This window comes from Polaromonas sp. (assembly GCF_012927485.1).
Taxonomy (GTDB): domain Bacteria; phylum Pseudomonadota; class Gammaproteobacteria; order Burkholderiales; family Burkholderiaceae_C; genus Polaromonas.
The window spans coordinates 1-57671 of the sequence record NZ_JABBPC010000036.1; the positions used below are offsets into that span (position 1 = coordinate 1).

The 57671-nt window shown below is 58.8% G+C and carries 50 protein-coding genes and 1 pseudogene (1 of these 51 running past the window's edge); 44 read left to right on the forward strand and 7 right to left on the reverse strand.

The window, feature by feature from the left end; all coding sequences use genetic code 11:
- Positions 1-266 precede the first annotated feature (266 nt).
- A complete protein-coding gene (locus HHJ16_RS15015) occupies positions 267-1187 on the reverse strand; it encodes an MBL fold metallo-hydrolase (protein WP_296901879.1) in 921 nt (306 codons plus the stop codon).
- Positions 1188-1569: 382 nt separating this feature from the next.
- On the opposite strand from HHJ16_RS15015, the gene HHJ16_RS15020 reads away from it, so the two are divergent.
- The 3 genes from HHJ16_RS15020 (at position 1570) to HHJ16_RS15030 (ending at position 7335) form a co-directional block, all read left to right on the forward strand.
- The gene (locus HHJ16_RS15020) at positions 1570-2478 is read left to right on the forward strand and encodes an alpha/beta fold hydrolase (RefSeq protein ID WP_296901880.1); all 909 of its coding nucleotides are present in this window, start codon (positions 1570-1572) and stop codon (positions 2476-2478) included.
- 328 nt (positions 2479-2806) lie between these two features.
- Positions 2807-3919 (forward strand): response regulator, encoded by a 1113-nt coding sequence (locus HHJ16_RS15025; RefSeq protein ID WP_296901881.1) that lies wholly within the window; start codon positions 2807-2809, stop codon positions 3917-3919.
- A 2-nt stretch (positions 3920-3921) separates the two neighbouring features.
- On the forward strand, positions 3922-7335 hold the full coding sequence (locus HHJ16_RS15030; protein ID WP_296901883.1) for a hybrid sensor histidine kinase/response regulator: 3414 nt from the start codon (positions 3922-3924) through the stop codon (positions 7333-7335).
- Here the strand turns inward: HHJ16_RS15030 and phhA are convergent.
- Together phhA and hppD are read right to left on the reverse strand one after the other, a co-directional pair.
- Positions 7323-8216, reverse strand: coding sequence for a phenylalanine 4-monooxygenase (gene phhA, locus HHJ16_RS15035; protein WP_296901884.1), 894 nt, complete (start codon positions 8214-8216; stop codon positions 7323-7325). The genes HHJ16_RS15030 and phhA overlap by 13 nt on opposite strands.
- Positions 8217-9341: a 4-hydroxyphenylpyruvate dioxygenase gene (gene hppD / locus HHJ16_RS15040; RefSeq protein ID WP_296901886.1), complete on the reverse strand. Its 1125-nt coding sequence runs from the start codon at positions 9339-9341 to the stop codon at positions 8217-8219.
- 110 nt (positions 9342-9451) lie between these two features.
- Here hppD and HHJ16_RS15045 point away from each other — a divergent pair, with 110 nt between their 5' ends.
- The 14 genes from HHJ16_RS15045 (at position 9452) to HHJ16_RS15110 (ending at position 27350) form a co-directional block, all read left to right on the forward strand.
- Entirely contained in the window at positions 9452-9925 is a 474-nt protein-coding gene (locus HHJ16_RS15045) for an Lrp/AsnC family transcriptional regulator (protein ID WP_296901887.1), read from the forward strand.
- Positions 9926-10169: 244 nt separating this feature from the next.
- Positions 10170-10907 carry a GNAT family N-acetyltransferase gene (locus HHJ16_RS15050; RefSeq protein WP_296901889.1) on the forward strand — a complete coding sequence of 246 codons (738 nt, stop codon included), beginning with the start codon at positions 10170-10172 and terminating at the stop codon, positions 10905-10907.
- A gap of 181 nt (positions 10908-11088) precedes the next feature.
- A complete protein-coding gene (locus tag HHJ16_RS15055) occupies positions 11089-11943 on the forward strand; it encodes a transporter associated domain-containing protein (RefSeq protein WP_296901891.1) in 855 nt (284 codons plus the stop codon).
- A gap of 165 nt (positions 11944-12108) precedes the next feature.
- Positions 12109-13599, forward strand: coding sequence for an apolipoprotein N-acyltransferase (gene lnt, locus HHJ16_RS15060; RefSeq protein ID WP_296902368.1), 1491 nt, complete (start codon positions 12109-12111; stop codon positions 13597-13599).
- A 114-nt stretch (positions 13600-13713) separates the two neighbouring features.
- A complete protein-coding gene (glyQ, locus tag HHJ16_RS15065) occupies positions 13714-14628 on the forward strand; it encodes a glycine--tRNA ligase subunit alpha (protein ID WP_296901893.1) in 915 nt (304 codons plus the stop codon).
- Positions 14629-14630: 2 nt separating this feature from the next.
- Positions 14631-16775 (forward strand): glycine--tRNA ligase subunit beta, encoded by a 2145-nt coding sequence (glyS, locus tag HHJ16_RS15070; protein WP_296901894.1) that lies wholly within the window; start codon positions 14631-14633, stop codon positions 16773-16775.
- 52 nt (positions 16776-16827) lie between these two features.
- Positions 16828-17502 (forward strand): hypothetical protein, encoded by a 675-nt coding sequence (locus HHJ16_RS15075; protein ID WP_296901895.1) that lies wholly within the window; start codon positions 16828-16830, stop codon positions 17500-17502.
- Between the two features lie 10 nt (positions 17503-17512).
- The gene (gene gmhB / locus HHJ16_RS15080) at positions 17513-18085 is read left to right on the forward strand and encodes a D-glycero-beta-D-manno-heptose 1,7-bisphosphate 7-phosphatase (RefSeq protein ID WP_296901897.1); all 573 of its coding nucleotides are present in this window, start codon (positions 17513-17515) and stop codon (positions 18083-18085) included.
- A 96-nt stretch (positions 18086-18181) separates the two neighbouring features.
- Positions 18182-18958 carry a lysophospholipid acyltransferase family protein gene (locus HHJ16_RS15085; protein ID WP_296901899.1) on the forward strand — a complete coding sequence of 259 codons (777 nt, stop codon included), beginning with the start codon at positions 18182-18184 and terminating at the stop codon, positions 18956-18958.
- 39 nt (positions 18959-18997) lie between these two features.
- Positions 18998-20020 carry a SprT family zinc-dependent metalloprotease gene (locus tag HHJ16_RS15090; RefSeq protein WP_296901901.1) on the forward strand — a complete coding sequence of 341 codons (1023 nt, stop codon included), beginning with the start codon at positions 18998-19000 and terminating at the stop codon, positions 20018-20020.
- A gap of 111 nt (positions 20021-20131) precedes the next feature.
- The gene (locus HHJ16_RS15095; RefSeq protein ID WP_296901903.1) at positions 20132-20572 is read left to right on the forward strand and encodes a response regulator; all 441 of its coding nucleotides are present in this window, start codon (positions 20132-20134) and stop codon (positions 20570-20572) included.
- 66 nt (positions 20573-20638) lie between these two features.
- Positions 20639-24916, forward strand: a complete 4278-nt coding sequence (locus tag HHJ16_RS15100; RefSeq protein WP_296901905.1) for a PAS domain S-box protein — start codon at positions 20639-20641, stop codon at positions 24914-24916.
- Between the two features lie 131 nt (positions 24917-25047).
- Complete coding sequence (locus tag HHJ16_RS15105) at positions 25048-25689, forward strand: response regulator (protein ID WP_296901907.1); 642 nt, start codon at positions 25048-25050, stop codon at positions 25687-25689.
- 47 nt (positions 25690-25736) lie between these two features.
- The gene (locus tag HHJ16_RS15110) at positions 25737-27350 is read left to right on the forward strand and encodes an ATP-binding protein (protein ID WP_296901909.1); all 1614 of its coding nucleotides are present in this window, start codon (positions 25737-25739) and stop codon (positions 27348-27350) included.
- Between the two features lie 9 nt (positions 27351-27359).
- Here HHJ16_RS15110 and HHJ16_RS15115 read toward each other — a convergent pair whose 3' ends face one another.
- Complete coding sequence (locus tag HHJ16_RS15115; protein ID WP_296901911.1) at positions 27360-28514, reverse strand: MBL fold metallo-hydrolase; 1155 nt, start codon at positions 28512-28514, stop codon at positions 27360-27362.
- Positions 28515-28627: 113 nt separating this feature from the next.
- Between HHJ16_RS15115 and HHJ16_RS15120 the strand changes: the two genes are divergently transcribed.
- The 12 genes from HHJ16_RS15120 to HHJ16_RS15175 all read left to right on the forward strand — a co-directional run bounded on the left by HHJ16_RS15120 (position 28628) and on the right by HHJ16_RS15175 (position 39298).
- Positions 28628-29023 (forward strand): MerR family DNA-binding transcriptional regulator, encoded by a 396-nt coding sequence (locus HHJ16_RS15120; RefSeq protein ID WP_296901912.1) that lies wholly within the window; start codon positions 28628-28630, stop codon positions 29021-29023.
- Between the two features lie 80 nt (positions 29024-29103).
- Complete coding sequence (locus HHJ16_RS15125) at positions 29104-29547, forward strand: PaaI family thioesterase (protein WP_296901914.1); 444 nt, start codon at positions 29104-29106, stop codon at positions 29545-29547.
- A gap of 80 nt (positions 29548-29627) precedes the next feature.
- Positions 29628-30809, forward strand: coding sequence for an isovaleryl-CoA dehydrogenase (locus HHJ16_RS15130; protein WP_296901916.1), 1182 nt, complete (start codon positions 29628-29630; stop codon positions 30807-30809).
- Positions 30810-30836: 27 nt separating this feature from the next.
- Positions 30837-31511: a carbonate dehydratase gene (gene can / locus HHJ16_RS15135; RefSeq protein ID WP_296901917.1), complete on the forward strand. Its 675-nt coding sequence runs from the start codon at positions 30837-30839 to the stop codon at positions 31509-31511.
- Between the two features lie 2 nt (positions 31512-31513).
- On the forward strand, positions 31514-33328 hold the full coding sequence (aceK, locus tag HHJ16_RS15140; RefSeq protein WP_296901919.1) for a bifunctional isocitrate dehydrogenase kinase/phosphatase: 1815 nt from the start codon (positions 31514-31516) through the stop codon (positions 33326-33328).
- Entirely contained in the window at positions 33325-33564 is a 240-nt protein-coding gene (locus HHJ16_RS15145; RefSeq protein ID WP_296901921.1) for a hypothetical protein, read from the forward strand. The genes aceK and HHJ16_RS15145 overlap by 4 nt, the downstream gene beginning before the upstream one ends.
- 56 nt (positions 33565-33620) lie before the next feature.
- Positions 33621-34802: an acetyl-CoA C-acyltransferase gene (locus HHJ16_RS15150; RefSeq protein WP_296901923.1), complete on the forward strand. Its 1182-nt coding sequence runs from the start codon at positions 33621-33623 to the stop codon at positions 34800-34802.
- A gap of 45 nt (positions 34803-34847) precedes the next feature.
- Positions 34848-35978, forward strand: coding sequence for an acyl-CoA dehydrogenase family protein (locus HHJ16_RS15155; protein ID WP_296901925.1), 1131 nt, complete (start codon positions 34848-34850; stop codon positions 35976-35978).
- Positions 35979-36015: 37 nt separating this feature from the next.
- Positions 36016-36432, forward strand: a complete 417-nt coding sequence (locus tag HHJ16_RS15160) for a rhodanese-like domain-containing protein (RefSeq protein WP_296901926.1) — start codon at positions 36016-36018, stop codon at positions 36430-36432.
- 308 nt (positions 36433-36740) lie between these two features.
- Positions 36741-37187, forward strand: a complete 447-nt coding sequence (locus tag HHJ16_RS15165; RefSeq protein WP_296901928.1) for a cupin domain-containing protein — start codon at positions 36741-36743, stop codon at positions 37185-37187.
- 50 nt (positions 37188-37237) lie between these two features.
- Positions 37238-38044: an alpha/beta hydrolase gene (locus tag HHJ16_RS15170; RefSeq protein WP_296901930.1), complete on the forward strand. Its 807-nt coding sequence runs from the start codon at positions 37238-37240 to the stop codon at positions 38042-38044.
- Between the two features lie 93 nt (positions 38045-38137).
- Complete coding sequence (locus tag HHJ16_RS15175) at positions 38138-39298, forward strand: aminotransferase class V-fold PLP-dependent enzyme (protein WP_296901931.1); 1161 nt, start codon at positions 38138-38140, stop codon at positions 39296-39298.
- A 258-nt stretch (positions 39299-39556) separates the two neighbouring features.
- Here HHJ16_RS15175 and HHJ16_RS15180 read toward each other — a convergent pair whose 3' ends face one another.
- Positions 39557-40171, reverse strand: a complete 615-nt coding sequence (locus HHJ16_RS15180; protein WP_296901933.1) for a DUF1326 domain-containing protein — start codon at positions 40169-40171, stop codon at positions 39557-39559.
- A 250-nt stretch (positions 40172-40421) separates the two neighbouring features.
- Here HHJ16_RS15180 and HHJ16_RS15185 point away from each other — a divergent pair, with 250 nt between their 5' ends.
- The 3 genes from HHJ16_RS15185 to HHJ16_RS15195 all read left to right on the forward strand — a co-directional run bounded on the left by HHJ16_RS15185 (position 40422) and on the right by HHJ16_RS15195 (position 42569).
- A complete protein-coding gene (locus HHJ16_RS15185) occupies positions 40422-41207 on the forward strand; it encodes a DUF2182 domain-containing protein (RefSeq protein ID WP_296901935.1) in 786 nt (261 codons plus the stop codon).
- 194 nt (positions 41208-41401) lie between these two features.
- Positions 41402-41848 carry a YchJ family metal-binding protein gene (locus HHJ16_RS15190; protein WP_296901937.1) on the forward strand — a complete coding sequence of 149 codons (447 nt, stop codon included), beginning with the start codon at positions 41402-41404 and terminating at the stop codon, positions 41846-41848.
- A gap of 61 nt (positions 41849-41909) precedes the next feature.
- The gene (locus tag HHJ16_RS15195; protein ID WP_296901938.1) at positions 41910-42569 is read left to right on the forward strand and encodes an HAD family phosphatase; all 660 of its coding nucleotides are present in this window, start codon (positions 41910-41912) and stop codon (positions 42567-42569) included.
- 129 nt (positions 42570-42698) lie between these two features.
- On the opposite strand, the gene HHJ16_RS15200 is transcribed toward HHJ16_RS15195, so the two are convergent.
- Positions 42699-43757: an AraC family transcriptional regulator gene (locus HHJ16_RS15200; RefSeq protein ID WP_296901940.1), complete on the reverse strand. Its 1059-nt coding sequence runs from the start codon at positions 43755-43757 to the stop codon at positions 42699-42701.
- Positions 43758-43883: 126 nt separating this feature from the next.
- Between HHJ16_RS15200 and HHJ16_RS15205 the strand changes: the two genes are divergently transcribed.
- From HHJ16_RS15205 to HHJ16_RS15255, 12 genes and pseudogenes are all read left to right on the forward strand, one after another.
- The gene (locus tag HHJ16_RS15205; protein WP_296901942.1) at positions 43884-45611 is read left to right on the forward strand and encodes an AMP-binding protein; all 1728 of its coding nucleotides are present in this window, start codon (positions 43884-43886) and stop codon (positions 45609-45611) included.
- Positions 45612-45625: 14 nt separating this feature from the next.
- Positions 45626-47248 carry a carboxyl transferase domain-containing protein gene (locus HHJ16_RS15210; protein ID WP_296901944.1) on the forward strand — a complete coding sequence of 541 codons (1623 nt, stop codon included), beginning with the start codon at positions 45626-45628 and terminating at the stop codon, positions 47246-47248.
- Between the two features lie 3 nt (positions 47249-47251).
- Positions 47252-48034, forward strand: a complete 783-nt coding sequence (locus tag HHJ16_RS15215; RefSeq protein ID WP_296901946.1) for an enoyl-CoA hydratase/isomerase family protein — start codon at positions 47252-47254, stop codon at positions 48032-48034.
- Between the two features lie 138 nt (positions 48035-48172).
- On the forward strand, positions 48173-48844 hold the full coding sequence (locus HHJ16_RS15220; RefSeq protein WP_296901948.1) for a DUF4126 domain-containing protein: 672 nt from the start codon (positions 48173-48175) through the stop codon (positions 48842-48844).
- On the forward strand, positions 48837-50837 hold the full coding sequence (locus HHJ16_RS15225; RefSeq protein ID WP_296901949.1) for an acetyl/propionyl/methylcrotonyl-CoA carboxylase subunit alpha: 2001 nt from the start codon (positions 48837-48839) through the stop codon (positions 50835-50837). Before HHJ16_RS15220 ends, HHJ16_RS15225 begins: the two co-directional genes overlap by 8 nt.
- Before the next feature lie 19 nt (positions 50838-50856).
- Positions 50857-51786, forward strand: a complete 930-nt coding sequence (locus HHJ16_RS15230; RefSeq protein ID WP_296901951.1) for a glyoxylate/hydroxypyruvate reductase A — start codon at positions 50857-50859, stop codon at positions 51784-51786.
- Between the two features lie 4 nt (positions 51787-51790).
- The gene (locus tag HHJ16_RS15235; protein ID WP_296901953.1) at positions 51791-52711 is read left to right on the forward strand and encodes a hydroxymethylglutaryl-CoA lyase; all 921 of its coding nucleotides are present in this window, start codon (positions 51791-51793) and stop codon (positions 52709-52711) included.
- Positions 52711-53205 (forward strand): annotated as a pseudogene (locus tag HHJ16_RS16915) (YbaK/EbsC family protein); the annotation flags it as partial. The gene HHJ16_RS15235 and the pseudogene HHJ16_RS16915, both read left to right, overlap by 1 nt.
- A 42-nt stretch (positions 53206-53247) precedes the next feature.
- Positions 53248-53475, forward strand: a complete 228-nt coding sequence (locus HHJ16_RS16920; RefSeq protein ID WP_366557505.1) for a DUF1289 domain-containing protein — start codon at positions 53248-53250, stop codon at positions 53473-53475.
- 68 nt (positions 53476-53543) lie between these two features.
- A complete protein-coding gene (locus HHJ16_RS15245; protein WP_296901957.1) occupies positions 53544-54215 on the forward strand; it encodes a 2-hydroxychromene-2-carboxylate isomerase in 672 nt (223 codons plus the stop codon).
- A 146-nt stretch (positions 54216-54361) separates the two neighbouring features.
- The gene (locus tag HHJ16_RS15250; RefSeq protein WP_296901959.1) at positions 54362-56188 is read left to right on the forward strand and encodes a DUF294 nucleotidyltransferase-like domain-containing protein; all 1827 of its coding nucleotides are present in this window, start codon (positions 54362-54364) and stop codon (positions 56186-56188) included.
- A complete protein-coding gene (locus HHJ16_RS15255; RefSeq protein ID WP_296901960.1) occupies positions 56185-56844 on the forward strand; it encodes a 3'-5' exonuclease in 660 nt (219 codons plus the stop codon). The genes HHJ16_RS15250 and HHJ16_RS15255 overlap by 4 nt, the downstream gene beginning before the upstream one ends.
- 73 nt (positions 56845-56917) lie before the next feature.
- On the opposite strand, the gene HHJ16_RS15260 is transcribed toward HHJ16_RS15255, so the two are convergent.
- On the reverse strand, positions 56918-57671 hold the 3' portion of the coding sequence (locus HHJ16_RS15260; RefSeq protein ID WP_296901962.1) for a cation acetate symporter. The gene runs 974 nt beyond the window's last position; 754 of the gene's 1728 nt are visible here — the last part of the coding sequence; the start codon falls outside the window, past its right edge; the stop codon is at positions 56918-56920.

Genomic DNA, 57671 nt, shown 5'->3' on the forward strand with positions numbered 1-57671 from the left:
CTTAGCGCCGATGATAGTGCGGATTCCCGTGTGAAAGTAGGACATCGTCAGGCTCTTATAGCGAAAAACGCCCATTTGGTCTCCGATCAAATGGGCTTTTTTTCGTCTGAAATAACTTTCGCGCGCCCTTGTCGGATAACTGGTAACGTGTAACGCATAAAATCTACCGGCTCTCACTGCTCGGTGGAACGACCGAAGATATCGGTGGCATGTTTTAGCCAATAATCTGCGCAATATGCACGTCCGCGTCGATGCTGCTTTTCAAATCAGGCATTTAATATGTATTCGCCCTCCATATTGGCCACGCCGACTGCGATCAACTCCGAACACAACTGTTCTATCCACTGACGAATCGGGGTGTCCTCAAAAAAGTTTTCCCAAATCGTTACGAAATACGATGTTGCAATCGCCCATTGTGCAAACTGATTAAATGATTGCCGCTGTATTTCTAGTAATTTGAACTTGAGTAGCACTTTCCCAGCATGACGGGCGTGCGCGAGAGGATTTTTGACAAAGAAATCGAGCCGCTGGCGCGCATGCGCCAATACTCCGGGAGCGTAAGCGAAAACCCGGCCATGGCCGGGAATTATGGTTTTCGGCCCCAGTTGTTCAATCAGGTCTAGCGTTGCGTCAACTTCGGCAAACGCGTCGGCACCCTCAATTTCCGGGAACACCACACCAAAGCCGTTTTCCCACAGTGCATCGGCAGATATAAGAACTTTTTTAACGGGTTCAAAAAAAATGAATGAGTGAGGATCGTGCCCGGCAGCCGCGTGAACTTGCCAATGGCTGGCGCCAAATCGCATTTCAGTTCCCGCCTGGAGGGTCTGGTCGAATTTGAACTGCGGGCAAAGTTGCCCTGTAGGCGCGTAAGTCAGTACAACGGGATCCCACTGTGCAACCTGCTGCGCATGACCTGGTGGGATCAATGTTTTAAGCTTCGGGTAACGAAACTGCAAGGCGGCGTTACCGCCACAATGATCACTGTGTAAATGGGTGTTGACGAGAAAATCGAGAGGGCGCTCTCCCAGAACCGTCTCGACCAGCGACAGCGTTTGGGTCGCGTGGGTGCAGTATCCACTGTCAACCACCAAGGTTTTGTCACCATCAGTAAACAAAATGTTGTTGGCGGATAGCCAGCCTCGTTCAAAAACTTGGAGACCTGGCGGAAGATCGGGGGCAGACATCAGAAAACCATTACTGAACAGCTTTCCGACCAACGCGCAGACTTCACTGATAAGAAATTTTCCGATAGTGGTTTTGGGTACGTCATCGCGAAATTTGGTTTGTTCGGGCCGGTTGTAATTTATGGGTTTGTCTAGTAATGGCGATCACCCCACCTTCGATCAGTTTAGGGGCATTCTTTAGCCAAATCTGCAATGAAGTCACCTCGTTTCTAATGGGTCACTCTGGTTGCAGCGCATTCGACAAGCTGGTCCACAGACACCACATTTTTAAGCAAGTATCCGTTCATGCTGAAGTCAGCCGGTTGGCCCAAATTTAGCTTAGACGGATGGCGGGCCGTAATGGCATACTGCCCAGCAAAACTTTAGGCTTATTTGTCTTTTTATGCTGGCGCACCTACAAAAACTCCTCACGGTCCTCTTGGTCTCTTCGGCATGTTTGTGGTTTTTTTATTTCCAAAGTACCAGCCTGGTGCTGGCGATTGCAGGGTTTTTAGCGATTGCGTGCGCTTATGCGGCCTTCCTGGCGATCGAATTCATGCTGATGATAGTTGTTGGCAGCGGGGATTCGACACAGCAACCCCTTTGCAAAGAATTGCTGAGCGCCTGGGTGGGTGAATCGTTGATAGCACCGCAGGTGTTTTGCTGGTGGCAGCCTTTTCGTTCCAATGTCTTCCCGGATTATTTTTCGTCGCCTGCATCTATTCAGGGACATCGCGGTGTCGTGTTTGTGCATGGACTTTTTTGCAACCGGGGCTTTTGGACGCCGTGGCTTAGGCGCTTACAAGGTGGAAAGAACGCTTTCATTGCTCTGAATCTTGAACCTGTGTTCGGCTCTATCGACGACTACGTCTCGCAAATTGATAACGCCGTTCAGCAGATCACCGATGCCACCGGAGTAAAGCCGCTGCTGGTGTGTCACAGCATGGGCGGATTGGCCGCAAGGGCCTGGCTGACGCACATGAAGGCGGAGGTGCGCGTACACCATGTGGTGACCATCGCAACACCGCATCGCGGTACCTGGTTGGCGCGTTTTTCCCACGGCCACAACGGTCGCCAGATGCGCTTGCTGTCGGACTGGCAAGGGCAACTGGACTATGAAATGCCGGCAAATCGCCACAAGCAGTTCACCTGCTGGTATTCCAATTGCGACAATATAGTTTTTCCGACTTCCAATGCAACCCTACCTGGGGCTGAGAACCGGCTGGTTCGAGGCGCTGCCCACGTGCAACTGGCATTTTTGCCGCAGGTCATGGATGCGACGCTCGCTTTGTTGGATGACACCTTGCCTTGAGCGCCCAGGGGGCGATTCGACGGTCAAGCCGTCACACCCTTCTGGGAAAATTAACGTAGCCGACTGCATCAGAGTGAGAGAACCCGCCGAAGGCGCCACTGGATCGGCGAAAATATACGCCAATGCGTCAAAAAGGAATGGTTTTGCATCAATTCTGACACTATGCGGCCCGCCGTTTTTTTACATTGCCAAATGGCTCGGATACCTTTGATAGCCAGTCTGGGCGGGCGCGAAAGAAGTGGTCTGCCACCTCGGTAGTCCAACCGCGCTCTGCCCTAATTCTGTTGCATTGCCAGAAATGAAACTTGAAAAATAGTGAAAGTTTGTTATGCCCCTGATCGTAGTGATTGATGATGACGCGGGCACCCGTATGCTGGTCAGCCAAGTGCTCAAAAAAGAAGGCTATGCGGTCATGGCTGCAGAAGATGGGGCCAAAGGACTTGCGCTTATCCGTGAATTTAAGCCGAATCTGGTGGTTAGTGATGTTCAGATGCCTCTGCTTGATGGCTTTGAAGTGCTAGACCGGTTGCGCAACGATGAGGCATTGGCAACCACGCCGGTGATCCTGCTGACCTCATTGCAAGACCGCAGCCATATGCGCCAGGGAATGACGACGGGAGCTGACGATTATTTGACCAAGCCCTTTGCTCCGCAGGAGCTGAGAGAGGCGGTTAGCGCCCAACTGAACAAGCGTATTCGCGCCGATGCCATGCACGCGCAGGTAGCGGACAAGGTGTTGCAAGTAGCGTTGGAAGACCAGCGAGAAAAAATCAGCGAACTTTACGAAAGGCGCATGGTCAAGTCCCTGAGCGAACAGTGGCCTGACAGTGGAGTGGTGCAAGACACCGAAAAGTTCAGCAGCGCGACAGTGCTGTTTGCCGACATGCGCGACTATGGTCTGTGGACGCAGCACCTGTCCAACGCCGAACTTAGCGATATCGTGCATCAACTTTATAGCAGCGTAGGCGATACCGTGTATTTGTTTGGGGCCCACTATATGCAGTTCGTGGGCGACGGAATGCTGTGTGTGTTTGTTGACGCAAGCGATACCCTTTCAGTCAACCATGGGCTGCGCGCCGTGCGCGCAGCACTGGGACTGGCCGACGCTACCAACCGCATCGATGGGTATGTGCGGCAGCACTTTGGCGACCGCGGACTGCCTAAATTTTCTCTGGGCGTGGCTCTGCACAGCGGCCCAGTGGCATTTGCGAACTTGGACGGCCTGATAGGCCGCACCAATCAAACCACGCCGGTGGGGGAAACTGTTGCCGCTGCCTTAAAGCTGTTCCAATGCCAGCCTCCGTTGGATTGGACGATTGCGGCCAGCGTGCAGGCGGCGCGCTTGGTCACGGGGGCTGTGCGCACGGGCCGTCGGGCCCTGGTACAAGTGCCGGGCCGTAGCAAGCCTCTTGATACCGTAGAAATTGTGGGGCTGGCGTGATGGTGCGCTCCATATCTCAGACGATAGGAAAACTTTACGGGCGTGCATGGTCGCTGCGCGCAGTGCTGGTGACCAGCCTGTTGCTGTTCTCTATCGTTCCTGCCGCCACCGTCGGTTGGTTTTTGTATCGCAGCAACCTGCAAAGCGTGCAAACGCTGGCGGAGAAAATTGTCGAAGACGTGGCTCAGCGGGTTCAGACCGGGACCGAAGAGCACCTATCGCAGGCGCATATCGCGCTCAACGGATTGATTCACGAGCGATCCAGCGAGTCGGGCATTGCGCGTGAACGCCAGCTCATCCATACGCCCGAATTGTTTGAGCAAACGGCCTTTGCCATGACCGGCATGACGCCCTATGTGCCGCGGATGTACCTTGCGACCCAACTGGGCGAGTATTTGGGGGTGGAGGCACTCTCGCAAAACGGCAATAACCTCATGCGGGTGGGACTCGGCAGGCCGGGCGATCAAGCACTGCACTTCTTTTCGGCTGACTTCCCGGGCGATCGCAGTCAGCAGTTGGCCACTGAGGTCGGCGATTATGACCCCCGCCACAGTCCCTGGTATGAGGCGGCCATGGCGCATAAAGGTCGCATCTTCACGCCTGTCATTGCGTCCGATTCCCGGAAGCAGCTGGTCGTCACGCTGGCGCAGCCGGTGTACGGAACCGACGGTGCTGCCGTGGGTGTGTTTGCGGTGGATCTGTACTTGAAGCGGCTTAGCGAGCTTCTGCAAACCATGATCATCAGCGCGCACGGCACCGCTTTTTTGGTGGATGAACAGGGCTTTGTGGTGGCCAGCTCAACCATCGACCCGCTTTTTTCGAACGTCAACGGCAAGCTGGAGCGCCGCAGCGCCTCGGAGAGCAAGAACGACATTATCCGCACGGCCTACGCGGAAGCCGCCCCCAGCATCGGGAAAACACTGGAGTCGAGCGTACAGCGCGTGGCGTTTCTGCGCCGGGTCGCAATGGGCGGCGATACGCTGATTGTGGTGCTCAAGCCTTTTGGGGAAAGTGTGGGCCTGCGCTGGAGTCTGGTGGTCGCCGCCCCCGAAAGCGACTTTGCCGCCACCACCCAGGCCGCCCTCAAAAAGATATTGATCTTTATGGGTATCGCGCTGGTGCTCGGCGCCTTACTTGCGACGGGGCTGGCTTACCGATTAAGCCGTCGGTTCAAGCACTTAAGCGCTGCGGCCGCCCAATTGGCGCGTGGCGAAGTGCCGCGAGTCCAGAAAAACGCTCATATCTCGGAGGTGCGCCAGCTCGCGCAAGCCATGCACGACAGCGCTGAGGAGATTGTGAGCAACCGCGCAGCCATTGATGCGCAGACCATCGCCCTGCGGGAGGCCAATGAAACTCTGGAGGATCGAGTAGCAAGCCGCACAGCCGAGTTAGCCGCCTCCCGCGAAGAGGCTCTGGCAGCAGGGCGTGCCAAAGCGGCATTTTTGGCCACCATGAGCCACGAAATCCGTACGCCTCTCAATGGCGTGATGGGAATGACCACGCTGCTGGCCGACACCCCGCTTGACCTGGAGCAGCGCGATTATGTCCACACCATGCGCATCTCAAGTGACCAATTGCTGGGCGTGATCAACGATATCCTGGATTTTTCCAAGATCGAATCCGGTAAGCTCGACCTCGAAAACGAGCCCCTAAACTTGCTGGCCACGATTGAAGAGGCTTGTGATATCGGTGCCCCGCGTGCGCGCGAGAAGGGACTGGAGCTGGTGGTGGACATAGGTGACGAGCTGCCTGAGTGGGTGCGAGGCGACGTGACCCGTCTGCGTCAAGTACTTCTCAACTTTGTGAATAACGCGGTTAAATTTACCGAACGAGGCCAGATCATCGTGTCGGCCCACGTGCTGGAAGACTTTACCCAGCAGCAAGCGGGCCTGGTGGAGTTTCGCGTCAAAGACTCCGGTATTGGCATACCGCAAGACCGGCATGCTGCATTGTTTCAGTCCTTCACTCAGGTGGACGCCGGCACCACCCGCAAATATGGGGGCACCGGCCTGGGCTTGGCCATCTGCAAGCGTCTCGCCAAACTCATGGGCGGTAGTGTGGGGCTGGAATCCGCGCCCGGCGAGGGCTCGACGTTCTGGTTCACCGCGCGCATGGGCTATGCGGACGCGCCAGAGAGCGCGCAGCTGGCCTCCTTGCACATGGTCAGTTTGGCAGGAAAACACGCTGCCGTTGTAGACGATACCCCCGTCAATTTGCGTATTCTGGACAAGCAGCTCAAGCGCTGGGGTATGCACACCACGCTGTTTGAGCGCGCTGGAGATGCCTTGGTGTGGCTGCAGAACCATCCGGTGGATGTGGTCGTAACCGACATGCACATGCCTGAGATGGACGGCCAGACCTTTGCGCAGACGCTGCGCAACCAAAACCCGCAAACCCTTATCGTGCTGCTGACATCGGGCACCATGCCGACCGGTGAGCAGGCCCGAGTGTTTGACGCCCGCCTGCTCAAGCCGTACCGCCAGTCGCAGCTTTTTGAGGCCATAGCGCGTGTCACGTCGGTACAAATAGCGATCAAAAACGTAGCTAAGGCCGAGCGGCCTGAGTCCAGAGGTCAGTTCATTCTGGTGGCCGACGACAACGCGGTCAACCTCAAGGTTGCGCTCGCCATGCTGACTAAACTGGGCTACGAGGCCGCCACCGCCATTAACGGCCTTGAAGCCGTGGACCTGGTGGCCGCATCGCTGCGTACCGGCACTGGGGTCACCACACGCGAAGAGCCCCGCCAGTACGCTGCCATCCTGATGGATGCGAACATGCCCGTGATGGACGGTTTTGTCGCCTCGCGCCAAATCATCGGCACCTATGGCGCTGCGGCGCCTCCCATCATTGCACTGACGGCCTCGGTATTGGAAGAAGACCGTCAACGCTGTGCTGATGCTGGCATGGTCGGTTTTTTGGCTAAACCTCTTCGCATTGATGAATTGTCAGAGGCCCTGGCCCGTTACGCCAGACAATCCCGCAGTGACTATGCGACTAAAGTAATCGCAGAAGCGATAGTCGCGCCAGAAGTTGTGGCAAAAAGCGGGCTTGAAACATTGGTGGTGTTGATGGATTGGAGCCGCCTGGATCAGTTCAAGGAGTTTGATGACGACGAACGCACTATGACGCGCGAAGTGATTGAACTCTTCGCCAGGGATGCGCCCGATCGAATGGACGATATCCGCGCGGCGCTCGCAGCTTTTGACAGCGGAGCGCTCTCGCGGGCGGCGCATGCGCTCAAGGGCGCGGCGTCCAACGTCGGCGCACAGGCATTGAGCGACGCTTGCTTTACCCTGGAGCAGTCCTGCCCGCAAGGTCAGTGGCCTGCCGATGCCGCGCAGCAGGTAGGCCGGATTGCGGACTTGGCCGGCAAGACGCGACAGGCGCTGCAAAACTGGGCCGCTCAATCGCCGTGATCGAATTCTGGGGTGCGGCAGGCGCTGCGGATAGTGCCTGCCAACGCTTGGTAAAACGGCGTGAAGTCGGGCTCTGTCAAGGTCATAAGAGCCTCAAAACTGTCAATCACAAAATACTGCTGTTGGTAGCTGTCGATCTTGTAGTGCGAGGACATACAGCGCAGCAGATCGGGCACGCTGCGCAGCGGTGAACGGTGAGGGGCGTTTTGCACGCTGTAAACCAGCTCACCCGGACTGCTCAAAATGCCCGCGCCGAAGGCTCTGATTTGGCTGCTGTCTTTGCTTTGCTGCATCAGCCCGAATTCAATCGTGTACCAGTAGAGGCGCGAGATCATTTCCACGGCGCCTCGAAGCGGCGTGGATCCTCGTTCCAATGCGTGCGCTTTCACGGCACCTTGGCCGTAGGCCTGGATGTGGTCCGCATACCCAGGGTCAAACAGCAACGGCACGTGGCCAAACAGATCGTGAAAAATATCCGGCTCAACGATATAGTCCAACTCTGCAGGGCTGCGAATCCAGTCCGTTACCGGGAACTTCCGATTGGACAGTAGCGTAAAGAAAGGCAGCTCCGGGATCAGTCCCGGAACGCCTGTGAGCTGCCAGCCGGCCGCTTTAAATAGTCGCTCGTTGATCGCTTCAAAGCGCGGAATTTCATCGCTGGCGCCCAGCTTGGGCAGCGCGTTGATGAATTCCCCGCAGGCCCGGTCCGGCAGCAGCGCCGATTGACGCTCATATAGCCGGCGGTAGGTATCGTGGTCTGCTGCGGTATAAGCCGCATAGTTCTGCGCGCACGTGTAGTCGGCATTTACCTCGCCCCCGCGCGAATAGTCGCCACGCGGAGGGCGGTCCGACTGGCCGTACACCGCAGGTTTGACGGCCATTCAGACTTTCTCCAACACGCCGCGGCGCATCTGGTCCAACTCGATGCTTTCAAACAACGCCTTGAAATTACCTTCGCCAAAGCCCTCATCGCCCTTGCGCTGAATAAATTCAAAAAAGATCGGCCCGAGCTGGTTTTCGCTGAAGATCTGCAGCAGCAATGCGCCCTTTTTCCCGTCTACCAGAACCTTGCGTTTTCTCAATTCAGCAACGCTTTCGCCGTGTCCGGGGATGCGCTGGTCGATTAGCTCGTAGTAGGTATCGATGGTGTCGAGCAGCTTCACGCCGCTGGCACGCAGTACGTCTACGGTGGCCAATAAGTTATTGCAGCCCAGTGCAATGTGCTGGATCCCCTCGCCCTGGTATCTGTCCAGATATTCCTGGATCTGACCGGCTTTCTCGTTGCCCTCTTCATTGATAGGGATGCGGATCTTGGCGCAAGGGCTGGTCATGGCCTTGCTTTTCACACCGGTGACTTGGCCCTCTATGTCGAAGTAGCGGATTTCCCGGAAGTTGAACAGCCTCGCATAAAAACTGGCCCACTCGTCCATGCGACCCCGGTGCACGTTGTGTGTCAGGTGGTCGATGTACGTCAAGCCGTGGCCCACTGGGTTGAGCGCGTCCCCTGTGAGGCTCGGCAGAGGCTCGAAGTCAACGTCGTAAAAACCAATATTTCCAATGGCTCCCGGAGCTGCGCCGTTCTTGCCGCGCCATTTGTCGATGAAATAGATGATGGAGTCGCCGATACCCTTGATGGCCGGGATGTTCAGCTCGCCCGGCGCGGCCGTCTGCGCATAGCCCCACGCACCCAGCGAAATAGCCCGCTCATAGGCGGCTTTGGCATCTTGCACCCGGAACGCGATGGCGCAGACGGAGGGCCCATGCTGACGCGCGAAGCGCTGGGCAAATGAGTCTGGTTCAGCGTTCAGAATGAAATTGATCCCTCCTTGTCGATACAGCGTCACGTTCTTGTGGCGGTGTTTGGCAATGGGCTTGAAGCCCATGCGCTCGAATAGCGCCCCCATGGCCGTGGGATCGGGCGCCGCATACTCGATGAATTCAAAGCCGTCGGTGCCCATGGGGTTGTCCCAGGCTGCGCCTGTTTCGAAAGATAAGGGTGTGTTCATGCGTGTCTCCAGACGATATCTCCAGACTGTAGCGGTGCCCCTGCTCATGTTTAATGCAAATTAGGGCGTTGAATTGAATTTAAACGCAAGAATCCTGCAAAAATAAGATCATGGAAACACTCGATAAGCTTGATCGGCAAATTTTGCGCAGTCTGCAGTCAGACGGCCGCGTCACCTACGATCAGCTGGCCGGCCAGGTTGGTTTGTCGCCCAGCGCGGTACTTCGGCGCGTGAAGAGGCTTGAGGAAAGCGGCGTGATCGATCGTTACGTCGCGCTGGTCAAGCCCGAAGCGGTGGGGCTGGGCCTCACGGCCTACATCACCGTGCGGCTTGAAAAGCACACCGAAAGTCATAAACGAAACCCGATGGACCTGTTTCGCGCCAGCGTGCAAACGTGGCCTGAAGTGGTGGAGTGCGCGGCCTTAACGGGCGAGATGGACTACCTGCTGCGGGTGCTGGTGCAGGACATGGTCCACTACAGCCGCTTCATCATGGACACCCTGCTCAAGCACCCGAGCGTGCAAGACTGCAAAACCAGTTTTGTATTGGACCGGGTCAAGACGACGACAGCCGTGCCTTTGTAATTAGCGCCTCTACACGCCAACTTCAGACTGGTTGAGTGTTGAATTGCTAAAAATTACCTGCTTGGACGTTGCTGCACTGCAACAATTTAGTTGTAAATATTGCCAGTGCTATCAAAAAGCTAGCGTTGTACGTCCGTATTAGTTGAACTTCAAGTCGATTTAATAAATTTACTGGACTTTTGATTAAATATCTTCAACCCGTCATTAGAGTGTGCATTTGAGGGAAAACCCGTATATTGGAGCCATGTTCACACCCGGCGCACTTATCAAGGCATCTCTTCACGCGAGTAAGGAATTTTTCCATCCGGCCGGCGACGAGAACGCGCACCGTGCACCCAGAGTGCCTCGCGTTGGACGGGTGCTGGTGCCTATCCGTTCCATCGGGCCCAGTCACGGCGAGCGCATTTCCAGGCACTTGCTGGCGTTGGACGGGCATGATCGTTATCTGCGATTCGGCTATGCGGCCAACGATGAGCAGATTCAGCGTTATGTGAGCGGACTTAATTTTGAGCGGGACGAGATTTTCGGTATCTTCAACCGCAAACTACAGCTCATCGCGATGGCCCACCTGGCGTTTTCGACGGATCCTGAACACAAGAGTTGCGCCGAGTTTGGTGTATCGGTGTTGGCGCATGCGCGAGGGCGGGGCTACGGCGCACGGCTGTTCGATCGCGCGGTGATGCACGCCCGTAACGAACGTGTCGACATGATGTTCATTCACGCGCTGAGCGAAAACACCGCCATGTTGAACATTGCCCGCAAGGCCGGTGCCAGGCTTGAGCGCGACGGTTCCGAAACCGAGGCCTACCTCAAGCTGCCGCCAGCGGACCTTGATTCGCGCATGACCGAGTTGGTTGAGGAGCGGATCGCCCAGACCGACTACCACCTAAAAGTTCAGGCCAAGCAGTTCTGGGATTTTTTAGCGATGGTCCAGGAAGTCCGGCGCGGCGTGCGCGACAGCCGTGACCGTATGCCGATGTAGGGCCAGGTTGGTTCGGCGCTGGTCGTTGCGCGTCGTGCTGCGCTGCCCCTTATGAGCTTCCTGCGGGTATCGCTCGGCCCTCTCTTTTCACGAAGAGGGGTTGGGCTTGCCCAGGGCGGGTAATGAGACGGTCAAAAATTTCAGCTATCCTAGACAGCTTATCAACTACCGACAGCCCTCCGTGTCCGACGTTCCTCCCAGTCGGTCTTCTAAGTCAGAAGACAAACGCGGCTTTTTGCAAAAGCTCGCTGAAATGCTCCATCCCGGCCCGGACTCCAAAGACGAGTTAATCGAAGCCCTGGTGGACGCCCAAGACAACGAAGTCATCGGCGCCCAGAGCCGGGAAATGCTCGAAGGCGTCATTCGCATGGCCGACATGACGGCCGGAGATGTGATGGTGGCCACCCCGCGCATGGATGTGATCAACATCGACGCGCCGTTCGACGAGTTGCTGCACCTGGTGATTGACACCGCCCATTCGCGGTTTCCGGTCTATGAGGGCGAAAAGGAAAACATCTTGGGCATCCTGATGGCCAAGGATTTGCTCAAATTGCAGCGCGCGCCCGAACTGAATATCCGGGCCTTGTTGCGGCCCGCCATTTTTGTGCCCGAAAGCAAGGGGCTGAACGATCTGCTGCGCGACTTCCGCAGCAACCACAGCCATCTGGCGATTGTCATCGACGAGTTTGGCCGCGTGGCAGGCCTGATCACCATTGAAGACGTGCTTGAGGAAATTGTTGGCGAGATCGAAGACGAGTTCGACATCGCCGAGGACGAAGGAGACATCTTTGGTCTCACCGATCACACCTACCGGGTCAGCGGCGATACCGCGATCGAGCGGGTCAACGAAGCGTTCGCCGTGCTGCTTCCCGAAACCGACTTTGAGACTATCGGCGGCTTGGTGGCTCACCAGATGGGCCACGTGCCCAAGCGCGGCGAACACTACGCCCTGGCCGGTCTGCAGTTCACGGTGTTGCACACCAAAGGCGGTGCCGTGCGTTGGTTCAAAGTCTCGCCGGTAGCGGCCACCCTCTAAGCCGCCGTGAAGAAACCGGACAGTCCGCACACGATTCACAGCATGAGGGCGTCGCTGCCGACCCTACCCGCCTTGCTGGAGCATATCGGATATCGAGCCCGCAATCGCTTCTCGCTATTTCAGATTGCTATTATTTTAATAGCTGGTGGTGCGCATGCAGTGAGCATGGCTTGGCCTTTTCCATTTCTCTTTACACAAGGGCAGCCGGTGTGGTGGTTGCAACTGTTGGCGCTCACGCTGCTAGTGGGCCAACTAGACGGCTCCCGGTCGTGGAAGCGCTCCGCCTGGCTCGGTGGGCTGTTTGCCACGGCCATGCTGTGCGCCACCTTTTGGTGGCTATTTATTTCCATGCACGAGTACGGCGGCCTGGCGACGCCACTGACGGTACTGGCCATTGTGTTGCTCGCGGTCTTTCTGGCCCTCTACTACGCTGCCGCCAGCGGTTTATTTGTGGTGTTGGCCCCGGTTCGGGGGGCGTCGCGTGCGCTTGTTTTTGCAGCGCTCTGGTTGCTGGCCGAACTGGCCCGGGTCAAGCTGTTCACCGGCTTTCCCTGGGGCGAGGGCGGCTATGCCCATGTAGACGGCTGGGCCCGGCCGCTGGCGGCCTGGGTGGGGGTGCATGGACTGAGTTTTATCGCGGCGTTTGTGGCCGCTTGGTTGGCTATATCGCTGCGCGCGCCCAGAACGCGCTGGCTGACCGTTCTGGGCATTGTTGTGCTGAGCGTTGCCGTGGCCCGATTGCCGGTGTCCAACGGCGGCCAACTTGAGGATTCCCCCGCCCCTTCCGCGGCACTGTCGGTGACCTTACTGCAAGGCAATATTCCCCAGGCTGAAAAATTTCAGAGCGGCACTGGTGTGGCTACCGCGCTGCGCTGGTACGGCGAGCAACTGCGTAACGCCAAGACGGCGCTGGTGGTCGCGCCCGAAACCGCTTTACCCCTGTTGCCGCAGCAATTACCCGACGGCTATTGGCAGGCGCTTCAGCTCCGGTTTGCCACCGGGCAGCAGGCCGCGCTCATCGGCGTGCCACTGGGAAGTTTCGAGGCGGGTTACGCCAATTCAGTAGTCGGCTTAAAGCCAGAGCAACCGGTGCAGAATGAGCCATATCGCTACGACAAACACCATTTGGTGCCGTTTGGCGAGTTCGTTCCTTCCGGGTTCAGGTGGTTTATCAACATGATGAGCATCCCGCTGGGCGACTTCAACCGTGGCGCCGTCGGTCAGGCCTCATTCAATTGGAAGGGCCAGCGGCTGGCCCCCAACATTTGCTACGAAGACCTGTTTGGCGAAGAGCTCGGCACACGTTTTTCCGATGCGGCTCTGGCGCCTACGATCTTCGTCAACGTCAGCAATATTGGCTGGTTTGGCAATACCGTGGCGATTGACCAGCATCTGCAGATTTCGCGCATGCGGGCGCTTGAATTCGACCGCCCCATGATTCGCGCCACCAACACGGGAGCCACCGTCATCATTGATCACCGTGGGCAGGTGACGCATTCCTTGCCGCGCTACACGCGCGGTGTATTGGTTGGCGACGTGGAAGGCCGCAGCGGCATCACGCCGTATGCGTGGTGGGTTGCTCGCTATGGTCTGGGGCCACTGTGGGGCCTGGGCTTGGCGTTGTTGGGGCTAGCGCTTGTTGCGAGGCGCCGGTAAAGTTCCGGTCCAGCATTGTCGCCGCGTAAAATATGCGGTTATCGCTGACCCGCGGTGGTGACGTGGTCTCTCGGCGCCGAAACCCGCTTCCCGCTTTTGTTACAACCCATTCCTATGCTTACTTTCCAGCAAATTATTCTGAAGCTGCAGTCCTATTGGGCCGACCAGGGTTGCGCCTTGCTGCAACCCTATGACATGGAAGTGGGCGCCGGAACCTCCCACACGGCTACCTTTTTAAGGGCGCTTGGCCCGGAGCCCTGGAAAGCCGCCTATGTGCAACCCAGCCGCCGCCCAAAAGACGGTCGTTATGGTGACAACCCGAACCGCCTGCAGCACTACTACCAGTACCAGGTAGTGCTCAAACCCGCCCCCAGCAATATTCTGGAGTTGTACCTGGGTTCACTCGAAGCATTGGGCTTTGATTTGAAGAAGAATGACATCCGGTTTGTCGAAGACGATTGGGAAAACCCGACGCTGGGCGCCTGGGGCCTGGGCTGGGAAGTCTGGCTCAACGGCATGGAAGTGACGCAGTTCACTTACTTCCAGCAGGTTGGCGGCATTGACTGCAAGCCGATCACCGGCGAAATCACTTACGGCCTGGAGCGCCTCGCGATGTATCTGCAGGGCGTGGACAGCGTCTACAACCTGACCTGGACCGAAGGTTTGAGCTATGGCGATGTCTACCTGCAAAACGAAAAAGAGCAGTCGGCCTACAACTTTGAGCACAGTGACGTGGACTTTTTGTTCGCCGCCTTTATCGCGCATGAAAAGCAGGCTAAAAACCTGATCGAGCAGCAACTCGCGCTGCCCGCTTACGAACAAGTGCTGAAGGCCGCGCACAGCTTTAATTTGCTCGACGCACGCGGCGCCATCAGCGTGACCGAGCGCGCTGCCTACATGGGGCGCATCCGCAATCTGGCGCGGGCCGTGGCTCAAAGTTATTACGAAAGCCGCGAGCGCCTGGGCTTTCCCATGGCACCGCGCGAATGGGTAGAGCAGATGACACCCTTGAAGAAGAAGGCTGCCTAAAAATGACGACTAAGAATCTTCTGGTTGAATTGTTTGTGGAAGAACTGCCTCCCAAGGTACTCAAGAAACTCGGCGATGCCTTCGCTGGCGTGCTGGCCGATCAACTCAAGGCCCAGGGCCTGGCCACCGCCGAATCGGTGGTGACGGCCTATGCTTCGCCGCGTCGCCTGGCCGCACACATCACGCACATTTGGCTCAAGGCGGCAGACAAGGCCGTTCAGCAAAAGCTCATGCCGGTCTCTGTGGGGCTTGATGCTCTGGGCAAGGGCACGCCCGCACTTTTCAAAAAACTGAAGGCGCTGGGCGCCGATGTATCTGACCCCGCTGCCGCCGTGGCCGCGCTCAAGCGCGTGCCGGATGGCAAGGCCGAGTCGCTGTTCTATGACAGTTTGGTCACTGGTGCCACGCTCGATACCGGGCTGCAAAAAGCGCTGGAAGAAGCCATTGCCAAGCTGCCCATTCCCAAGGTCATGAGCTACCAGCTCGAGCGCGACTGCGCGCTGCCCGGCTGGACCAGCGTGAACTTCGTACGTCCCGCGCACGGCCTTGTGGCACTGCACGGCAGCACGGTGGTGCCGATCAAGGTCCTGGGTTTGAAGGCCGGCAACACGACGCACGGCCACCGCTTTGAGGCGGCTGTGTCGCCGATAGTTCTCAAAGACGCCGACAGCTACGCCGTCACGCTGGCCAAAGACGGCGCGGTGATCGCGTCGTTCGTCGAGCGCAAGGCGGAGATCGCCAGGCAGCTTGCAGCCGCAGCTGCAAAGGTAGGCAACGGCGCACGCCCGATCGAAGACGACGCGTTGCTCGACGAAGTCACCGCGCTGGTCGAGCGCCCCAACGTGCTGGTCTGCCAGTTCGAGCCACAGTTCCTCAACGTGCCGCAGGAGTGCCTCATCCTCACGATGAAGGCTAATCAGAAATACTTCCCCTTGCTCGATGCGCAGGGCAAACTCACCCACCAGTTTTTGGTGGTCAGTAACATCAGCCCGTCGGACGCTAGCGCAGTGATCGGTGGCAACGAGCGCGTCGTGCGACCGCGCCTGGCCGATGCCAAATTCTTCTTCGACCAGGACCGCAAGAAAACGCTGGCCTCGCGGGTGGCCGGTTTGGATAAAGTCGTTTATCACAACAGGCTGGGCACGCAAGGCGAGCGTATTGAACGCGTGCGCGCCATTGCCAAAGCGATTAGCCGCCAGCTGGGCGACGACGAGTTGGCGCAGCGGGTCGATCAAGCCGCCTTGCTGGCCAAGACCGATTTGCTGACCGACATGGTGGGCGAGTTTCCTGAGCTGCAAGGCATCATGGGCCGCTATTACGCGCTCAACGACGGCCTGAATGCTGAGGTGGCTGATGCTATCGAGGACCACTACAAGCCACGATTTGCCGGCGATGCGCTACCGCGCACCATGACGGGGGTAGTGGTCGCGTTGGCTGACAAACTGGAAACGCTGATCGGTATGTTCGGTATTGGCAACTTGCCCACTGGCGACAAAGACCCGTTTGCATTGCGCCGCCATGCGCTGGGCGTGATCCGCATGCTGGTTGAGAAAGACTTGCCATTAAGTTTGGACACGGTGATCCAAGAGGCCGCGAATGAGTTCAAGGGTATTGCGGGATTCGACTTCGGTCGTGCTGTCGTGGAGTCACAGGATTTCTTCTACGATCGCCTCGCCGGCTCGCTGCGCGAACAAGGCTTCAAGGCCCAGGAAGTCGAAGCCGTGCTGGCGCTGCTTCCGCAGCGTCTCGGTGACATCCCCAAGCGCCTTGCCGCTGTGCGCGCCTTCGCTGCCTTGGCCGAAGCGCCCGCATTGGCTGCTGCGAACAAGCGCATCGCAAATATCCTCAAGAAAGTGCAGTCTGTGGATCCACACGTCAATGAGCGACTGCTCAGGGAGCCGGCTGAAATTGCCTTGTACGCCGCGATGAAGGCGTTGACACCCAGGGCCAACGCGCAGTTTGAAGCGGGCGACTATACCGCTTCGTTGCAGACGCTGGCCGCCCTGCGTGTGCCGGTGGACGCCTTTTTTGACGGCGTGATGGTCAACGCCGAAGAGATGGACCTACGCCTCAATCGCCAGGGCCTGCTGCAAAGTCTCCACAACGCCATGAACCGAGTGGCCGACCTGTCACGTCTCGCGGCCTGATCTGCCAGTAGATCTCCGTTGCCTTGTTTCCACCACCCTTGACCACTCAACCATGAACGACCCAGACATCCCCCTTCCTTCGCAGACCGGCTTGCTGGCCCGTTGGACTTCGCTGCAAACCGCCTGGCTGCTCTTTGCGCCGCCAGCTGTCACGGTGGGGCTCAACTGGGTGCTCGCACGACTGACCGAGCGCCAGCCCGGTACGCCGGCTCTTCCGTTAGTACCCGTTTCGGTTCCATCGGGCGTGATGGATCTGGTCTGGCCCGTCGTCGTTGCGGTAATCGTGCTGGTGGTGGCTGTGCTGCTGATGCGTCGCCTGGGTTGGCGTCGCGTCATGCCGGTAATCGGCGTGTTCTGGCTTCTGCTCTGGCTCGGAGGGAGCGCTGCGCTGCTGCATCGACACCTCAACGAGCAAGGTTTGTTTCTGCACGACGCCACCGCCCTGGGGACAACCGCTCCCGGCCCGGCGTCAGTCAATGCTCAAGTGTTGTCCAGCCTGTTTATACGGGCAAGTTTGCGCAGCATGGGCGGCACAGAACTCGTTTTGCAAGTGCCGGGCTTGAATGCGCCGTATCGCTTGCTGCTCGAAGATCCGGAAGCGACGCAAATCAAAGCTGGCGACACGCTAGCGCTGCAGTTTTCGCCAGGCCGCTTTTCCGGTCTGTTCGTGACGGACTGGCAGGTTGCCATGCGCAAGACACCGGCACCACCCGCCGCTCTTCAGTGATTTCCAAGCCATGAAACTTATCATCCTTGACCGCGACGGAACGATCAACAGCGACAGCGATGAGTTCGTAAAGACTCCGGACGAATGGGTGCCGTTGCCCGGCGCGCTCGAAGCGATTGCACGGCTCAACCATGCCGGCTGGCATGTGGTGATTGCCTCGAACCAGTCGGGGCTGGGGCGCGGCTTGTTTGATGTCGCTTCGCTGAACGCGATGCATGCCAAAATGTTCAAGTTGCTGGCTGCCGTCGGCGGGCGGGTTGATGCGGTGTTCTACTGCCCGCACAGCGCGGAAGAATACTGCACCTGCCGCAAGCCGCTGCCGGGGCTGTTTGAGCAGATCGGTGCGCGTTTTGGCGTGTCGTTAAAAGGGGTACCGACCGCTGGCGATTCCCTGCGTGATTTGCAGGCCGGGGCCGCAGCGGGTTGTGAACCCCACCTGGTGCTTACCGGTAAGTCGGCGCCATACCGCGAAGGCGGGCAACCCGAAGGCCTGCCGGCCGGCACAATATTGCATCGGGATTTGTCTGCGTTTGCTGATTTCATCCTTGAGCGCGGCGACCAGCTCTTGCCGGCAGGAGTATGAAATGGACACTCTCGACGTTCGTTTTGGACAGACTCGGAAACTGAAAAACGATTCAAAATACACCCGACAGCCAACTCTCAAGCCGGACGATCTGCCATGCCCCTGATTCGCTCAATTCTCCATCTGCTGTGGATGGTTCTCACCGTGATTCCGTGGGCCATCGCGGTCGTGATCGCCGCCCCGTTTTTGAATAGCACCCGGATCTACTGGATGTGCGCAGGCTGGCTCCGCGCGGCCGTCCGCGGAGGCACCGTGATTCTGGGTATCCAAAACCGCGTGACGGGGATGGAGAATCTGCCCACTGGAAAAAATAGCGCTGCCGTGTTGCTGGTCAAGCATCAGAGCACGTGGGAAACTTTTTCCATGGTGGCGCTAATGCCCCGCCCACTGGCTTATGTGTTCAAAAAAGAGCTCCTTTATGTGCCGTTTTTTGGTTGGGCGATGGCGCGCATGGACATGATTCATATTGACCGCAGTCAGCGCACGCAGGCCTTCAGCAAGGTGGTAGAGCAAGGAAAGCGGCTGATGGGCCAGGGCACCTGGGTCATCATGTTTCCCGAGGGAACCCGGATTCCACGCGGTCAAAAAGGGACTTACAAATCCGGTGGAACGCGATTGGCGATTGAAGCGGGCGTCCCGGTCATCCCAATTGCCGTGACGTCGGCCAAATGCTGGCCGCGCAAAGCGTTCATCAAAACGCCGGGTGTAGTGGATTTTTCGATCGGCAAGCCAATCAGCAGCGTCGGCCGCAAACCGGACGAACTGATGCGTGAAGTCGAGAACTGGATTGAAGCGGAAATGCACCGGCTGGACCCCGATGCCTACGCGGGAACTGGCGGCGAAGCTGCCAAGTCCCTTGCCCAGAAAGCCTGAGCAGTTCTGGTCCGGTTTTTGGAGCGCTAAACTGCCATGATGCGAAGGCTTCTTCAGTTCACATTGGATCTCTTCGAACCGGAGGCGGTCGCAAGTCCTGCAAACCTTGTAAGCATTAAAAAAATAAAAAAGTTGTCGGGGAAAATACCGGCAATTAAGGCGCCGATTGGCTTACCTGCTGTTGAATCAACAGCGGGCTTCGAGGTTGAACCTGGCCTTCCTGCTGCGCCCATCTCGCCCCGCCCGTTGGCGCCTGGCACTTTTCGTCATCCTCGCGCCACGCACGAAACCTTGCTCGACGGTATTTTGGTGGCCTATGAATTCAGGCGCACCAAACGCCGCACCATTGGGTTTTCGGTGGGGGCCGACGGGCTCGCAGTGAGCGCGCCTAAATGGGTGCCGCTGTATGAGATCGATAAGTCCGTGTTTGAAAAGTCCCGCTGGATTCTTAAGAAGCTGCAACAGGCCCGCGACCGGCACGACCAGGTAGAGTCCGCTCGCATTGACTGGAAAGACGGGATCGTTTTCCCCTTCATGGGCGAGCAGGTCGTTGTCGTGATCGATTCGCACCTCGCGTCGGGAAGTGCTGGCGCGGTGCTAGAGACCAGCGATACCGAAGTGGTTCGCCTTGCCCAAACTGAGCTGCACAACGACCGATTGATCAGTGCGGCACCGCTGACCCTGCACGTGGGCTTGCCCCCCTGCGCCACACCGGACCAGATCCGGGATGCCGTGCAGTCCTGGCTGATGCGGCAGGCTAAACAGATTTTTACCGAGCGCCTGGATCACTTTTCTCCACAGCTGGGCGTGCAGTGGCGCCAGCTGAAACTTTCCAGCGCAGGCACGCGTTGGGGAAGCGCCAGTGCCGACGGCTCTATTCGTCTGAATTGGCGGTTGATGCATTTCAAACCGTCGGTCATTGACTATGTGGTGGTTCACGAGCTGAGCCATTTACGTGTCATGGATCACAGTCCGCGTTTTTGGGAAACGGTGCGCGCGGTGGTGCCCGACTATGCCAAATTGCGCAGACACCTGAAGGACGAGGTCATTCCCCGGTGGTGAGGCAGCTGCGTAACAGAGTTGGCGGTTTAAAGTAAACAGATAATATTAACAAGGATCAAAAAGGTTTCAGAGAGTACTTAAAATTATCTGAAATAATTTGGGAGCCATGGCATGAACGACAAACTAATACTCGTAGTTGAAGACAATCTTGACCACCTTGAACTGACCGTTCTGACGCTTGAAGAGCACGGGGTGACCGCTAGAATTGCTGTGGCCCGTGACGGCGCCGAGGCGCTGGACTACCTATTTGGTCAGGGCCGGCAAGCCGGTCGCGACACCCACCAGCAGCCGTCTTTAATCTTGCTGGATATCAAGCTGCCCAAGCTGTCGGGGCTGGATGTTCTTCGCAGTGTGCGTAGTAACCCCCTCACCGCGTTGGTGCCTGTGGTCATGTTGACGTCTTCCAGTGAGCAGTCCGATATTGTGGCTTGCTACCAGAGTGGCGCTAACGGCTTTGTTCGTAAGCCGGTCGATTTTGCAGACTTTTCCAGAAAATTGAATCGCTTGCAGGCTTACTGGCTGGACGTCAATGAATCCATTGCAACCGGATAAGGGTTGTGTCTTTCCCCGGAGCCCTGAAATGGGCGGATGCGGCGATGCCCTTGAAAGACTGATTCGATGAAAGTTCGAATCACGCTGCGGACCCGCCTCGTCTTGCTGGTAGTGGCGGCCCTTGTCCCGTTGTTTGGTTTGTCGATGCTCCAAGCTTGGCTGAATGCAGATGCCGCCATCAGCCGGACCACTGGAGATTTGAAATTCGCGGCTTCCCTGATAGCAGCCAACCAGGGGCGGGTGGCCGACTCCGCGCACCAGCTCCTCTCGTCGATTGCCGGTGCACCTGGACTGACGGACGGTAAAGCCGAGGACTGTCAGCGTTATTTCAAGACCTTGAAAGAGCAGCTGTCGGCGTATGCCAACCTGGGCATCATTGGTCTTGACGGTCGCATTCGCTGCCATGCTGTATCTGATCACCCGCTCGCGTTTGTCGGAGATAGGGACTATTTCCAGGAGACTCTGACGCGTCGCCGTTTTACCGTTGGCGGGTATCTGATGGGGCGTATAGGGGGCAAGCAGATCATCATGTTTACGATGCCGGTGAGGGATCGTGTGGGAAACGTCACCGCGCTGGCTTTTGCCGCCGTAGACCTGAACGAGATTGCGAAAGCGGTCGCCAATGCACCCCTGCCGCGGGGCGGCCGTCTGGAAATCATGGACCGTCAGGGCATTTTGTTGGCAGTGAATCCCGCAAAGCCTGAACTGATCGGCCGACAGGTGCCCAGCCATCTGCTTCAACAGGAAGTCAAAACCATGCGCACGGGTGTTGGCGAAGGCTTTGATGGAAAAGGCCGGCAACGGATTTTCGCCTTTTTGCCCATCGGAGATTCCCTCGACGCCCCTTTCTTTGTCGCTGTCAGCGCAAACCGGGACGAAGTGGTCGGGCCCGTTGAGAAGCAACTGGAGCTTGAACTCCTGGCGCTGGCGCTGGTGGCCTTTTTAGGGGGCTGGCTTGCGTGGATGATGGGCGGTCGCGCGATTGTGGCGCCCACTACAAAAATTCTTAATGCCATCCGGCAGGTTCAGCAAGGCCGGTTGGATGTACGCATCCCGGTTGGCGCGGGGAACGGCAAGGGTGAGTTCTACAAAATCGCGGACGGATTTAACCGGATGACCGAATCCGTGCAAAAGCATCGCGAAGCGCTTGAGGCTGAACTGGCGCGCAGCGAGGCCGTGCAGGAAAAATTGCAGGATGCGCAGCGGCTTGGCCGCATCGGCTACTGGCAGGTTGATTTCGATACCCAGCGGGTCTGGTGGTCCGACGAGGTCTATGAAGTACTCGGCATAGACCGTACATTTTTTGATGGTACCTCTGAGGCGTTGCTACGGCGGATCCATCCTGGCGACCGGGACGCTTTTAAAGTTGGACGCGACATTGCCGCTCGAGCCGGCCTACCGTTCGAGACTGAGTTTCGCGTCGTGACGTCTACTGGCGAGGTGCGCTGGATTCATTACTTCGGCCGGGTTTATGGCAAAGGCAAGAGAGAGGGCGAGCAGGCAACCCGTCGTTGTGGTGTGATTCAGGAGATAACGGAACGCAAACGCGCGGAGCTTAGCATCGCCCGCAGTCGCGAAATGCTGGGCCGCACCGGCGCGATAGCGAAGATCGGCGGCTGGGAGGTGGACGTGGAGACCATGAGACCCTACTGGTCTGAAGAGCTCTACCACATTCATGAACTTGATCTGGCTGTGGACCTCGGACTTGAGGCCGCGATGAGGTTTTACGCGCCGGAAGCGCAGCCGATAATTAAGGCAGCGATGGAGGCTGCGGTTCAAGATGCAACTCCTTGGGATATGGAGCTGCCGCTGATCACTGCAAAAGGGCGTCGCATCTGGGTTCGCTCTCAGGGCCGCGCCCTACTCCAAGACGGCAAGGTGGTGCGCCTGGTCGGTGTGCTGCAGGACGTGACCGCTCAGCATGAATCGCAAGCGCATTTGCGCTTGCTTGAAATTTGTCTTTCCCGCCTGAACGATATGGTGCTCATCACCAAAGCCGAGCCTTCCGGGGAGATAGGGCACCGCATCGTTTTTGTCAATGACGCCTTTGAACGCCGCACGGGTTACAGCCGTCAAGAGGTGTTGGGCAAGTCCTCGCCGTTTTTGCAAGGTCCCACCACCGACCGGAGTGAGCGCGATCGAGTCCTCCTGGCGCTTAAAAAGTGGCAGCCCATCCGGGCCGAGTTGAGCCACTACACCAAGAGCGGGGAAGAGTTCTGGGTCGAACTCGACATGCTTCCCATACCCGACGACAAAGGTGGATATACGCATTGGGTTTCGGTGCAGCGCGACATTACCGAGCGCAAGCGCGCCGAGCAGGAACTTGTCGACAGCGACCGTCGCTATAACGCCTTGTTTGAGTCGGCTCCGGTGCCGATGGCGGTATTTGATCGAGTCACCAGGAAGTTTTTGACGGTTAACCAGGCGGCGGTGCGCAGCTACGGGTATTCGGTCGAGGAGTTCCTGTCGATGACCCTTTCTGATGTCCGACTTGGAGCAGTGCAAGACGGTTTGCGCAAGTCCTCGGTCAAAGCGGTACCGAAACGAGCGAGATACTGGCAGCACCGTCGCAAAGATGGTTCGATCTTTCCGGTAGATGTCGTCTCGCAGTCGATTCAATATGCCGGCCGAGCTGCGCACTTTGTCGTGGCGCTGGACATGACCGCCAACATTAAAGCCGAGCAAGATGCGCAGGAGCATCTTTTTACACTGCAACGTGCTGCCGACGCAGCCCAGGCCATCACCTGGCATCAGACGCTTGAAGGCACGATGCAAGAGATTGCTGAACAGGCGCGCGGGGTGATTGGCGCGCATCAGGCGGTGGTGACCCTCACGGTCGGCGAGGACTGGACGAAAGCCATCAATATGCTATCGCTGTCCGAGAAATATGCCAAATATCAAAACCTGATTAAGCCGATGGATGGCACCGGGATCTATGAGTTGGTGAGTCACAACAACTGCAGTATGCGAATGACGCAAGCCGAGCTGGAAGTCCACCCGCGCTGGCGGGACTTTGGCCGCTATGGCGACGAGCACCCGGCGATGCGCGGCTGGTTGGCGGTACCCCTGATAGGGCGAAACGGTCAAAACATCGGGTTGTTGCAGCTGTCTGACAAATACGAAGGAGATTTCACGCAGCAGGATGAATATGTCGCGATGGAACTCGCCCAGTTGGCAGCAATCGCCATAGAAAATGCCCGATTGCTGGAGCAGGTCAGCCAGCTCAACGCCGGACTGGAGCAGAAAGTAGCCGAGCGCACCGTTGCGCTCGCCCGCCAGGAGGCCTTGTTCCGGGCATTGGCCGAGCAGGCGCCACAGACCATATGGACGGCCACGCCCGATGGGGCTGCGACTTATTTCAACCGTGCGTGGTTCGATCTGATGGGCGGTAAACTGGACGACTGGGCCGGGACCAAATGGTTCGCCGCCATTCATCCGGAAGACTTACCTGACGGGAAAGCGAATTGGCGGGCCGCGAGTGCGAGCCAGTCGCTGTTTGTGGGTATCCGGCGCGTACTGGCCAAAGATGGCAGTTGCCACACCATGTCTTACCGCGCGTCACCGGTGCTCGACGAACAAGGGGCGGTCGTTTTTTGGGTCGGTGTCGATGCCGACATCACTGAAATCAAGGTGATCGAGGCGGCTTTACGCCTGTCGAACCGTGAGCTTGAAGCCTTCTCGTATTCCGTTTCTCATGATCTGCGTTCGCCGCTGAATACGATCAACGGCTTCAGCCTGCTGCTGGCAAAGCAATTGGGTGACGCCGATAACGAAAAAGTGCGGCATTACTTGTCGCGGATTCAAGCCGGTGCCGCGCAGATGGGTCAATTGATTGAAGACTTGCTATCCCTGGCCCAGGTGTCACGCGCGCAGTTGCGCAGTGAGTCTGTGGACCTGTCGGTGCTGGCCCGCAGTATTCTCAACGAATGGCAAGGGCAAGAGCCCGAGCGGAAGGTGGTGGTGAATATCGAAAGTGGCCTGCAGCTACAAGGCGACGGGCGTCTCGTCAGGGTCGCGATCGAAAACCTTTTGAGCAATGCCTGGAAATTCACGTCGCAAAAAGCCACGGCTGAAATCAACGTGGGACGAACATTCGATGCAGCAGGATTGCCGGTGTTTTTTGTCAGCGACAACGGTGCCGGATTCGACATGGCGTATGCCGACAAGCTTTTTACCCCCTTTCAGCGTTTGCACGCGACCTCCGAGTTTCCTGGAACGGGCATTGGGCTGGCAACCGTCGGCCGCATCATCGCGCGGCATGGTGGCCGCTTATGGGCCGACGCGGCACCCGGGCGCGGGGCAACTCTATTTTTTACGCTGCCCAGAGTTCCGGTGGCCCTTTAACCGCACCACTTCGCCATAGACCGCATCGCATTCATCTGCTTTTTCCTTTAGCGAGTTTTCCCCAATTGCTTGATGCAACTCAATTGACTAAAATGTAAAAAATGTCAAATTTAATGAATTTTACGTAATCCATGTCGCGTGAACCAAAATCTTTCGAAGCTGCGATCACGGCTGCAGAGTTTTCCAGCGAGGACTACTGCGGCACCAGCTATGCGGCCAAGCTGCTGGGTCTGTCGGTCGCCACCGTGCAATCCCTGGTCGAAAAGGGAGAAATAGACGCCTGGAAAACGCTAGGGGGTCACCGCCGGATAGCCCTGCAGTCCATTAATTCTTATTTGAATAAAATCAGTCCGCAACTTTCGCGGGTCGATACCAATCCCAGGCACCGTTTGCGTGTGCTGGTGGTGGAGGACGATGAAGTCACCCGGGAGCTGTATCGGACTTATTTCGAGGTGTGGGATCTGCCCGTCGATTGCTCCTGGATGTCTTCGGCGCTCGAGGCCTTAATGGACGTTGCGAGCATGCGCCCGGATTTACTGATTGCGGATTTGTCCATGCCGGGTGTGGATGGCATCGAAATGCTGAAAGCGCTCAAACGCAACCAGCATCTCAAGGACATGCAGATCGTCGTCATCAGTGGCATGCCTGCCGAAGCCATCGCCGACCGCGGCGGTCTTCCTGCGCATGCCTATCTGGTGCAAAAGCCGGTGAACTTTGACTGGTTACAAGGTTATGTGACCGCGCTCGTGGGCGCTAACGCCAACTGGCGCTAACGTCGCTGGTTGGCGAACCCAACTCAGCGCATGGCCAGACGTCACCCATGAGGCGATTCCTAAACAAACTCCGGTTGAATCTGCGGGGCGGCACGACAAGGCGCGGCGCGGAAGGTGAGACCTCCCGACAAGAGTCGCAAAACGGCGTCCTGCAAGACGAGGATCTACCTGCGGCGCTAACAGCCCAGATCTGGGGGCCGTTGGATCTGACCAACGACGGTATTGTGCTGCTCGATCCAAGCTGGAAAATCATGGCGGCCAATGCACGAGCCCTGGCGCTTTTGCAATGCCCACTGGTGTCTGTGCGCGGGTGTGATTTCTGGGAAGCTGTCGCGGAAGAAATTGCAGAGCAGTATCAAAGTCCCACGTGCCGGGCGATGAGCTCTCTGACGCGGCGTACCTTTGTTGCCAATCATGAGTTCGAAGACCGCTGGATCGAATACACCTTCAGCCGGTACCCGCCGGGTTACGTCGTCAACCTCAGGGACGTAGCCGCCACGCAAAGGATGCGGCGCCTGCTGGAGGACAACGTACGCTATAACCAGCTCATTTTTGAGGCCAATCCCAACGCCATGTGGATATTCGACAGCGACTCGCTGCAGATTCTTTCGGTTAACCAGGCGGCCGTCGAGTTTTACGGGATTGCGCGCAAGAAGTTCTTGGCGCTCCAAATGGGGGCGTTATTTCCGGATGGAGAAGGCGCTGAGCTGCTGAGTTCTTTGTACTCCGCCGCCAAAGCGCGGAGCGAAGCCCCGCTCGACCTGCGGCTGTGCAAGCAACAAAAAATGGATGGGGAACTGGTGCTGGTAGAGCTGGCCTGCGGCCAAGTTAACTGGAACGGCCACCAATCCGTACTGGTCAGTCTTGCGGACCTTACTCAGCGGCACCTTGCCGACAGCACCCTGAGACGGGCCAACACAGCGCTTGAAGAAACGCTGGCATTGCGGCAAAGCGAATTGCAAAATGCCAACCGCGATTTAGCCGCCTTCACGCAGGCGGTGACCAGCGACTTGCAGGACTCTTTGCATGTGGCCAACGGTTTCGCGGCGAAGCTGGCGGAAAAATATTCCGCTTTGCTGGACCAGCAAGGGCAGCACTACGTCAGCCGCATTCAGGCCAGTACCCGCCAGCTGGCCACGCTCGTCGACGACCTGCGAACGCTCGCTCAGTTGTCGCAGCAGGCTGGAAACCTTGAAAAGTTCGATCTGGTGCCCGTGTGTCGCTCGATCTTTGCAGATTTGCGTCGTCAGGATCCGTACCGGGTCGTGGCGATTGAGATGGAAACCACTTTGCCGCTGGTCGGCGACAAGAGGCTCCTGATAACGGCGTTGGGGTGTTTACTCGGAAATGCCTGGAAATTTACATCCAAAAAATCCGAGGCATGGATCAAGGTCGGATTGCAGTCTGGCGACAGTCCAGGCGACCTGATAGTGGTGGTGTCGGACAACGGGGCCGGTTTTGACGCAACGTACAGCAGCAAACTTTTCAAAGCGTTTCAGCGCTTGCACTCCTCAGCCGACTTTCCCGGCAACGGTTTGGGTCTGGCTATTGTCAAACGCGTGGCCGAAAGACATGGCGGAACGGTATGGGCGGAAACCACTGATCAGGCGGGAGCCAGTTTTTTTATGGCACTTCCGCAAGTGGCCGCACGCGACCCATAAATGGGAGCATCAGCGCGCGCTGAATCGGTAAATTCCATCCTGGTCGAGCGAGCGCTTCAGTTGACCATCCAACCACAACAAATGCAGGTGTGCGAGCGACTCCCCCATTGCGAAAGTCGTCTGATGCAGATCGAGTTTGCGTTTGAACATGATCGGCAGGATGTCTGCTGCGCTGTGAGCCCTAACCGTGCAAGCTTGCATGACTTCAGCCAGCCGATCCCGGTGGTGATCCTGCAATTGCGCGATCCGGGTATGCAATCCGTAGAACGGTTTTCCGTGCGAAGGCAGGGTCAGGGTGTCTGGGCTCAGCGGCAAAAATTTGTTGATCGACTCCAAAAACAGCGCGAGTGCGTTGGCTTCGGGCTCCATGTCGTAGACGCTCACATTCGTCGAAATGCGCGGAAGCACCATGTCGCCGCTGATTAACACGCCGACAGGGGGTCTGGTCGAACCGTCTTCGAGTGCTGGTGTTCCAGCGGTCGCTGGCGTCAACGAAATATCGGCGCAGTAAAGCGCGATGTGTTCAGGGGCATGACCATAACCGCTGATGCAGCGCCAGTTTTTTCCGCCAATTTGTATCTCTTTCCCATCCATCAGGCGGCAATAGCTGTCCGGCACCTCAGGCACCATGTTCGCGTAGTAGCTGCCTCGACCTTTGATTTTTTCGACGGATTCGGCATCGGTAAGGCCATGGGCGGAAAAGAAACGGGCCGCGCTTTCGCCGCCAAAGCCGGTAGTGCTTTGGGCTCCGATGCGGGCGGCCAGGTAATCGGTGGCGCTTATCCACAAACGGCACTCGTAACGGGCCGTGCTCCAGCGCTGGCAAATCCAGTGTGCCAAACCGATATGGTCGGGGTGCATGTGAGTCACAATAACCCGCAAGATAGGCAAGCCTTCCAGCTGCGTTTCGAAAATGGTTTCCCATTGAGATTTGGACTCTTCCTTGCTGATGCAGCAGTCCACCACGCTCCAGCCCTGAATTTTGGTGTCCGCCTGATGGGGATCGTCGAGCTCATCGCGCAGCAACCACAGGTTGATATGGTCGAGTGCGAACGGCAATCCCATGCGGATCCACTTGATGCCCGGCGCGATCTCCAGGGCGGTGCCCGCCTCGGGCAGCGTATTGCCAAATGCGTAGTCAAGTTGCTGCTCAAGGTAGTTCATGTAATATTCGCGTCATGTTTGACGTTTACGTAAACGTCATATCCACCTAATTGTAGGGAAAGCGCGGAGATTGCGCTGTCGGGTCTGTCTCTATTTCGTCCTCTTCATTACCAATGGCCACCACTTACACCATCAGCGATCTGGCAAAAGAGTTTGACCTGACCACGCGCGCCATACGGTTTTACGAAGACATGGGCCTCCTGCAGCCGCAGCGCGAGGGGCCGGGCGGCCGAAACCGCGTCTACACGCCGCGAGATCGCACCCGGCTCAAACTGACCCTGCGCGCGAAGCGGTTAGGTCTGTCGCTGGGAGAGGCGAAGGAAATCATCGACTCCTACGACAGTCCCCGGGATACGGCTCCGCAACTGAAAAAATTTTTGACTGTTCTGGCCGAGCACCGCAAAAAACTACACGCGCAAATGACGGACCTGCAGGCCAATCTGGAAGAGATTCGCACGCACGAAAAAGAGGCTAAAGCGCTGCTCGGTAAAGCTCAAAAATTAAAATAAGCCATAATTGACGTTTACGTAAACGTCAATTAAAAGACACTTTTACAAGCACCTCCAGAAACTTTTTTGAAGACTTCCACATGAATGCAGTTACCGCACCGTCAGCGTTGTTTCAGCGCATTGAAATGAGTTTTTTACGGCAGGGGCTGATGCAGCATTTAGGCGCCCGGCTGGTGCGCGTAGAGCCGGGGCTGTGTGAAGTCGCGCTGCCGTATTCGGAGCGCGTTAATCAGCAGCAGGGCGGATTCCACGGCGGTGCCATGGGCGCGCTGGCGGATATTGCCGGCGGTTATGCTGCATTGACGGTGGTGGCAAGTGACGCTGAAGTGACGACCGTGGAGTACAAAATTAATTTTCTGGCCGGCTTTAGTGAGGGCGAACTGCGCGCGATTGGCCGGGTCTCAAGAGCTGGAAAGCGCATCATCGTGACGACGGCAGAGGTGATGCACCTGGATGCCAACGGCAAGGAAAGCGCCTGCGCGCTGATGCAGCAAACCATCGTTCCCGTGCCCAAGACTTACTAGCCAAGTATTTGCTATTCGTACCCGTGCGCTCGGCGCTTCAAGTGCACGCCCTTCCCTAGTTTTTAGCGAAAGATTCCATCATGACCAACCTGCCAGGACTTAATTTCCAACTCGGTGAAGACATTGACGCCTTGCGCGACGCCGTGCGTGAATTTGCCCAAATTGAGATTGCGCCGCGCGCCGCTGAAATTGACCGCAACGATCAGTTTCCGATGGACTTGTGGCGAAAAATGGGCGCGCTCGGCTTGCTCGGCATCACCGTGGGGGAAGAGTATGGCGGCGCGGGAATGGGCTACCTGGCGCACATGATTGCCATGGAAGAGATTAGCCGCGCCAGCGCCTCGGTGGGGCTCTCGTATGGTGCGCACAGCAATCTTTGCGTTAACCAGATCAAGCGCAACGGTAGCGAGGAGCAACGTCAAAAATATTTACCCAAACTGATTTCCGGCGAACACGTCGGAGCGCTGGCCATGAGCGAGCCTGGCGCGGGCAGCGATGTACTTTCCATGAAACTGAAGGCGGAAGAAAAGGGGGGCTATTTTCTCCTCAATGGCAGCAAAATGTGGATCACCAACGGCCCCGATGCCGATACGTTGGTGGTGTACGCCAAGACAGAGCCCGAGCTCGGTGCGCGCGGAGTGACCGCCTTTTTGATTGAAAAAGGCATGAAAGGATTTTCAGTCGCACAAAAGCTCGACAAGCTGGGCATGCGCGGCAGCCACACCGGAGAGCTGGTATTCAATAACGTGGAAGTTCCGGCGCACAACATTTTGGGCGGACTGAACAGTGGCTCCAAGGTGCTCATGAGCGGGCTGGACTACGAGCGCGCCGTTCTTACGGGTGGTCCCTTGGGCATCATGCAGTCGGTGATGGACAGCGTTGTGCCCTACATCCACGACCGCAAGCAGTTTGGTCAGAGCATTGGCGAGTTCCAGTTGATTCAAGGCAAGGTCGCCGATATGTATACGGTGCTGCAGGCCGGGCGTTCGTTTGCCTACACGGTGGCCAAAAATCTCGATATGCTTGGCACAGACCACGTGCGCCAAGTGCGCAAAGACTGCGCTTCGGTCATTTTGTGGTGCGCCGAGAAGGCCACCTGGATGGCCGGCGAGGGCGTACAGATTTTTGGTGGCAACGGCTACATCAATGACTATCCACTGGGGCGCCTCTGGCGCGATGCCAAACTCTATGAAATTGGTGCAGGCACCAGCGAAATTCGCCGCATGTTAATTGGCCGCGAGTTGTTCGCAGAAACCATGTGATCCAGGAGTCAGGCGAGAATCAGAGCCATGACCTCATCCATACAAGACCTTTTTAGCCACAATCGCGCTTGGGCGGCGCGAATGGAGGCCGAGCGCCCGGGCTTTTTTACAAGCCTGGTTCAGCAGCAGACGCCCAAATACATGTGGATCGGTTGCTCTGACAGCCGCGTGCCCGCCAACCAGATTACCGGGCTGGAACCGGGCGAGGTATTTGTGCACCGCAACGTGGGCAATGTGGTGGTGCATTCAGACCTCAATGCCTTGTCTGCTATTCAGTTTGCCGTCGAGCGGCTCAAAGTGCGCGACATCATGGTGGTCGGGCACTACGCCTGTTCAGGCGTACAGGCGGCTCTTGAAAGTGCGCGTGTCGGTCTGGCCGACAACTGGATACGCCACATCCAGGATGTGCGGCACCGGCACCGGCAGATGCTCGACAGCTTACCCGACAAGGTCCGCGCAAACGCCTTGTGCGACATCAATGTGATCGAGCAGGTGGTGAATGTGTCGGTCAGTACCGTGATGGTGGATGCCTGGGCCAGAGATCAGAAAGTTACGGTTCATGGCTGGGCGTTTGGGGTGCACGATGGCCTGCTGCAAGACTTGCAGATGAGCGTCTCCCGCCCCGAGGAGTTGGAGCACCATTACCAAAGGGCTATCGACCGGGTCTGGGATGTCTGGAATGCCCCCCGCGACAAGGTCTGACCATGTTTCCGCAGCGCCTTGACTCGACCATCGCCTACGACATCGCGAAAGCGATGAGGGACGGGTTCAATCGCCATTACAAGCTGTTTCGTACCGAGTCGGCACGTGCCAAGCACCGGTTTGAGACGGCCGACTGGCATGGGCAACAACGCGCCCAGCGCGAGCGCATCGAGTTTTACGACCTTCGGGTGCGCGAAGCGTCGACACGGCTTGAGCGCGAATTCAAGGCCGGCGAGCAGTCCATGGACGTCTGGCATCAGATCAAGCTGCATTACATCGGCTTGTTGGTCAATCATCATCAGCCCGAGTTGGCTGAAACCTTTTTCAATTCAGTCACCACCAAAATCCTGCACCGCAGCTATTTTCAGAACGATTTCATTTTTGTCCGTCCAGCGGTCAGCACCGAGTACATTGAGAACGACGAGCCGACGGCGCGGCCGACCTACCGCGCTTATTACCCGACCCGTGAAAGCATGCGCGAGGTCATCGTCAAGCTGGTGCAGGCGTTCGAACTGCACCTGGAGTTTGAAGACCTTGACCGCGATGCAGGCTACGTCCTGGAAGCCGTGAACGAGCGGCTCAAAGACGTTAAATTAAGAGCCAACTTTCAGATCCAGGTGCTGTCGGGTCTGTTTTTTCGCAACAAGGGCGCCTACGTCGTCGGCAAAATCATCAATGGGTTTGGCGAGGTGCCGTTCGCTTTGCCGATTCTGCATGGCAAGAGCGGAAAACTTGAGATCGATGCGGCGCTGTTTGGTGAAGATGATCTGCTCATTCTGTTCAGTTTTGCGCGCGCTTACTTCATGGTGGATATGGGCATTCCGTCTGCTTATGTACAATTTTTACGCAGCATGATGCCGCGTATGCCGCGCGCGGAAATTTACAACGCGCTGGGCCTGGCCAAACAAGGCAAGACACTTTTTTACCGCGACTTTCTCTATCACCTTCGGCATTCCACGGACAGGTTCCGCATTGCGCCCGGCATTAAAGGCATGGTGATGCTGGTGTTCGACCTACCTTCGTTTCCCTATGTCTTCAAGGTTATCAAGGACTACTACCCGCCGCAAAAAGACACCTCGCGTGAACAGATCAAGGGAAAATATCTTCTGGTGAAGCAGCATGACCGGGTCGGCCGGATGGCTGACACGCAGGAGTACAGCCAAGTGGCGTTCCCGCGCGAACGCTTTGACGACGAACTGATTGCTGAAATTCAAAAATTCGCGCCCAGCCAGCTGGAAATCACTGACGGCGACGGCGACGGCAAGATGGAAGTGGTCATCAAGCATGTGTATATCGAGCGGCGCATGATTCCGCTGAATATTTACTTGCAGGAAGCGTTCGATGTCGGAGTGACCGAGCCCGCTGCCAAAGAGCAGATTGAGCGTGCAGTTGTCGAATACGGCAACGCCATCAAGGACTTGGTTGCGGCCAATATTTTCCCCGGCGACATGCTGTGGAAGAACTTCGGTATCACGCGTCACGGCAAAGTCGTTTTCTATGATTACGACGAGATCGAATACATCACGGACTGCAAATTTCGCCGGGTGCCGACGCCGCGCAACGAAGAAGAAGAAATGAGCGGTGAGGTGTGGTACACCGTCGGGCCAAAAGATGTATTCCCTGAAACCTTTGGTCCGTTCCTGTTGGGTAACGACACGGTACGTGAGGTCTTCATGAAGCACCACGGCGACCTGCTTGATTCGGCGTTCTGGCAGAGTCACCAGGCGCGCATCCAGGCCGGCCATGTGTTCGATGTTTTTCCGTATGAGCGCAGCAAGCGCTTTACGGTCATGTACCCCAAGGAATGCACCGTATGAGCCGACGCTTTCTGGTCCTGTGTGTCGTGCTGCTGGGATCGTTCTGTGCGTCTGCAGATGCGCAGACCTCCAAAATGCGGGAGATCCCAACTCGCCCCGGCGCGACAGCGCGTTTTTTGTGGATCGCACCGGCTCAGTTTCACACTTCGGTCATCCCGGTGGTGGGCGGCGATGGGGGGCTGCAGAGGGCTTCCGACGGCAGCGCAGCCTGGATCCGCGAAACCCTGGTCGGCTGATGCACTACTCACCTATCTTCTCCTTCATTTCCATTTTCACTTTTTAAGGAAAAAATATGTCTGATTCCATCGTGATTCTCGGTGCGGCCCGCACGCCTATGGGTAGCTTTCAAGGCGCTTTCGCCAGTTTGTCGGCGCATGATCTTGGTGGGGCAGCCATCAAGGCCGCCATTGAACGCTCGGGCATTTCGCCCGAAAAAGTGGACGAAGTGCTGTTTGGTAACTGCCTGATGGCGGGGCAGGGCCAGGCGCCTGCGCGGCAAGCCGGGTTCAAGGGTGGACTTCCTGCCAGTACGGGCGCCGTGACCCTTTCCAAAATGTGTGGCTCTGCCATGGAAGCTACCCTGCTGGCGCATGACCAGCTTTTGGCCGGTAGTCGTGATGTGATGGTTGCCGGCGGTATGGAAAGCATGACCAACGCGCCGTATTTGCTGCCCAAGGCGCGCGCCGGTATGCGCATTGGCCATGACCGGATTTTTGACCACATGATGCTTGACGGTCTGGAAGATGCTTACGAGCCGGGTCGCTCCATGGGTACTTTTGGCGAGCAGTGCGCCGATAAATATAAATTCACCCGCGAGGCGCAGGACGCCTTTGCGATAGCCAGCGTGCAGCGCGCCAAAGCGGCTACCGAGTCCGGCGCTTTCAGCGAAGAGATTACGCCGGTCACCGTCAAAGGCCGTGCTGGCGACACCGTCATTTCAATTGACGAAGGCCCGGGCAAGGTCAAGCTCGACAAAGTTGCGACGCTCAAACCCGCTTTCAAGAAAGACGGCACCATCACGGCGGCGTCGAGTTCGTCTATCAGCGATGGCGCCGCAGCGCTGGTACTGACCCGCGAATCCACGGCGAAGGCACTAGGCGCCAAGCCGATCGCCCGCATCATCGGTCACGCCACCTTTGCACAAGCGCCCGACTGGTTCACCACTGCGCCCATCGGTGCGGTGAAAAAGCTACTCAAGAAAATTGGCTGGAGCGTCGGTGACGTAGAGTTGTGGGAAGTGAATGAGGCGTTTGCCGTCGTTCCCATGGCGGCCATGAACGATCTTGACATCAGCCACGCGATCATGAATGTGAACGGTGGAGCCTGCGCGCTGGGTCACCCGATTGGTGCCAGTGGTGCCCGAATTATCGTCACGCTGATTTATGCATTGAAGGCGCGCGGGCTGACAAAAGGCTTGGCAACGCTGTGCATAGGCGGGGGCGAGGCCACAGCAATTGCTATTGAAGTGCTATGAATAATATAGCTTGCTGAATATTTAAATAAAGAGCGGGAGAGTCATTTGGTACTTAATCAAGAGCAGGAACAGGTTCGCGATGCGGTTCGGGCGTTTGCGCAAGAAGAACTTTGGCCTCACGCCGCGCGCTGGGACAAAGAGCACTATTTCCCGAAAGAGGCGCATCAAGGCTTGGCGGCACTTGGCGCCTACGGAATTTGCGTGCCCGAGGAATTCGGCGGCGCCAACCTCGACTACGTGACCCTGGCGCTGGTGCTCGAAGAAATCGCTGCGGGCGATGGCGGCACCAGCACGGCGATCAGTGTGACCAACTGCCCCGTCAATGCCATTCTCATGCGGTACGGCAATCAAGCACAAAAAAAGCAGTGGCTTACGCCGCTGGCCCAAGGCCAGATGCTGGGGGCGTTTTGCCTGACCGAGCCGCATACCGGCAGCGACGCGTCGTCGCTCAGGACTACCGCGATAAAAGCTGGCGACGGCTATGTACTCAACGGCGTCAAGCAGTTCATCACCAGCGGCAAGAACGGCCAGATTGCTATCGTCATTGCCGTCACTGATAAAGGCGCGGGCAAAAAAGGTATGAGCGCCTTTCTGGTACCAACCGATGCCCCCGGCTATTCGGCGTCGAGGCTCGAAGACAAGCTGGGCCAGCATTCCAGCGACACGGCGCAGGTCAACTTCGACAACTGCCGCGTTCCGGTCGAGAACCTGATCGGTGCTGAAGGCGAAGGCTACAAGATCGCCCTGGGCGGGCTTGAAGGTGGGCGCATCGGCATTGCCGCGCAAAGTGTGGGCATGGCGCGCAGCGCGTTCGAGGTGGCGCTGAGCTATGCCAAAGACCGCCAGAGTTTTGGCACCGCCATTTTCAATCACCAGGCGGTCGGCTTCAGGCTTGCGGAATGCGCGACCAAGCTGGAAGCGGCCCGCCAGCTCATCTGGCACGCAGCCAGCCTGCGCGATGCCGGCCGGCCCTGCCTGAAAGAGGCCGCCATGGCCAAGCTGTTCGCCAGCGAAATGGCCGAAGAAGTCTGCAGCGCCGCCATCCAGACGCTAGGAGGCTACGGTTATGTGAGCGACTTTCCGGTCGAGCGGATCTACCGCGATGTGCGAGTCTGCCAAATTTATGAAGGCACCAGCGACGTGCAAAAGATCATTATTCAGCGGGCGTTGGCTTGAGGTCATCTTTTTCATCCATTGATTGAAGGAGACATTCATGCCCATTACCAAAGGTTTCCAGGCCCTCGTCGATGAGGCGATGGAAGAAGTCAAAACCTACTCGGTCGAGGCCGTAAAAGCGCGGCTGGCTGATCCAGCGGTGCAAATCGTCGACATCCGCGACGTGCGCGAACTGGAACGCGAAGGCACGGTGCCCGGTGCTTTCCTGGCGCCGCGCGGCATGCTGGAGTTCTGGGTCGATCCCGCCTCGCCCTATTTCAAGCCTGTTTTTGGCGACGACGGCAAGGAGTTCATCCTGTTCTGCGGCGCCGGCTGGCGCAGCGCGCTGGCCACGAAAACGCTGCAGGACATGGGCATGCGCAATGTTGCCCATATCGACGGCGGCTATGCCGAGTGGGTAAAGCAGGGCGCGCCGACCGAGACGCTGGAAGCACGCAAGGCCAAAAAAACCTGAGTGCCTCAGGGCCCGGCTTAAAACCTGCCTTGGGTTGCCGCTGGGCGCTTGCGTGCGTCAGCCCGTCAGGATCAGTCGCAGCGTTTGCAGCTTCTGCGCCATGAACCCAAAAAACGCCGACACCCGGGGCGTGCGCCTGCGGTGCGGCTGCCGTGGCGCGCCACGGCCAGAAAGTGCTTGAGATCGTCCCAGTCGAACATGGCCAGCTCCCCATTGTTGGGCCCCCATTATGCAAATTTGCGGCTTGCGCGCTGGGGCACGTCTACCTAGACTGGCAGGTATCGCCACCGCCGATGAAAGGTCCTGTTATGAAACCGCAAATCCAAGCCTCACGCCGCACGCGCACGGTGTACCTGACCTCGTTACTGGCCGCCGTGCTGAGCGCCGTTCCCAGCTCGGCGGCACACGCACAGGCGCTTGGCCAGGCGGCCCCGAAACTGGTCCTGAAGGAGAGCGTCCAGCAGATGCCCAGGTCAGACACGCAGGAGGTCAGGGTGCTGACCGCGTCGTTCAAGCCGGGCGACAAGACCGTGTTCCACACGCACCGCTCCCCCGTCACGGTGTATGTGCTCGAAGGGCAATTCACCCTGGACCTCGAAGGCAGGGAGCCCGTCGTCATCAGCGCGGGGCAGGCCTATGTCGAGCCGCCCGGCGTGAAAATGACCGGCTACAACCGGAGCGCGACCGCGCCCCTGCGGGTGGTCATCTTCTACGTGAGCGAGCCCGGCACCCCGTTTCTTGACCCGGCGCACTGAGCCGGCGACCCATGCGCAACATGCGAGCAGAGCGTATAACTGATGCCTCTATGCAACCCGAACCTTTTGTCCGCGAAGCAGGCGCCGGCTCCGGCGTTGTCTGCCTGCACTCCAACGCCAGTAGCTCGGGGCAGTGGCGCGCGCTGATTGACGAGCTGGCGCCCGGTTTTCACGTGTTGGCGCCCGACTCGTACGATGCTGGCAAGAGCCCTTCCTGGCCATCGGACCGAACCATCAGCCTGAGTGATGAAGTGGCGCTGATAGCGCCGGTGCTGGCCCGCGCTGGTTCGCCCTGCATGCTGGTCGGGCATTCTTACGGCGCGGCCATTGCGCTAATGGCGGCACTTACCTCGCCCGTCCGCATCAGCGCCCTTGCGCTGTATGAGCCGACCCTGTTTTCACTGCTCGACGCCGAGTCGCCTTCTCCCAATGAGGCGGACGGCATCCGCCAAGCCGTGGCGCGCTGTGGCGACGCTCTGGATGCGGCAGACTCCGGCTCGGCAGCGCGCCACTTTATCGATTACTGGATGGGCGAGGGCTCTTGGGCGCGCACGCCCGAGGCGCGCAAGCCGCCCATCGCCGCGTCGGTCGCCAACGTGCGCCGCTGGGCCCACGCCTTGTGGACTGAACCCACGCCGCTGGTGGCCTTCCGTTCGCTGAACGTGCCGGTGCTCTACATGACGGGCGAGCAGTCAACCCGCTCCGCTCGCGGTGTGGAGCGGTTGCTGACTCAGGCACTGCCGAAAGTCGAAATCGTAGCGTTCGAGCAGCTCGGTCACATGGGCCCGATCACCCACCCTGAGGTGGTCAACCCGGTGATCGAGCGGTTTTTGCGGGTCTGTGCAGCGGGTGGATGAACTTGCCGGCCCCGGTGTAAGCGGTATACCTTCGGCCGCGCACAATGCTAAGCTGCTATTTTGACTTTTATCCATCCGAAGCGAGCCCCCACCATGTCCGGACTACTCCCCAACGTTGACCCTGACGGCCTGCTCGAGTTCTCGGTGGTCTACACCGACCGCGCGCTCAACCACATGTCGCGCAGCTTCCAGGGCGTGATGAACGACATCTCCAGCATCCTGAAAGAGGTGTACCGCGCGCATTCCGTCGCGCTGGTGCCCGGCAGCGGCACTTACGGCATGGAAGCGGTGGCGCGCCAGTTTGCCACTGGCAAGCCGGTGCTGGTCATCCGCAACGGCTGGTTCAGCTACCGCTGGTCGCAGATATTCGACATGGGGCACATCCCCGCATCAAGCACTGTGCTCAAGGCCCGCAAGACGCACTCCGGCGCCCAGGCTCCGTGGGCGCCCGCACCGATTGCCGACGTGCAGGCGTCAATAGCCCAAGAAAAACCCGCGGTCGTCTTTGCCCCGCATGTGGAAACCGCTTCCGGCATGATCCTGCCCGACAACTACCTGCGCGACGTGGCCGACGCCGTGCATGCGGTGGGCGGTCTGTTCGTGCTCGACTGCATTGCCTCGGGCGCAATGTGGGTCGACATGCAGGCCACGGGTGTGGACGTGCTGATTTCCGCGCCGCAAAAAGGCTGGAGCAGCTCGCCCTGCTGCGCCATGGTCATGCTCAGCGAGCGCGCCCGTGCAGCCATTGAAAGCACCACCAGTTCCAGTTTTGCCTGCGATTTGAAGAAGTGGCTGCAGATCATGGAAACCTACGAGAAAGGCGGCCATGCCTACCACGCCACGCTGCCGACCGACGCCCTGGCTCGCCTCTGCGCCGCCATGAAGGAAACCCAAGCCTACGGTTTTGCCAAGGTGAAGGCCGAGCAGGAAGCATTGGGCAGCAAGGTGCGCGCCCTGTTTGAAAGCCGTGGCCTGCCGAGTGTTGCAGCGGTTGGCTTCAAGGCGCCTGGCGTGGTGGTCAGCTACACCACCGACCCCGAGATCCAGTCCGGCCGCAAGTTCCTCGACCAGGGCCTGCAGACCGCCGCCGGTGTGCCGCTGCAATGCGATGAAGGCGCAGATTTCATGAGCTTTCGCGTCGGGCTGTTCGGGCTGGAGAAATGGCACCATGTGGACCGCACGATGGGGCAGCTGGCGGCGGCGCTGGACCGGATGGGGTTGGCTGCGCCTATGGCTGTGGCGATTGCCGGCTGATCGAATAGGGGGCCTTTGCAGCGCCAGCGCCGTAAAGAATGCCTGGTGCGCGGACGCAAGATGATTCGCAGGGCGGTCAAAGCGGGGGGCAGGATTCACGAGTGGTGCGAAGGGCTAAGAAGTCCCCATTCGTAGGCTATGACTCAAGCGGACTCCTCTGCAAGGCTGGTCCAGTACGTTCTCACAGAGGTGTTCCGATCAAAAATCGATAGGACTCAATGACGGGCGTAAGGCCACGCTTCCCCACGATCTGAAGCATCAACCCGTCCAGGCGAAGGGCGCGAAGTGCCCATTGCGCGTGCCCGTAGCGTCGTCCCAGTCGATGCCGAAAACGTGAAAGCTGCTGCGCTTCGCCTTGGCAAGAGACAGCCGGCTATTCACCGGATGAGCGGTGTTGTCAATGCAGATTGCTTGATTGGGATCGGCGACACTCGCGACGCCTTCGCATGCCTGGTCGAGCAACTCTCCTGCGCGCATCGAGCGATTCAGCCCTTCGATCTCGAATCGAATCGGCCGCCGCTCGACGCCTGCAATCCTGCCAACGAGCGGTGCGAGCGCGGCCATCGGGCCACCGGCCGACCCGGTGGCGATGGCACTGATCGCCTCAACCTGGTGCTCCGTAGCTGCGTCGTCGACGATAAGCCCGACGGTAATGTTGCCCTCGCCCATTGCGCCCGGCGAATGCATCATTACGACGAACGACAGCCCGTCGAGCTTAATGCCGTCCTTCGCACCTTTGTCGATGCGCATCGTGATCGCGGCCTTGCAGTCACCTTCGGTCGGTCGCGCCGCGAGGTTGGAGGGGATGCAAGGGCAGAGAAATGCGCAATTGCATGTCTCCATGTATTGACCGGTGATTTGCCAGGTAGCCATAGCGATACTCCTTGAACGAAGGTGCTTGTTTGGATGTCCGCTTTGAGGGAACCAATCCGTTGTCGTTGCGACTCCACCCGAAACAGTCTATTCCGATGTTTGAGCCTTCGCAATGTCGCATCTTCACCATGTTTGCAACCTGCATATTGCCAAAAAAGCCAATCCAAATCGATGACACCCCGGCTTGACTAGCTGTCGAAACACGCGCATCGTTCCAGGAAGTTCGAGAACTGGCGAAGGACGGTGACCGATGCGACAACAAGCGGCTGACAGCGCGCCACAAGGCATGACCACCCTCGTTGCCCGGCAGTCAAAGCTGACGGCGGGGATACTGGCAATCAGCGTGATCGGCTGGATGTTCCTGGCCTGGATCGCGGTCGACATGAGCCAACCGTTTGCGCAACTGACGATGCCGGATTCTTCCAACTGGAGCGCCGCCAGCGTGCTTGCGATCTGGATCATGTGGGCGCTCATGATGGCCGCGATGATGTTGCCGTCGGCACTGCCGATGATCCTGACCTTCGTCAATCTGAGCGTTCGCAGTGGAGAGCGGGCGCGGGGAGGCAGCTTTGTTGCAGCCTATTTGTTCGTCTGGGTCGTCTTCAGCGCGGGGGCTACGGCGGCACAGTGGGCACTACAGGCCATGGGCTGGGTCAATCCGATGATCGTCAGCACGTCGGCTTTACTGACTGCAGTGTTGCTGCTCGTCGCTGGTGTCTATCAGTTTTCGCGCCTCAAACAGGTATGCCTTTCGCGTTGCCGCACACCGATGGGTTTCCTGCTCGGGGAGTGGCGCGCTGGCTTGTATGGTGCCTTCGTAATGGGGGTGCGGCATGGCCTGATGTGCGTGGGCTGTTGCTGGGCGTTGATGGCCTTGCTTTTCGTGGGCGGGGTCATGAACCTCGCCTGGATCGCCGCGCTGTCGATTGCAGTCGCGATTGAAAAATTGGCGCCGAGAGGAGAACGACTGGCGTCGGCCCTGGGGCTTGGGCTGATTACGGCAGGTCTGGTCAAGTTGCTGGCCCTCGTGAGCTAGGCGCCAGCGGCCTGGGTGGCGAACCGGTAAGCCACTTGATGCGTGGAGGGCATGCGTTGGATGCATTGGAAATGCGCTTCGTGGTGCGCTGCGAAGCGGGCTTTCCGTCTATGCGCAATTGCCCGGCCTGAACTCTGTAAAAATCAGAACGATGAACAATATCTTGACGCGCATGAACGACGCAAGGCCGGCCGATGGCTGCGCTGCCTGAAGTAATGAGCACACCGTGCCCCTGCGGCCGCACCGCCACGAAGGCGACCCCTAAAAACAAGACGGCCAAAACCCAGCACCTGCCTTTCTCGGCCTGCTGCGGCCCGTACCTGAACGAAGCCACCGCCGTGCCAGCGCCCGATGCCGAGACGCTGATGCGCTCGCGCTACAGCGCTTTCGTGCTGGGCCGCCGTGACTATCTGCTGGCCACTTGGCATGCCAGCACCCGCCCCACCGAGCTCACACTCGACCCGGCTGCGAAATGGCTGGGGCTGGAAGTGCGCTCGCACCGGCCGCTAGACGCCAACCACGCGGAAGTGGCGTTCGTCGCCCGCTGCCGCGAGGGTGGTCGTGCGATTCGTTTGCACGAGCTAAGCCGATTCGTGCGCGAGCAGGGACACTGGTTTTACGTCGATGGTGACCAGTTTTAAGCCAAAAATGTCTTTTGCGCATGTTCTGCGTGCGTAAGCCGCTATTAAAAAGCGAGTAACCATGAAATTTGAAGCAATCTTGTTTGACTGCGATGGCGTGCTGGTGGACAGCGAACCGATCACCAACGGCGTGCTGCGCGACATGCTGGAAGAGGGCGGCTGGTCACTCACAGCCGCGGAATGTATGCGGGTTTTCGTCGGCAAGGCGGTGCGCGACGAACGGTCCCTGATCGAGTCGCGTACCGGCCGGCCGCTGACCGAGGACTGGATGGCCGAGTTCTACGCCCGGCGCAACGTCGAGTTGCAGGCCCACCTACAGGCCATTACCGGCGCGCACGAAGCGGTAGCCGCCGCACATGCCCATGTGGCGCAACGCATCGCCTGCGCATCGGGCGCGGACCGCTTCAAGGTGGAAATGCAGCTGGCCCAGGTGGGGCTGATGGACTATTTTGAAGGGCGCATCTTCAGCGGACACGAAATGCCGCGTTCCAAACCGGCGCCCGATGTCTATCTGGCCGCCGCAGCGCATTTGGGCGTACCGGGCCAGCAGTGTCTGGTGATCGAGGACACGTCCACAGGGGTCACGGCGGGCGTCGCTGCCGGAGCCACGGTGTGGGCCTATTGCCCGCTGCCCGAGTGCGGTCCGGCTCTATTGCAAGCCGGTGCCGGCCTCCTCTTCGCTCACATGGCCGACTTGCCGCCGCTGTTGGCAACCGCTTGAGCGATCTGTAGTGCCGGTTGCCTGTTTACCGGGCATCGTGTTGAAACCCCCATCGGGCGGCGATTTCGAGGGTTTTCCCTAGGCGTATGCACAAACTTGTCCACAGAAGTTGTGCACGAGCCGCCCGCGTCAGGCCAAAGGCTGGCCCAAACGCCTGAATTCAGCCGGGGATTGGCCGGTCCAGCCCCGAAAGGCGCGGATGAAGCTCTTTTCGTTTTGAAATCCCGCTGCCTCGGCCACCTGCTTGATGGGGCGGCCGGTGCGAAGCAACAGGTCCAGCGAGCAGGCTCGGCGAACGTCGTCTTTCAGGGACTGCAGAGACGCCCCTTCCTCTTTCAGTTGGCGGTGTAAGGTGCGCGGGGAGACGTGGAGCAGTGCCGCCAAGGCGTCCGCGCTGTGGGTCTGCGCCGGATGGGCCGCCAGTGCGTGGCGCACCCGCTGCACCAGCAGGCGGTCGCGCCGGTACTGCAGGACCGTGAGTGGCAAGGCGCGCTGCAGCATTTGTTGCAATGCGCGCTCATCCCGTCGCAGCGGCAAGGCCAGGTAGCGCGTGTCAAAACGAAGGGTGGTCAGCGAGGCGGCGAAAGCGATGGGGCCCGGAAACAGGATGCCGTACACATCGCAATGCGGCGGCGCTGTAAACGGAAATTGCGTGCCGAGCAGCGGAATGCGCGAGTCAATCAGCCAGCAGGCCAAACCGTGGATGTTTCTCAGTACCGATACCAGACAGAACTCCCGCAGAGCGCCCAAGTCCCGGTGTTCGGTAATGGACAACTTTGCCGTGTCGCCCTCCAACTCCAGCTTGAGCGTGATGTCCCCTGCAATCAGCCCGTGGTGCCGGCACCATCGCTTGAGCGCCACGCCCAGGCTGGGTGCACTGATGGAGGCCCGTGCCAGCATGCCGTAGCTGCCCCAAGGCAAGCGCCGGCTAAACCAGCCCAGCGCCTCATCGTCCAGTTCCTGCATGGCGGCGTCGGAAATACGCTCCATTTGCCAGGCAGTGATCCGCGACGCTGCGTCGAGCAGCGCAGAAGGCGCGATTTGTGCCTGCGCCAGCGCGCCGGCAGGGCTGATACCGCGGCGTTCATAAGCCAGCATGATCGCCAGCACAAAAGCCATTGGCGTCACGGCGGGGGCGCCGGCGGGGCGGGAACTGCTGGCAGAAGGCATGGTCAAGCGGGGCGTCATGGCTTGAAGTGTGCTCGTGGGTGGCACGATTTGCAACCTCTATGGCCAGTGGGAATCCGTCGCTGCTTCTATGCTTGGTCCATACTGTCCGCACCTGCCCATGGTGGCGGCCGCAAGGAGACAGAGATGAGCCAAGACCTTTTCGCATCGCCCCCCCTGACACGGAGTCTCGCCCGGGGTAACACCGACGTGCCGCTGATCGAGCAGCCGATCGGGGCTTATTTCGACACCATCGTGGCCCGCCATCCCGATCGCGAAGCGCTGGTGAGCGTGCACCAGCGCCGCCGCTACAGCTACCGCCAATTGCAGCGTGAGGCCAATCGTCTGGCCAGCGCCTTGCTCGGGCTCGGCTTGATGCCCGGCGACCGGGTTGGCATCTGGTCGCACAACAACGCCGAGTGGGTGCTGGTGCAACTGGCCACGGCCAAGGTGGGTCTGCTGTTGGTGAACATCAATCCGGCCTACCGCACGGCCGAAGTCGAATACGCGCTCAACAAGGTCAACTGCAAGGCCTTGGTGACCATGGCGCGCTTCAAGACCAGCGACTATCTCGGCATGCTGAGGGAGCTGGCGCCGGAATGGTCGCACGCAAAACCAGGCGAACTGGCCTCCATTGTTTTGCCGCACCTGAAAACCGTGATCTGGATTGACGAGCCCGGCCAGGGCGTTGAGCAGCCGGGCCTGCTCCGGTTTTCCGACCTGCTGAAACGCGGTGACCCGGACGACGCGCGCTTGACCGACATCGCCTATCAACTCAAGGCAAGCGACCCCATCAATATTCAGTTCACCAGCGGCACCACGGGCTTCCCGAAGGGCGCCACGCTGACGCACCGCAATATTCTGAATAACGGCTTTTTTATTGGCGAGGCCATGAAGCTGACCCCCGCCGATCGCTTGTGTATTCCGGTGCCGCTCTACCACTGCTTCGGGATGGTGTTGGGCAACCTGGCTTGCTTCACGCACGGCGCCACCATCGTCTACCCGAACGACGGCTTCGACCCGCTGACCGTACTTCAGACCGTGCAAGACGAGCAGTGCACTGGCCTGCACGGCGTTCCGACGATGTTCATTGCTGAACTCGACCATCCGCGTTTTAAAGAGTTCAACCTGTCCACCTTGCGCACCGGCATCATGGCCGGTTCGCCTTGCCCGATAGAAGTGATGGAGCGCGTGATGACCGACATGCACCTCCGTCAGATCACCATCGCCTACGGCATGACCGAAATCAGTCCGGTGAGTTGCCAGAGCTCCATCGACACGCCGCTGGACAAGCGCGTGTCCACCGTAGGTCTGGTGCAGCCTCACCTGGAGGTCAAGATTCGCAACCCCGAGAGTGGCGAAATCGTCCTGCCCGGGGTGTCGGGGGAGTTGTGCACGCGCGGCTACTCCGTCATGCACGGCTACTGGGACGATCCGGCGCGGACGCAGGAAGCGATCGACACCGAAGGCTGGATGCACACCGGCGACCTCGCCACCATGGACGCAGAGGGCTACGTCAACATCGTTGGCCGGATCAAGGACATGGTGATTCGGGGCGGCGAAAATATTTATCCTCGTGAGATTGAAGAATTCCTCTACCGCCATCCCAAGGTTCAGGACGTCCAGGTGGTCGGCTTGCCCGACAAACGTTTTGGCGAGGAACTGTGTGCCTGGGTCGTGACTCGGCCCGGCGAGACGCTGACCGAAGATGAAATCCGCGCCTTCTGCAAGGGCCAGATTGCGCACTACAAAATCCCGCGTTACATTCGCTTCGTGTCGGGCTTCCCCATGACGGTCACCGGAAAAATCCAGAAGTTCAAGATCCGCGACGAAATGAAAAACCAGCTCGGGCTGGAAGAAGATAAAACCGCTTGAAAGAAACCGGCTCCATGACCACGCTCGAAACCAAACTTAACGCCCGCTCCGCCGACTTCTGCGCCAATGCCGCCGCCATGCGCACGCTGGTGGACGACCTCACTGTTCAACTGGCCAAAGCTGCAGCAGGCGGCGGCGAGGCAGCCCGCGCCAAGCACACGGCACGCGGCAAGCTGTTGCCGCGCGATCGGGTGCAGATGCTGCTGGATCCCGGTACGCCTTTTCTGGAGCTGGCCCCGCTGGCTGCCTTGGGGATGTATCCCGATCGTGACGGCAGCGACAGCGCGCCTTGTGCCGGACTGATTACAGGTATCGGCCGCGTCAGCGGAGTTGACTGCATGATCGTGTGCAACGACGCCACCGTCAAAGGCGGCACCTACTATCCGCTCACGGTCAAAAAGCATTTGCGTGCCCAGGAAATTGCGCAGCAAAATAACTTGCCTTGCATCTATCTGGTGGATTCGGGTGGCGCGAACCTGCCGAATCAGGACGATGTATTTCCGGATCGCGACCACTTTGGCCGAATCTTTTTTAACCAGGCCAACATGAGCGCGCTTGGCATCGCACAGATTGCCGTGGTGATGGGTTCCTGCACCGCAGGCGGCGCGTATGTTCCCGCCATGAGCGATGAAAGCATCATCGTCAAGGATCAGGGCACCATTTTTCTGGGCGGGCCACCGTTGGTCAAAGCCGCCACGGGCGAAGTGGTCAGCGCCGAAGATCTGGGTGGTGGCGATGTGCATACTCGCCTTTCGGGCGTGGCCGATTATCTTGCAAAGAATGACCTGCACGCGCTGGCGCTGGCACGCAGCTCCATCAAGAATTTGAATAAAAGTAAAGCCTTGGCGCAATCAACCAGGCCGCCAACGGCGCCTAAATTTGGAGCGGAAGAACTCTACGGGATCATTCCAAAAGACACCCGCAAGCCGTTCGATGTGCGTGAAATTATTGCCCGCATCGTGGACGGCAGCGAATTTGACGAGTTTAAGGCGCGCTACGGCACCACGCTGATTTGCGGCTTCGCCCACATTGAAGGCATGCCAGTCGGCATCATTGCCAACAACGGCATTTTGTTCAGCGAGTCGGCGCTCAAGGCGGCGCACTTCATCGAACTATGCTGCCAGCGCAAGATACCTCTGGTGTTTTTGCAGAACATCACCGGCTTCATGGTGGGCCGAAAATACGAAAACGAAGGCATCGCCCGCAACGGCGCCAAGATGGTGACGGCAGTGGCCACGGCGGCGGTTCCCAAGTTCACAGTCATCATCGGCGGCAGTTTTGGCGCCGGCAACTACGGCATGTGCGGCCGGGCGTTTTCGCCACGCTTTCTTTGGATGTGGCCGAATGCGCGCATCAGCGTGATGGGCGGCGACCAGGCGGCTGGCGTGCTGGCGACGGTCAAGCGCGACGGTATCGAGGGCAAGGGCGGTACCTGGAGCGTGGAAGAAGAAGAAGCCTTCAAGGCACCGATCCGCAGCCAGTACGAGATTCAGGGCCACCCTTATTACGCGACCGCACGACTCTGGGACGACGGCGTCATTGATCCGGCCGATACCCGCCGGGTACTCGCGCTGGGCTTGAGCGCCTCGCAAAATGCACCGATTCCCGAGACGAAATTCGGCCTTTTCCGGATGTAGGCCATGACGACTGCACTCGAAACTACTCAAGATGGCGCGGTGCTGACGCTCACGCTCAGCCGCCCCGACATCCGCAATGCCTTCAACGACGAGGTAATTGCCGAAATCACCGCTGCGTTTCAGGATGCGGCCAGCCGTGCCGAGGTCCGCGCCGTGGTGCTGGCTGCCGTGGGCCCGGCCTTTTGCGCTGGCGCGGATCTGAACTGGATGCGCCGCATGGCCGACTACAGCCGCGCTGAAAATCTGGCTGACGCCGGAGCGCTGGCCGAGATGCTGCGGGTGATGTATGAATGCCCCAAGCCGACCATCGCCCGCATTCAGGGCGATGTCTATGCCGGTGGCATGGGGCTGGTGGCGGCTTGCGACATGGCGGTCAGCGTGGACAGCGCCAACTTCTGCCTGAGCGAGGTCAAGCTGGGATTGATTCCGGCCACCATCAGCCCGTATGTGATCCGGGCCATGGGCGCGCGGGCCGCCCATCGTTATTTTTTGACGGCCGAGCGCTTTGATGCGAAGGAAGCGCACCGCATCGGGCTCGTCCATGAAGTGGTGAGTGCCGACGCACTGGACGCCAAGGTAGCGGAAATGACCCACGCCTTAATCAACGTCAGTCCAAATGCCGTGCGGTCCTGCAAGCGGCTGGTGCAGGAGGTGGCCGGTCACGCGATTGACGTCCAGCTGATCGCCCGCACCGTCGAAGGCATCGCCGACATTCGCACCAGCAGCGAAGGCCGGGAAGGGGTTCAGTCCTTCCTGCAAAAGCGCAAGCCGTCCTGGCTGGCATGAGGCCGTTGATGAGCACGGAAGCCCGATCCCTTGCCCGTCCGTACCAGTATCGGCCGCGAACTGGCTTTGCCAGGCCGCAGGCGGGGCGGCCACTTCGGGGGGCAGCGCAGTACGCGAAGCGACAAGCGTGGGGGCCTTATGAATGCACTTGATACGGCTCAACTAATTGCTTTGGCGGGCGCGCTGGGCTGGGCCAGCGGTGTGCGGTTGTATCTGGTGGTACTGCTGACCGGGCTGGCCGGTTTCCTGGGCTGGGTAACGCTGCCGCAAGGCCTTCATTTGCTGGCGCATCCCGTGGTGCTGGGTGCCAGTGGCTTCATGGTATTCGTCGAGTTTTTTGCTGACAAGATTCCCGGACTGGATTCACTTTGGGATGTGGTTCATACCGTTATCCGCATCCCTGCGGGTGCCGCCTTGGCCGCAGGCGTTTTCGGGGCGGACAGTCACCTCATGGCGCTGGTGGCGGCGCTGCTAGGCGGCGCGCTGGCCGCCACCAGTCACTTGGCGAAGGCGACAACGCGTGCGGCCATCAACACTTCTCCAGAGCCTTTTAGCAATGTCGGCGCGTCTTTGCTTGAGGACGGAATGGTGCCGCTGGGCTTGTGGCTGGCGCTGGCGCATCCTTTTGTGTTTATGGTTTTGCTGGCGGCCACGCTGGTCTTCAGCGTCTGGCTGATTCGAATTTGTTGGCGATTTTTGACACAGCTTTTTGTTCGCGTCACCCGCATTTTTAGCGGCAAGTCCGATCCCGGATTGCCACCGGCTTTTTCCCTGAAGTCCCCTTTTTCAAAGAACGACAGACATGTTTAAAAAAATATTGATTGCGAACCGGGGCGAGATCGCCTGCCGCGTTGCGGCAACTGCCCGACGCATGGCCATCAAAACCGTTGCGGTGTATTCAGATGTTGATGCCGACGCCAAGCATGTGCGCTTTTGCGATGAGGCCGTACACATTGGCGGCAACGCGCCTAAAGACAGCTACCTGCGTTGGGAGCGAATCATTGCGGCGGCAAAGGCCACGGGTGCGCAGGCGATTCACCCCGGCTACGGATTTTTGAGCGAGAACGAAGAATTTGCGCAGGCCTGTGCCGACGCTGGTTTGGTTTTCATTGGCCCCCCGGCGTCTGCCATCAAGGCCATGGGTCTTAAAGCCGAGTCCAAGCGTCTGATGGAAACGGCGGGTGTGCCATTGGTGCCCGGCTACCACGGCAGTGACCAGTCGCCGGCCCTGCTGAAGCGTGAGGCGGATCGCATTGGCTACCCGGTCCTCATCAAGGCCAGTGCGGGCGGTGGCGGCAAGGGCATGCGGGCTGTGGCCAGGTCGGAAGATTTTGACGCGGCGCTGGCCTCCTGCAAGCGCGAAGCCATCAACAGCTTTGGTGACGACGCTGTGCTGGTGGAAAAATATGCGCAGCGTCCGCGTCACATCGAGATTCAGGTGTTCGGCGACAGCCACGGCAACTATGTGTACCTGTTCGAGCGGGACTGCTCGGTGCAGCGGCGCCATCAAAAAGTACTGGAGGAAGCTCCTGCTCCCGGTATGACCGAGGCCATGCGCCAGCAGATGGGCGCAGCTGCAGTGGCTGCAGCCCGCGCGGTGAACTATGTCGGTGCCGGAACGGTGGAGTTCATCGTTGAACAGCGCCCCGATGGCAGCATGAATTTCTTCTTCATGGAGATGAATACCCGGTTACAGGTGGAGCATCCAGTGACCGAAGCGATTACCGGGCTGGATTTAGTCGAGTGGCAACTCCGCGTTGCCGCGGGCCAGCCCCTGCCGCTCGCGCAAGACCAGCTGCGCATCAACGGCCATGCCATCGAGGCGCGTATCTGCGCCGAAAATCCTGAAAATAATTTTCTGCCGGCGACCGGTACTTTGCACGTTTATCAGAAGCCGGCCTGTACCAGCTTTGAGCGGGGCTTGGTTCGCGTGGACGATGGCGTGCGCCAGGGCGACACTATTTCTCCGTTCTACGACTCCATGGTGGCCAAACTGATCGTGCATGGCCAGACCCGTGAAGAAGCGCTCGCCAGACTGGACGACGCGCTGGCGCAAACCCGCATCGTTGGGCTCAACACCAATGTCCAGTTTTTGCGCCACGTGGTGCGTAGCCCTTCGTTTGCCCACGCTAATCTGGACACGGCGTTGATCCAGCGCGAAGAGGCGGGACTCTTCAAGCAGGAGCCGGTCGGCCTGGCCATGGCAGCGGCGGCCGCAATTGCTCACGCGCTCCTGAATGAAAAAAGCGATGAAGGTGCCGACCCCTTCAGCCACCGCGACGGTTGGCGCTCGCATGGCGTGACGCAGCGGCGTTTCGAGTTTGAATTTCACGGCGAACTTGCGCAAGCCGGCTTGACCTACTTACATGATGGCGCGCTGCGCCTGGAGGTGGGTGAGGTCTCGGGTCCGCTGCAGTTCTCCAAAGTGGAAAGTGGCGAGGGCGGCATCGACATCCAGTTTGCCGGCCAGCGCTTAACCGCCGCGGTTTACCGGCAAGGCGAGGTTGACCACGTCTTCACAGCGCGGGGGGCGACGCAGATCAGCGCCATTGATCTGCTCGCCCACGCCGGTGAGAGCCATGCCGAGGTCGGCCGCCTGACCGCGCCCATGCCCGGCAAAGTCGTGTCTTTTTCGGTCAAGGTGGGCGACAAGATCAGCAAGGGCCAGCCACTGGCGGTGATGGAAGCCATGAAAATGGAGCACACCATTGCCGCACCCGCCGATGGCGTGGTGCAGGAATTGTTGTATGCGCCGGGCGACCAAGTGGCGGAGGGATCCGAGCTGCTCAAAATAACCGTTTAAGTTTTTACGGACGACTGCGATGCGAATTAGCTTTTGTTGTACCGATACCAAGGCCCAGCCGTGGCTGGATGGCTTGCAGGCTGCGTTGCCGGGTGCGGTGGTTGAGGTCTGGTCCCCGAGCGCCCCCCTGGCGGACTTTGCGGTGGTCTGGGCGCCGCCCCAGCAGTTTCTGGAGGAGCAGACCCAGCTCAAGGGCATCTTCAATATTGGCGCCGGTGTAGATGCCCTGATGAAACTGCGACTGCCCGACGGCGTCCCGGTCGTCAGGCTGGACGATGCGGGCATGTCGGTGCAGATGGCGGAGTATGTCTGCCATGCGGTGATTCGCCATTTCCGTGAATTCGACCGCTATGAGGCCGATGTGGCCAACGGCAAATGGTCTTACCGCAAGCCTTGTTTGCGGCAAGATTTTTCGGTTGGCGTCATGGGTCTTGGCGTGCTGGGCGAGCGCGTCAGCCGCGCACTGACTCAGTTTGAGTTTCCGGTGATGGGTTGGAGCCGCTCCGCCAAAGCGATTCAGGGCGTGCAATGTTTTGCGGGCGAAGCGGGCTTTCACGACTTTCTGGCGGCCACGCGCATTCTGGTTTGCCTGCTGCCGCTGACCGCAGACACGGAGGGCATCCTGCGCCATGACACGCTGGCCCGATTACAACCGGGGGCTTATGTTATCAATGTGGCGCGCGGCAACCATCTGATCGATCAGGATCTGATTGCGCTGATTGACAGCGGCCATTTGGCGGGCGCCACCCTGGATGTGTTTCGCACCGAACCCCTGCCCGCCGCGCATCCTTTTTGGACGCACCCCAAAATTACCGTGACGCCGCACACCTCGGCCCGAACACTGCGCGAAGAAAGCATTGCGCAGATTGCCGGGAAAATCCGGGCACTGCACACTGGCGCGCCGATTGCCAGCCTTGCCGGTGTGGTTGACCCTAAAAAAGGATACTGAGGCCATGAAACTACCTTCCCGAGTCAAACTCGTCGATGTCGGCCCCAGAGACGGTTTGCAGAACGAAAAAGCACCCGTACCTGCGGCTGTGAAAATCGAACTGGTGCACCGCCTGCAGGACGCTGGCCTGACAGAAATTGAAGTCACCAGTTTTGTCTCGCCAAAATGGGTGCCGCAAATGGCCGACGCCGCCGAGGTGATGGCCGGAATACGCCGCAAGCCGGGTGTGCGTTATTCGGTACTGACGCCGAATATGAAAGGCTTTGAAGCGGCCGTGGCACCAGCGCGTGCGCTTTGGCCCGATGAAATTGTGGTGTTTGGCGCGGCCAGCGAGGCCTTCAGTCAGCGAAATATCAACTGCTCGATTGCAGAAAGCATCGAACGTTTTCGGCCCGTGGTGCAGGCGGCGAAAGCCGCCAATATTTATGTTCGCGGCGCTATCTCGTGCGCTGTGGGATGCCCTTATGAAGGCGAAGTTGCCCCTGAGCGCGTGGCGCTGGTGGCGCGCCTGATGAAGGACATTGGAGTTCAGCACATCGGTGTGGCCGATACGATTGGCGTAGGGACGCCCGTCAAGGTGCAGCGCGCGATGGAGGCCGCTCTCCAGCATTACGACCTCAACGACGTGTCGGGTCACTTCCACGATACCTACGGCCAGGCGTTGGTCAACACGCTGGTCTGTCTGCAAATGGGAGTCTGGCAATTTGACACTTCGTCCGCCGGACTGGGAGGATGTCCCTACGCCAAGGGCGCCACCGGCAACGTGGCCACCGAAGACGTGGTGTATCTGCTCCAGGGCATGGGAATCGAGACCGGCATCGATCTGGAAAAACTGATCGATGCGGGAAAATTTATCAGCGATTTTCTGGCGCGTAAACCCAACTCTCGCGCAGCGACCGCTTTGCTGAACCAAAGAGCGAACTGATGTGCGGCTCGGAACTTACAGCACTGCCTGACGGCGTTCAGCGGGTGGCGGCAGTGCTACAGGCCCAGGGTCATGCGCATGCCCCGGTCATGCTTCAGGGCGCGGCGCGCACCGCGCAGCAAGCGGCAGACGCGCTCGGGGTTGCGGTGGGGCAGATTGCCAAGAGCATTATTTTCCGCCGCAAGTCGGACGACGTTGCCGTGCTTGTGGTGACCTCTGGCGACCAGCGGGTAGATGAAAAAAAGGTCGAGGCGATGGTCTGTACAGACGGTAAACGGCTCGCGCGCGCCGACGCGGATTTTGTGAAAACCCGGACCGGTTTTTCGATTGGCGGTGTGTCGCCACTCGCGCACGCCACCCCCTCGGTCACCTTGATTGACCAGTCGCTCTTTCGCTTTGACGAAATATGGGCGGCGGCCGGACATCCGCATGCGGTATTTCAGCTTTCGCCGCAACAGCTTCAATTACTGACGGGCGCACCCGTGGCCGATCTGGCGGTGGATACGCCGGTTGAGGCGGAGGACGCGCAAAGAGCTATGCAACGCGCAATCACGTTGGTCCGCTTGCGGGCTCGGTCAGTAGGCGCTGCCGCTGAGGTACCGTCCCCCTGCATTTCAATCTGCCGCATGAGCGCCACCAACGGATTGTGCGAAGGCTGTTTCCGCACGGGTGACGAGATCGCCGCCTGGAGTCAGGCTAGCGAGGAAGGTAAACGCGCAATCTGGCGAACGATTGAACAGCGCATGACGGCGATTCAACCATGACTGTGCAGGGTGAGGCAGTTTCGCAGCCGGCTCAGCAGCAGCCGGTAAATCCGCCCGCCGAAGAAAGCATGAAGCACCTCACGTGCTATCTCGACTTTATTTCGCCATACGCTTATCTGGCGTTCGAGCTGCTGCCTGAAGTCCTGATGGGGCTGAGCTACACCGTCCGCTACAGGCCCGTGCTGTTCGCCGGCATGCTCAAACACCATGGCCAATTGGGACCTGCAGAGATTGCCCCCAAGCGTGACTGGACCTACCGTCAGGTGCTGTGGCTGGCCCACAGCCGGGGCATTCCGCTTCAACTCCCGGCCAGCCACCCCTTTAATCCCCTGGCCCTGTTGCGGCTCGCCGTGGCGTGCAGTCCGGAGGGCGACCCGGGTGCGCCCAATCGATTCGTTTGCGAAACCATCTTTCGCCACGTCTGGCGAGGTGGTGCCGCGGCCGACGATGCGGGGCGGCTCGATTCGTTGGTGCAGCAGTTGGCCATCATGCCCCATGCCATCGCGCGCGACGCACAGGGCCCGGTGCACAGTGAGGCGGTCAAGGCACAGCTCAAAAAAAATACCGTGGAGGCAATCGCGCAGGGTGTCTTTGGCGTCCCTGCTTTTGTAGTCGGCGACAAGCTATTTTGGGGGCTGGATTCGCTTCCCATGCTCCGTGAGTACCTCCATGGTGCTCCCTGGTTTGACGGACCCGACTGGAATGCCGTAACCAACGTGGGGGCGGGCGTGCAGCGTTAAGGAAGCCGGTTCGCGCCATTGGTAAAAATAGCGCGAACAATCCTTCATTTCATTTTCAGTTCAAAGCGATACTTTGTGGCGTAGCACTGCCGCAGTGCTGCGCGCCTTGAATGAATTGAAAAATGGAATAACCCGGGGAGTTTGGCATGCCTAGCGCCTTTAATTTTTTGGCTTCTCCGTTCGACTGCCTGACCCTGGAAGAGCAGCGGCTGGTGCGTGTCAACGTGGACGTGGCCTACTTTCCCCAGGGCGAAACTATCCTCGCCCTGGGTGTCCAGCCTAGCCATCTGTTTGTCATCATTAAAGGCTTTGTTCAGCAGTTTGACGCGAACGAGGTCGTCACAACCTACGGCCCCGATGATTGCTTCGATGGGCGGGGGCTGGTGTCGGGCAAGGTCAGCAGCCGGTTTGTGGCCGTGGAAGAAGTCGTAGCCTACCAATTGGCCAAGCAGACGGTCAGTGACCTGATTGCGGGCAATGCCACCTTTGGCGCTCTGCTATTTTCAGATCTATCCAACAAGCTCAGCGCCCTGTCCGAACGGCAAAGTCGGCACGAATTGCAGTCCCTGACGATGGCCCGGGTTGACGAGGCTCTTGTGCGCCCCGCGCATTTCGTGGAGGCGGACACCAGTATTCTGGAGGTCGTCAAACACTTTCAGACGCTACACACCGCCACCGTGCTGGTGCGAGACCGGCGTGTGAATCCCCCGGCGCTGGGCATCTTTACCTCGACCGGTCTGCAGCGGGCGATTTTGCACGGTATGCCGCTAGACCGCTTGCCCGTGGGTGAATTGGCTAATTTTTCACTGATCAAGGTGCGGCCGAGCGACCAACTGGGGGAGGCGCTGGCGGTCATGATCAAGCACAAGGTGCGCCGGGTGGTGGTGAGTGAAGGCGAAGAGGTCATTGGCGTGCTGGAGGCGTTGGACCTCTTCAGTCACCTGTCCAACCAGTCGTATCAGATCAATATCCAGATTCTCAACGCCCAGGACGTGGCCACCTTGAAGCTGGCGGCGGGACAGATCACCCGGCTTATTTCGCTGCTGCACAGCAATGGCACCAAAGTCAATCTGATTGCCCGGCTAGTGCAAGAACTGAATGCCAAGTTGTTTGAGCGGACCTGGCAACTGCTTGCGCCAGCGGATCTGGTGGCCAACAGCTGTCTGTTCGTGATGGGCAGTGAGGGCCGCGGTGAGCAACTACTCAAGACTGATCAGGACAACGGGCTGGTGTTGCGCGATGGCTATGTCTGCTCGGTGGATTTGGCGGACGTGTGTCGACAATTTTCACAGGCGCTGGCCGATTTTGGTTACCCCGTGTGCCCCGGCAACATCATGGTCAGCAACCCGCATTGGCGTCAGAGCGTGACGGATTTCAGTCAGATGGTGCGTTTGTGGGTAATGGCGGGCAGCCCGGATAGTCTGATGGCATTGGCAGTCTTCCTGGACGCCCACGCCGTCTGTGGGGATACGGCGCTGCTGGATCAGGTGCGTGCGGCGGTGTATGAACTGACGGCCGACAACGACGCCATGTTGGCGCGTTTTGCCTCGTCCATCAATGCTTTCGGGACTGGCAGCGGTTTGTGGAATCGCCTGCTTTCGCTCGGTGATCAACGCAAAGAGGTACTGGACATCAAAAAAGTGGGCACCTTCCCGCTGGTGCACGGCATACGTAGCATGGCGCTGGCGCAGCGCATCAGCGCCACCACCACGACCGACCGCGTCGAGGCCCTGACCGAGGCGGGAAAACTCCCTCAAAAACTGGCCACTGATCTGATCGATAGCCTGCATTTTTTCATGGGACTGAAATTGAAAGTGGGGCTGCAGCAGTTGGCAACAGGGCATGCGGCAACCGGTGACATTCAGATGGAAAAGCTCAGCAGCCTGGACCGCGACTTACTCAAAGACACGCTTGGCGTGGTCAAGCAGTTCAAGACGCTGCTCAACCAGCGGTTTCATCTGGAGGCCCTGTGAAGGGATCCCACCTGTCGCCCTTGGCCTGGGCCGCAGCACTCAAGCGCGAATGGATGCTGTACCACTTGGGCGACCAACGGTTTCGGTTTATGTGGGACCAGCCGCCGCACAACGAGTGGGTGGCGATAGATTGCGAAACAACCGGGTTGAACGTCAAAACCGACGCCATCATTTCAATCGGCGCGGTGCGCATCCTGGGCAATCGGGTCATGACCAGCGAAAGTCTTGAGTTGCTGGTGCGCCCGGAAAAGAAGCACTTTTCAGCAGACAGTGTGCGGGTGCACCGCCTGCGTGAGCAGGATGTGGCGCAAGGCATCACGGCTGACGAAGCCGTGATGAAACTGATGCACTTCATCGGCAGTCGGCCCCTGGTGGGCTACTACCTGGAGTTTGATGTGGCGATGATCAACCGGGTGCTGTTTCCGATACTGGGCATGGGATTGCCCCAGGCCAAAATCGAGATTTCGGGTCTTTACTACGATTACAAATATCAGCAGCTGCCTTCACTGGTGCGCGACAGCGGCGCGATCGACCTGAGATTCGACAGCCTCATCAAGGACCTGGGCCTGCCACTGTGGCCAGCGCATGATGCCCTGAACGACGCGCTCATGGCGGCGTTGGCTTTTTTAAAATTGAAGCAGTTAAAGCCGACGTAAATCCAGTGCCGGCGTGAGCAAAAAAAAAGCCGGGCAGATGCCCGGCTTTTTTAGAGGGTTAGACCGGTTGGGTTCAATGGCCTGAAGAAACTGAAGCGCCAAGACCTGTCTCCGAGCGCACCTGCTGCGCCTTGTACAGGCCACGTTCCTTAGCCGCTTGAGGGCTGCGGTCGAGCACCGAGAAGAGCCACACGCCGACAAAGCCAATCGTGATCGAGAACAAGGCCGGCGAGGAATACGGGAACATGGCCGAGCCCTTGGGATTTCCCAGCACGGCTTCCCATACGGAGGGCGACACGACCGTCAAGCCGACGGAAGAAATCAGTCCCAAGAAGCCACCAATCACAGCACCTTTGGTGGTGCAGTCTTTCCAGAGAACGGACATGAACAGCACCGGGAAATTGGCAGACGCTGCAATCGCAAAAGCGAGCGACACCATGAAGGCGATGTTCTGCTTTTCAAAGGCAATACCCAGGCCCACGGCGATCACGCCGAGTACCACCGTCGTCATGCGTGAAACCTTTAATTCCGAAGCGCTGTCGGCGTTGCCTTTTTTAATCACGGTGGCATACAGATCGTGCGAGACGGCGGACGCACCCGACAAAGTCAGGCCCGCCACCACCGCCAGAATGGTTGCAAAAGCCACCGCTGAGATAAAGCCGAAGAAGACGTTGCCACCGACTGCTTTGGCCACCAGAACGGCCGCCATGTTGGCCGAGCCGCCACCACCTTTGATGATGCCGGTGGCTGTATTTGCAAACTCAGGGTTGGTCAGAACCAGCGTGATGGCACCAAAGCCGATGATGAAGATCAGCACGTAAAAGTAG

Excerpts from the sequence above, each read along its gene's own strand:
- HHJ16_RS15160 (WP_296901926.1), top strand. The coding sequence starts at position 36,016 with ATGCCCATTACCAAAGGTTTCCAGGCCCTCGTCGATGAGGCGATGGAA.
- HHJ16_RS15190 (WP_296901937.1), top strand. The coding sequence starts at position 41,402 with ATGGCTGCGCTGCCTGAAGTAATGAGCACACCGTGCCCCTGCGGCCGC.
- HHJ16_RS15090 (WP_296901901.1), top strand. The coding sequence starts at position 18,998 with ATGCGAAGGCTTCTTCAGTTCACATTGGATCTCTTCGAACCGGAGGCG.
- HHJ16_RS15215 (WP_296901946.1), top strand. The coding sequence starts at position 47,252 with ATGACGACTGCACTCGAAACTACTCAAGATGGCGCGGTGCTGACGCTC.
- HHJ16_RS15025 (WP_296901881.1), top strand. The coding sequence starts at position 2,807 with ATGCCCCTGATCGTAGTGATTGATGATGACGCGGGCACCCGTATGCTG.
- HHJ16_RS15170 (WP_296901930.1), top strand. The coding sequence starts at position 37,238 with ATGCAACCCGAACCTTTTGTCCGCGAAGCAGGCGCCGGCTCCGGCGTT.
- HHJ16_RS15115 (WP_296901911.1), bottom strand. The coding sequence starts at position 28,514 with ATGAACTACCTTGAGCAGCAACTTGACTACGCATTTGGCAATACGCTG.
- HHJ16_RS16920 (WP_366557505.1), top strand. The coding sequence starts at position 53,248 with ATGCAACGCGCAATCACGTTGGTCCGCTTGCGGGCTCGGTCAGTAGGC.
- HHJ16_RS15245 (WP_296901957.1), top strand. The coding sequence starts at position 53,544 with ATGAAGCACCTCACGTGCTATCTCGACTTTATTTCGCCATACGCTTAT.
- HHJ16_RS15235 (WP_296901953.1), top strand. The coding sequence starts at position 51,791 with ATGAAACTACCTTCCCGAGTCAAACTCGTCGATGTCGGCCCCAGAGAC.
- can (WP_296901917.1), top strand. The coding sequence starts at position 30,837 with ATGACCTCATCCATACAAGACCTTTTTAGCCACAATCGCGCTTGGGCG.
- hppD (WP_296901886.1), bottom strand. The coding sequence starts at position 9,341 with ATGAACACACCCTTATCTTTCGAAACAGGCGCAGCCTGGGACAACCCC.
- HHJ16_RS15195 (WP_296901938.1), top strand. The coding sequence starts at position 41,910 with ATGAAATTTGAAGCAATCTTGTTTGACTGCGATGGCGTGCTGGTGGAC.
- gmhB (WP_296901897.1), top strand. The coding sequence starts at position 17,513 with ATGAAACTTATCATCCTTGACCGCGACGGAACGATCAACAGCGACAGC.
- HHJ16_RS15020 (WP_296901880.1), top strand. The coding sequence starts at position 1,570 with ATGCTGGCGCACCTACAAAAACTCCTCACGGTCCTCTTGGTCTCTTCG.
- HHJ16_RS15100 (WP_296901905.1), top strand. The coding sequence starts at position 20,639 with ATGAAAGTTCGAATCACGCTGCGGACCCGCCTCGTCTTGCTGGTAGTG.
- aceK (WP_296901919.1), top strand. The coding sequence starts at position 31,514 with ATGTTTCCGCAGCGCCTTGACTCGACCATCGCCTACGACATCGCGAAA.
- HHJ16_RS15015 (WP_296901879.1), bottom strand. The coding sequence starts at position 1,187 with ATGTCTGCCCCCGATCTTCCGCCAGGTCTCCAAGTTTTTGAACGAGGC.
- HHJ16_RS15180 (WP_296901933.1), bottom strand. The coding sequence starts at position 40,171 with ATGGCTACCTGGCAAATCACCGGTCAATACATGGAGACATGCAATTGC.
- HHJ16_RS15200 (WP_296901940.1), bottom strand. The coding sequence starts at position 43,757 with ATGACGCCCCGCTTGACCATGCCTTCTGCCAGCAGTTCCCGCCCCGCC.
- HHJ16_RS15105 (WP_296901907.1), top strand. The coding sequence starts at position 25,048 with ATGTCGCGTGAACCAAAATCTTTCGAAGCTGCGATCACGGCTGCAGAG.
- HHJ16_RS15220 (WP_296901948.1), top strand. The coding sequence starts at position 48,173 with ATGAATGCACTTGATACGGCTCAACTAATTGCTTTGGCGGGCGCGCTG.
- HHJ16_RS15210 (WP_296901944.1), top strand. The coding sequence starts at position 45,626 with ATGACCACGCTCGAAACCAAACTTAACGCCCGCTCCGCCGACTTCTGC.
- HHJ16_RS15175 (WP_296901931.1), top strand. The coding sequence starts at position 38,138 with ATGTCCGGACTACTCCCCAACGTTGACCCTGACGGCCTGCTCGAGTTC.
- HHJ16_RS15050 (WP_296901889.1), top strand. The coding sequence starts at position 10,170 with ATGTTCACACCCGGCGCACTTATCAAGGCATCTCTTCACGCGAGTAAG.
- HHJ16_RS15110 (WP_296901909.1), top strand. The coding sequence starts at position 25,737 with ATGAGGCGATTCCTAAACAAACTCCGGTTGAATCTGCGGGGCGGCACG.
- HHJ16_RS15205 (WP_296901942.1), top strand. The coding sequence starts at position 43,884 with ATGAGCCAAGACCTTTTCGCATCGCCCCCCCTGACACGGAGTCTCGCC.
- HHJ16_RS15045 (WP_296901887.1), top strand. The coding sequence starts at position 9,452 with ATGGAAACACTCGATAAGCTTGATCGGCAAATTTTGCGCAGTCTGCAG.
- HHJ16_RS15150 (WP_296901923.1), top strand. The coding sequence starts at position 33,621 with ATGTCTGATTCCATCGTGATTCTCGGTGCGGCCCGCACGCCTATGGGT.
- HHJ16_RS15085 (WP_296901899.1), top strand. The coding sequence starts at position 18,182 with ATGCCCCTGATTCGCTCAATTCTCCATCTGCTGTGGATGGTTCTCACC.
- HHJ16_RS15125 (WP_296901914.1), top strand. The coding sequence starts at position 29,104 with ATGAATGCAGTTACCGCACCGTCAGCGTTGTTTCAGCGCATTGAAATG.
- HHJ16_RS15250 (WP_296901959.1), top strand. The coding sequence starts at position 54,362 with ATGCCTAGCGCCTTTAATTTTTTGGCTTCTCCGTTCGACTGCCTGACC.
- HHJ16_RS15165 (WP_296901928.1), top strand. The coding sequence starts at position 36,741 with ATGAAACCGCAAATCCAAGCCTCACGCCGCACGCGCACGGTGTACCTG.
- HHJ16_RS15185 (WP_296901935.1), top strand. The coding sequence starts at position 40,422 with ATGCGACAACAAGCGGCTGACAGCGCGCCACAAGGCATGACCACCCTC.
- HHJ16_RS15130 (WP_296901916.1), top strand. The coding sequence starts at position 29,628 with ATGACCAACCTGCCAGGACTTAATTTCCAACTCGGTGAAGACATTGAC.
- glyQ (WP_296901893.1), top strand. The coding sequence starts at position 13,714 with ATGCTTACTTTCCAGCAAATTATTCTGAAGCTGCAGTCCTATTGGGCC.
- HHJ16_RS15145 (WP_296901921.1), top strand. The coding sequence starts at position 33,325 with ATGAGCCGACGCTTTCTGGTCCTGTGTGTCGTGCTGCTGGGATCGTTC.
- HHJ16_RS15120 (WP_296901912.1), top strand. The coding sequence starts at position 28,628 with ATGGCCACCACTTACACCATCAGCGATCTGGCAAAAGAGTTTGACCTG.
- HHJ16_RS15095 (WP_296901903.1), top strand. The coding sequence starts at position 20,132 with ATGAACGACAAACTAATACTCGTAGTTGAAGACAATCTTGACCACCTT.
- phhA (WP_296901884.1), bottom strand. The coding sequence starts at position 8,216 with ATGGCCGTCAAACCTGCGGTGTACGGCCAGTCGGACCGCCCTCCGCGT.
- glyS (WP_296901894.1), top strand. The coding sequence starts at position 14,631 with ATGACGACTAAGAATCTTCTGGTTGAATTGTTTGTGGAAGAACTGCCT.
- lnt (WP_296902368.1), top strand. The coding sequence starts at position 12,109 with ATGGCTTGGCCTTTTCCATTTCTCTTTACACAAGGGCAGCCGGTGTGG.
- HHJ16_RS15225 (WP_296901949.1), top strand. The coding sequence starts at position 48,837 with ATGTTTAAAAAAATATTGATTGCGAACCGGGGCGAGATCGCCTGCCGC.
- HHJ16_RS15230 (WP_296901951.1), top strand. The coding sequence starts at position 50,857 with ATGCGAATTAGCTTTTGTTGTACCGATACCAAGGCCCAGCCGTGGCTG.
- HHJ16_RS15075 (WP_296901895.1), top strand. The coding sequence starts at position 16,828 with ATGAACGACCCAGACATCCCCCTTCCTTCGCAGACCGGCTTGCTGGCC.